At 60.3% G+C, this 57,671-nt stretch carries 52 protein-coding genes and 1 tRNA gene (2 of these 53 running past the window's edge); 38 read left to right on the top strand and 15 right to left on the bottom strand.

From position 1 onward, the window contains the following. From ASC96_RS31425 to ASC96_RS31400, 6 genes are all read right to left on the bottom strand, one after another. A protein-coding gene (locus ASC96_RS31425) for an IS91 family transposase (RefSeq protein ID WP_082512341.1) crosses the window boundary here: on the bottom strand, positions 1 to 835 show its 5' portion. 359 nt of this gene lie to the left of the window's left edge; the window shows 835 of its 1,194 coding nt (coding positions 1-835); its start codon is at positions 833 to 835; its stop codon lies off the left edge, out of view. Between the two features lie 3 nt (positions 836 to 838). Further along, the gene (locus ASC96_RS31420; protein ID WP_060507010.1) at positions 839 to 1,747 is read right to left on the bottom strand and encodes a tyrosine-type recombinase/integrase; all 909 of its coding nucleotides are present in this window, start codon (positions 1,745 to 1,747) and stop codon (positions 839 to 841) included. An 848-nt stretch (positions 1,748 to 2,595) separates the two neighbouring features. After that, positions 2,596 to 2,949 (bottom strand): cyclophilin-like fold protein, encoded by a 354-nt coding sequence (locus ASC96_RS31415; protein ID WP_244482408.1) that lies wholly within the window; start codon positions 2,947 to 2,949, stop codon positions 2,596 to 2,598. Positions 2,950 to 3,070: 121 nt separating this feature from the next. Continuing rightward, positions 3,071 to 4,261 (bottom strand): carboxymuconolactone decarboxylase family protein, encoded by a 1,191-nt coding sequence (locus ASC96_RS31410; protein WP_060507006.1) that lies wholly within the window; start codon positions 4,259 to 4,261, stop codon positions 3,071 to 3,073. Between the two features lie 11 nt (positions 4,262 to 4,272). Further along, positions 4,273 to 5,352, bottom strand: coding sequence for an alpha/beta hydrolase (locus ASC96_RS31405; protein WP_060507004.1), 1,080 nt, complete (start codon positions 5,350 to 5,352; stop codon positions 4,273 to 4,275). A 124-nt stretch (positions 5,353 to 5,476) separates the two neighbouring features. Then, a complete protein-coding gene (locus ASC96_RS31400) occupies positions 5,477 to 6,664 on the bottom strand; it encodes an MFS transporter (RefSeq protein ID WP_060507002.1) in 1,188 nt (395 codons plus the stop codon). Positions 6,665 to 6,790: 126 nt separating this feature from the next. Between ASC96_RS31400 and ASC96_RS31395 the strand changes: the two genes are divergently transcribed. Next, a complete protein-coding gene (locus ASC96_RS31395; protein ID WP_060507001.1) occupies positions 6,791 to 7,690 on the top strand; it encodes a LysR family transcriptional regulator in 900 nt (299 codons plus the stop codon). A gap of 132 nt (positions 7,691 to 7,822) precedes the next feature. Here ASC96_RS31395 and ASC96_RS32365 read toward each other — a convergent pair whose 3' ends face one another. Further along, a complete protein-coding gene (locus ASC96_RS32365) occupies positions 7,823 to 8,659 on the bottom strand; it encodes a toll/interleukin-1 receptor domain-containing protein (RefSeq protein ID WP_244482406.1) in 837 nt (278 codons plus the stop codon). Between the two features lie 389 nt (positions 8,660 to 9,048). On the opposite strand from ASC96_RS32365, the gene ASC96_RS31385 reads away from it, so the two are divergent. Both ASC96_RS31385 and ASC96_RS31380 read left to right on the top strand, forming a co-directional pair. Continuing rightward, positions 9,049 to 9,297, top strand: a complete 249-nt coding sequence (locus ASC96_RS31385; RefSeq protein WP_060507053.1) for a type II toxin-antitoxin system VapB family antitoxin — start codon at positions 9,049 to 9,051, stop codon at positions 9,295 to 9,297. Beyond that, positions 9,294 to 9,683, top strand: a complete 390-nt coding sequence (locus ASC96_RS31380; RefSeq protein WP_060506999.1) for a type II toxin-antitoxin system VapC family toxin — start codon at positions 9,294 to 9,296, stop codon at positions 9,681 to 9,683. Before ASC96_RS31385 ends, ASC96_RS31380 begins: the two co-directional genes overlap by 4 nt. A 559-nt stretch (positions 9,684 to 10,242) precedes the next feature. On the opposite strand, the gene ASC96_RS31375 is transcribed toward ASC96_RS31380, so the two are convergent. The 3 genes from ASC96_RS31375 to ASC96_RS31365 form a co-directional block, all read right to left on the bottom strand. Continuing rightward, positions 10,243 to 10,842 carry a poly-gamma-glutamate hydrolase family protein gene (locus ASC96_RS31375; RefSeq protein WP_244482405.1) on the bottom strand — a complete coding sequence of 200 codons (600 nt, stop codon included), beginning with the start codon at positions 10,840 to 10,842 and terminating at the stop codon, positions 10,243 to 10,245. Between the two features lie 181 nt (positions 10,843 to 11,023). Continuing rightward, positions 11,024 to 13,465, bottom strand: coding sequence for an ATP-dependent helicase (locus ASC96_RS34210; RefSeq protein ID WP_244482404.1), 2,442 nt, complete (start codon positions 13,463 to 13,465; stop codon positions 11,024 to 11,026). A 478-nt stretch (positions 13,466 to 13,943) separates the two neighbouring features. Next, positions 13,944 to 14,017: transfer RNA gene (locus ASC96_RS31365), tRNA-Gln, on the bottom strand. A 265-nt stretch (positions 14,018 to 14,282) separates the two neighbouring features. On the opposite strand from ASC96_RS31365, the gene ASC96_RS31360 reads away from it, so the two are divergent. The 3 genes from ASC96_RS31360 to ASC96_RS31350 are packed head-to-tail and all read left to right on the top strand — an operon-like array spanning position 14,283 to position 17,029. Then, a complete protein-coding gene (locus ASC96_RS31360; RefSeq protein ID WP_060507052.1) occupies positions 14,283 to 15,866 on the top strand; it encodes a Ppx/GppA phosphatase family protein in 1,584 nt (527 codons plus the stop codon). Then, positions 15,863 to 16,642 carry an RlmE family RNA methyltransferase gene (locus ASC96_RS31355; protein WP_060506995.1) on the top strand — a complete coding sequence of 260 codons (780 nt, stop codon included), beginning with the start codon at positions 15,863 to 15,865 and terminating at the stop codon, positions 16,640 to 16,642. Before ASC96_RS31360 ends, ASC96_RS31355 begins: the two co-directional genes overlap by 4 nt. A gap of 3 nt (positions 16,643 to 16,645) precedes the next feature. After that, positions 16,646 to 17,029, top strand: a complete 384-nt coding sequence (locus tag ASC96_RS31350; RefSeq protein WP_060506993.1) for a VOC family protein — start codon at positions 16,646 to 16,648, stop codon at positions 17,027 to 17,029. Positions 17,030 to 17,040: 11 nt separating this feature from the next. Here ASC96_RS31350 and ASC96_RS31345 read toward each other — a convergent pair whose 3' ends face one another. Continuing rightward, positions 17,041 to 18,453, bottom strand: coding sequence for a DHA2 family efflux MFS transporter permease subunit (locus ASC96_RS31345; protein WP_060506991.1), 1,413 nt, complete (start codon positions 18,451 to 18,453; stop codon positions 17,041 to 17,043). A gap of 200 nt (positions 18,454 to 18,653) precedes the next feature. Here ASC96_RS31345 and ASC96_RS31340 point away from each other — a divergent pair, with 200 nt between their 5' ends. Together ASC96_RS31340 and guaB are read left to right on the top strand one after the other, a co-directional pair. Further along, a complete protein-coding gene (locus ASC96_RS31340; protein WP_060506990.1) occupies positions 18,654 to 19,646 on the top strand; it encodes an MBL fold metallo-hydrolase in 993 nt (330 codons plus the stop codon). A 192-nt stretch (positions 19,647 to 19,838) separates the two neighbouring features. Next, entirely contained in the window at positions 19,839 to 21,335 is a 1,497-nt protein-coding gene (guaB, locus tag ASC96_RS31335; RefSeq protein ID WP_060506988.1) for an IMP dehydrogenase, read from the top strand. Positions 21,336 to 21,397: 62 nt separating this feature from the next. On the opposite strand, the gene ASC96_RS31330 is transcribed toward guaB, so the two are convergent. After that, positions 21,398 to 22,660, bottom strand: coding sequence for a low temperature requirement protein A (locus ASC96_RS31330; protein ID WP_060506986.1), 1,263 nt, complete (start codon positions 22,658 to 22,660; stop codon positions 21,398 to 21,400). 154 nt (positions 22,661 to 22,814) lie between these two features. Between ASC96_RS31330 and ASC96_RS31325 the strand changes: the two genes are divergently transcribed. From ASC96_RS31325 to ASC96_RS31305, 5 genes are all read left to right on the top strand, one after another. Then, entirely contained in the window at positions 22,815 to 23,234 is a 420-nt protein-coding gene (locus ASC96_RS31325; protein WP_060506984.1) for an MAPEG family protein, read from the top strand. Between the two features lie 232 nt (positions 23,235 to 23,466). Beyond that, positions 23,467 to 24,594: a patatin-like phospholipase family protein gene (locus ASC96_RS31320; protein ID WP_060506982.1), complete on the top strand. Its 1,128-nt coding sequence runs from the start codon at positions 23,467 to 23,469 to the stop codon at positions 24,592 to 24,594. Beyond that, positions 24,591 to 25,331, top strand: coding sequence for an acetoacetate decarboxylase (locus ASC96_RS31315; RefSeq protein ID WP_060506980.1), 741 nt, complete (start codon positions 24,591 to 24,593; stop codon positions 25,329 to 25,331). The genes ASC96_RS31320 and ASC96_RS31315 overlap by 4 nt, the downstream gene beginning before the upstream one ends. A 12-nt stretch (positions 25,332 to 25,343) precedes the next feature. Continuing rightward, the gene (locus ASC96_RS31310; RefSeq protein ID WP_060506978.1) at positions 25,344 to 26,126 is read left to right on the top strand and encodes a 3-hydroxybutyrate dehydrogenase; all 783 of its coding nucleotides are present in this window, start codon (positions 25,344 to 25,346) and stop codon (positions 26,124 to 26,126) included. A gap of 195 nt (positions 26,127 to 26,321) precedes the next feature. Beyond that, positions 26,322 to 27,197 (top strand): dienelactone hydrolase family protein, encoded by an 876-nt coding sequence (locus tag ASC96_RS31305; protein ID WP_060506976.1) that lies wholly within the window; start codon positions 26,322 to 26,324, stop codon positions 27,195 to 27,197. Positions 27,198 to 27,223: 26 nt separating this feature from the next. Here the strand turns inward: ASC96_RS31305 and ASC96_RS31300 are convergent, their stop codons facing one another. Further along, entirely contained in the window at positions 27,224 to 28,123 is a 900-nt protein-coding gene (locus ASC96_RS31300) for a hydrogen peroxide-inducible genes activator (protein ID WP_060506974.1), read from the bottom strand. Between the two features lie 109 nt (positions 28,124 to 28,232). On the opposite strand from ASC96_RS31300, the gene katG reads away from it, so the two are divergent. Then, positions 28,233 to 30,440 (top strand): catalase/peroxidase HPI, encoded by a 2,208-nt coding sequence (katG, locus tag ASC96_RS31295; protein WP_060507049.1) that lies wholly within the window; start codon positions 28,233 to 28,235, stop codon positions 30,438 to 30,440. 139 nt (positions 30,441 to 30,579) lie between these two features. On the opposite strand, the gene ASC96_RS31290 is transcribed toward katG, so the two are convergent. Beyond that, positions 30,580 to 30,795 carry an STAS domain-containing protein gene (locus ASC96_RS31290; RefSeq protein ID WP_280140026.1) on the bottom strand — a complete coding sequence of 72 codons (216 nt, stop codon included), beginning with the start codon at positions 30,793 to 30,795 and terminating at the stop codon, positions 30,580 to 30,582. Positions 30,796 to 31,050: 255 nt separating this feature from the next. On the opposite strand from ASC96_RS31290, the gene ASC96_RS31285 reads away from it, so the two are divergent. Together ASC96_RS31285 and ASC96_RS31280 are read left to right on the top strand one after the other, a co-directional pair. After that, the gene (locus ASC96_RS31285) at positions 31,051 to 31,410 is read left to right on the top strand and encodes a CidA/LrgA family protein (protein WP_060507048.1); all 360 of its coding nucleotides are present in this window, start codon (positions 31,051 to 31,053) and stop codon (positions 31,408 to 31,410) included. A 4-nt stretch (positions 31,411 to 31,414) separates the two neighbouring features. Further along, entirely contained in the window at positions 31,415 to 32,131 is a 717-nt protein-coding gene (locus ASC96_RS31280) for an LrgB family protein (RefSeq protein WP_060506970.1), read from the top strand. Here the strand turns inward: ASC96_RS31280 and ASC96_RS33135 are convergent. Further along, positions 32,126 to 32,494: a hypothetical protein gene (locus tag ASC96_RS33135; protein ID WP_156397743.1), complete on the bottom strand. Its 369-nt coding sequence runs from the start codon at positions 32,492 to 32,494 to the stop codon at positions 32,126 to 32,128. The two genes, ASC96_RS31280 and ASC96_RS33135, sit on opposite strands and share 6 nt — an antisense overlap. Here ASC96_RS33135 and ASC96_RS31275 point away from each other — a divergent pair. The 22 genes from ASC96_RS31275 to ASC96_RS31170 form a co-directional block, all read left to right on the top strand. After that, positions 32,468 to 33,481: a LacI family DNA-binding transcriptional regulator gene (locus tag ASC96_RS31275; protein WP_060506968.1), complete on the top strand. Its 1,014-nt coding sequence runs from the start codon at positions 32,468 to 32,470 to the stop codon at positions 33,479 to 33,481. The genes ASC96_RS33135 and ASC96_RS31275 overlap by 27 nt on opposite strands. Positions 33,482 to 33,824: 343 nt before the next feature. Continuing rightward, positions 33,825 to 35,327, top strand: a complete 1,503-nt coding sequence (locus tag ASC96_RS31270) for an ABC transporter substrate-binding protein (RefSeq protein ID WP_060506966.1) — start codon at positions 33,825 to 33,827, stop codon at positions 35,325 to 35,327. A gap of 96 nt (positions 35,328 to 35,423) precedes the next feature. Further along, positions 35,424 to 36,377 (top strand): ABC transporter permease, encoded by a 954-nt coding sequence (locus tag ASC96_RS31265; protein WP_060506964.1) that lies wholly within the window; start codon positions 35,424 to 35,426, stop codon positions 36,375 to 36,377. After that, positions 36,374 to 37,237 (top strand): ABC transporter permease, encoded by an 864-nt coding sequence (locus tag ASC96_RS31260; RefSeq protein ID WP_082512339.1) that lies wholly within the window; start codon positions 36,374 to 36,376, stop codon positions 37,235 to 37,237. The genes ASC96_RS31265 and ASC96_RS31260 overlap by 4 nt, the downstream gene beginning before the upstream one ends. Continuing rightward, positions 37,234 to 38,043, top strand: coding sequence for an ABC transporter ATP-binding protein (locus ASC96_RS31255; RefSeq protein WP_060506962.1), 810 nt, complete (start codon positions 37,234 to 37,236; stop codon positions 38,041 to 38,043). The genes ASC96_RS31260 and ASC96_RS31255 overlap by 4 nt, the downstream gene beginning before the upstream one ends. Next, entirely contained in the window at positions 38,040 to 38,792 is a 753-nt protein-coding gene (locus tag ASC96_RS31250; protein ID WP_060506961.1) for an ATP-binding cassette domain-containing protein, read from the top strand. The genes ASC96_RS31255 and ASC96_RS31250 overlap by 4 nt, the downstream gene beginning before the upstream one ends. A gap of 929 nt (positions 38,793 to 39,721) precedes the next feature. Continuing rightward, complete coding sequence (locus tag ASC96_RS31245; RefSeq protein WP_060506959.1) at positions 39,722 to 41,743, top strand: beta-N-acetylhexosaminidase; 2,022 nt, start codon at positions 39,722 to 39,724, stop codon at positions 41,741 to 41,743. 14 nt (positions 41,744 to 41,757) lie between these two features. Further along, positions 41,758 to 42,255 carry a GNAT family N-acetyltransferase gene (locus ASC96_RS31240; RefSeq protein WP_060506957.1) on the top strand — a complete coding sequence of 166 codons (498 nt, stop codon included), beginning with the start codon at positions 41,758 to 41,760 and terminating at the stop codon, positions 42,253 to 42,255. Positions 42,256 to 42,260: 5 nt separating this feature from the next. Beyond that, the gene (locus ASC96_RS31235; protein ID WP_060506955.1) at positions 42,261 to 43,910 is read left to right on the top strand and encodes an ABC transporter substrate-binding protein; all 1,650 of its coding nucleotides are present in this window, start codon (positions 42,261 to 42,263) and stop codon (positions 43,908 to 43,910) included. Positions 43,911 to 43,961: 51 nt separating this feature from the next. Next, positions 43,962 to 44,942: an ABC transporter permease gene (locus tag ASC96_RS31230; RefSeq protein ID WP_060506953.1), complete on the top strand. Its 981-nt coding sequence runs from the start codon at positions 43,962 to 43,964 to the stop codon at positions 44,940 to 44,942. Position 44,943: 1 nt separating this feature from the next. Further along, positions 44,944 to 45,834: an ABC transporter permease gene (locus tag ASC96_RS31225; protein WP_060506951.1), complete on the top strand. Its 891-nt coding sequence runs from the start codon at positions 44,944 to 44,946 to the stop codon at positions 45,832 to 45,834. Next, positions 45,831 to 46,634 (top strand): ABC transporter ATP-binding protein, encoded by an 804-nt coding sequence (locus tag ASC96_RS31220; RefSeq protein WP_060506949.1) that lies wholly within the window; start codon positions 45,831 to 45,833, stop codon positions 46,632 to 46,634. Before ASC96_RS31225 ends, ASC96_RS31220 begins: the two co-directional genes overlap by 4 nt. After that, positions 46,631 to 47,530: an ATP-binding cassette domain-containing protein gene (locus tag ASC96_RS31215; RefSeq protein ID WP_060506947.1), complete on the top strand. Its 900-nt coding sequence runs from the start codon at positions 46,631 to 46,633 to the stop codon at positions 47,528 to 47,530. The genes ASC96_RS31220 and ASC96_RS31215 overlap by 4 nt, the downstream gene beginning before the upstream one ends. A gap of 378 nt (positions 47,531 to 47,908) precedes the next feature. Further along, positions 47,909 to 49,081, top strand: coding sequence for an ABC transporter substrate-binding protein (locus ASC96_RS31210; RefSeq protein ID WP_060506946.1), 1,173 nt, complete (start codon positions 47,909 to 47,911; stop codon positions 49,079 to 49,081). 132 nt (positions 49,082 to 49,213) lie between these two features. Continuing rightward, a complete protein-coding gene (locus ASC96_RS31205; protein WP_060506945.1) occupies positions 49,214 to 50,077 on the top strand; it encodes a branched-chain amino acid ABC transporter permease in 864 nt (287 codons plus the stop codon). A gap of 1 nt (position 50,078) precedes the next feature. Continuing rightward, on the top strand, positions 50,079 to 51,086 hold the full coding sequence (locus ASC96_RS31200) for a branched-chain amino acid ABC transporter permease (protein WP_060506944.1): 1,008 nt from the start codon (positions 50,079 to 50,081) through the stop codon (positions 51,084 to 51,086). Continuing rightward, the gene (locus tag ASC96_RS31195) at positions 51,083 to 51,847 is read left to right on the top strand and encodes an ABC transporter ATP-binding protein (RefSeq protein ID WP_060506943.1); all 765 of its coding nucleotides are present in this window, start codon (positions 51,083 to 51,085) and stop codon (positions 51,845 to 51,847) included. The genes ASC96_RS31200 and ASC96_RS31195 overlap by 4 nt, the downstream gene beginning before the upstream one ends. Further along, entirely contained in the window at positions 51,828 to 52,544 is a 717-nt protein-coding gene (locus ASC96_RS31190) for an ABC transporter ATP-binding protein (RefSeq protein ID WP_060506942.1), read from the top strand. Before ASC96_RS31195 ends, ASC96_RS31190 begins: the two co-directional genes overlap by 20 nt. A 166-nt stretch (positions 52,545 to 52,710) precedes the next feature. Then, complete coding sequence (locus ASC96_RS31185; protein ID WP_060506941.1) at positions 52,711 to 53,103, top strand: hypothetical protein; 393 nt, start codon at positions 52,711 to 52,713, stop codon at positions 53,101 to 53,103. 239 nt (positions 53,104 to 53,342) lie between these two features. Continuing rightward, positions 53,343 to 54,740, top strand: a complete 1,398-nt coding sequence (locus ASC96_RS31180) for an FAD/NAD(P)-binding protein (RefSeq protein WP_060506940.1) — start codon at positions 53,343 to 53,345, stop codon at positions 54,738 to 54,740. Between the two features lie 246 nt (positions 54,741 to 54,986). Then, positions 54,987 to 56,156 carry an FMNH2-dependent alkanesulfonate monooxygenase gene (ssuD, locus tag ASC96_RS31175; protein WP_060506939.1) on the top strand — a complete coding sequence of 390 codons (1,170 nt, stop codon included), beginning with the start codon at positions 54,987 to 54,989 and terminating at the stop codon, positions 56,154 to 56,156. Between the two features lie 177 nt (positions 56,157 to 56,333). Further along, positions 56,334 to 57,671, top strand: partial view of an alpha-2-macroglobulin family protein gene (locus ASC96_RS31170; RefSeq protein ID WP_060506938.1) — the beginning only. It continues 4,116 nt past the right edge of the window; 1,338 of the gene's 5,454 nt are visible here — the first part of the coding sequence; the start codon lies at positions 56,334 to 56,336; its stop codon lies beyond the right edge, outside the window.

Below are 57,671 nucleotides of genomic sequence, written 5' to 3'. Positions count from 1 at the left end.
CGCTGTCCTTGTTGAAGCGGATGAGGCGGCTGTTGGAGATCGCGACCCGATGAGTGTAGCGCGACAGATAGGCAAGCACGGCTTGAGGCCCGGCGAAGGGCGCCTTGGCATAAACCACCCAGCGCTTCCTCCGGACGGGTGCCAGGTGCCGCTGGAATGCACGCCTGTCGATGAAGTGCGCCATCGATCCGAAGAAGGTAAGCCTGCCGGTATCGTGCAGCCCGAGCAACCGAGTGAGGAACAGCCGGCGGAACAGCTTGCCTAGTACCCGTACCGGGAGCAGAAAGGCCGGACGCGACGATACCCATCGGCTTCCGTCTGGCGCGATGCCGCCACCCGGCACGATCATGTGGACATGCGGATGGTGCGTCATCGCCGATCCCCATGTGTGGAGCACGGCGGTGATGCCAATGCGCGCGCCGAGATGCTCTGGATCCGCCGCGATGGTCAGCATCGTTTCCGATGCCGCCTTGAACAGCAGGTCGTAGACTGCCGCTTTGTTCTGGAACGCGATGTCGGCGACCTCGGCGGGCAGCGTGAACACGACGTGGAAGTAGCCGACCGGCAGCAGGTCGGCCTCGCGCTCGGCAAGCCATGTCCGCGCCGCGGCACCCTGACACTTCGGACAGTGCCGGTTGCGGCAGGAGTTATAGGCGATCCGCCACTGGCCGCAGTCCTCGCAAGCCTCGACGTGACCACCGAGGGCTGCGGTGCGACACTGCTCAATTGCCGACATGACCTTGAGTTGAGTGAGGCTCAGGTGTCCTGCATGGTCGGCCCGGTAAGCGGGTCCCGTCGCGCGGAAGATGTCGGCGACCTCGACAGAGGCGCGCACGGCTCAGCCGTCGGGCGATATCTCTGCCGGCTTGAACAGGCCGAGCTTGTCGAGCGGGCTTGTCACCGTTCGCACCGTGCGGGTCGCGACCTTGGTATAGAAAGCGGTGTTGTTCAGCTTGGCGTGCCCGAGCAGGACTTGGATGATCCGGATGTCGGTGCCGTCCTCCAGCAGGTGGGTAGCGAAGCTGTGGCGTAGCGTGTGCGGCCCAACCCGCTTGGCGATGTCGGCGGCCTGGGCCGCCTCAACGACGATGCGATAGAGCTGCCGCGTGCTGATCGGCTTCATGGCGTGCTGTCCGGGGAACAGCCAGCCGTCGCGGTGCATTACGCCCTGCTGCCGCCCGACCCGCCACCACTGGCGCAGCAATAAGAGCAGGTCTTGCGACAGCATGGCGTTGCGATACCGGCCGCCCTTGCCACGCTCGACCCTGAGCAGCATGCGCTCACTGTCAATGTCGGCGACCTTCAGCATCGACACTTCGGCGACGCGAAGACCCGCACCATAGGCGACTGACAAGGCGGCCTGGTGTTTCAGGCAGGTCGTGGCGTTTAGGAGGCGGGCAACCTCGTCGCGGCTGAGCACTACTGGCAGCGTGCGCGGGTGCGCCAGTCGAACGAGCTTGCGCGCCAGATCGGGACGATCAACCGTATGAGTGAAGAAGAAGCGTAGCGCCGACACGATGCTGTTCATGGTCGGCACGGGAACGCCGTCCTTCTGCTGCTCGATCTGGAACCGGCGCAGGTCGTCGGAGGTCGCTGTGCCTGGTGAGCGCCCAAGGAACGTCGCCAGGCGCCCGATATCGCGGAGATAGTTGCGCTGCGTCTCCCGTGAGAAACGCCGCATGTTCATGTCGTCGATCAGCCTCTGGCGCAGCGGGCTGATGGGTGCATCAAGAACTGAATGGGACATCGTCAGGCTCCTGGTTGAAGAAGCCCGTCATGGTCTGCTCACACCGAACGACGCTCAATGCATGCGCGACGACCGGTTGTTGATCTCTACCTCAACCGCGGGCGCCCTCCCGCGCAGCGGGTTCGTTCTGCGGCCCCATTTCGGTCATTGTCAAAGCGGAAAGGTTCGCATCGACATCACGGTCGGCGGCNAGCCATAGCCATTCCGACAGATAGCGATTTGGCTGGTTGAAGAAGCCCGTCATGGTCTGCTCACACCGAACGACGCTCAATGCATGCGCGACGACCGGTTGTTGATCTCTACCTCAACCGCGGGCGCCCTCCCGCGCAGCGGGTTCGTTCCTCGGCCCCGCAGCGGTCATTGCCTGCGGGTCCCCAGCCAATTTTCCTAGCCGCCTTCGAACGCGACGGATTGCCCAAGGAACTGCGGCCGAGATGCCCAACTTATTGAGAAGACGCCACTTTTCCAAAGGGGAGATAGGTCGCCAATTTAGATCGAAAATTGGTCAAAAATGACTTGCCTGGGGACGTTGGATTCTCACATGATTTCAAAGGGTTAGCAGAAAAGCCTTGAAATTCCCTATGTTTTCCCATCGCGAGCGACCGTGGATGCCACCTTTGTGCCCTGGCTTTGGGCATCAGTCAACTAGGCGAGTTTACCGGCAATAATTTCCGCTTCCCGCACCATGCCGCCGTCCGGACAATAGGATTGAGAGCCTCCATGCACTCCCCAATGTCGGTCGGATAGGTTTGCTCGTATATGCCGTGAAAGCAGGACATTTAACGTACTGCCTGAGCTCAAGATCCTAGGCTGAAAATGCGGGAACGGTCGGAGGCTGCATGCGTCAATCAGTCGGCCGTTTCGAGCGTTACGGTGACGGATCCCGGTCGGTCGAAGATCGAAACATCACCCGTCACCTGGCCGAGGACGATGATGCCGGGGGAGGGGACGCGGCCGCTCCGATAGTAGATCACGAAATCACCGGCACTCCACAGGCCGAGCGTGCCGACCGAGAAGTCTCGCTGCCGCGGGAGGTCAGGAAGGGTGGAGGGCAGGTTTCCCGTCTTTTCCTGGCGCATATGGTCGGACATCTCGATCGTCAGTGGCAGCATCTGCGCCAAGGATTTGGCGGCTTCGTTGTCGGCGAGGGTGGCGGTGACTTCGCCCCATTCGGAAGACAATCGGATCGTTTCCTGGGCCATGGCAGGTCCGGTCACTCCTATTGCGAAAAAAGCAGAGGCCAATAGTGTCTTGATCACGTGTTCGTCTCCAGTTCGGTTTGGATCTGTGGGTGGACGTGGACCGCGCCCACCGGTCTCGGTCCTACTCTCCAAGGCCCTTGCCGTAATCCTCGTCGGACACCTTCTCCATCCAGGTAACGGAGCTTCCGTCGAGTGCCTCGGCCACGGCAAAATGGCTCATGGGCTCACTACTTGAGGCGCCATGCCAATGCCGGATCAGCGGCGGGATCCAGACCACGTCTCCTGGACCGACGTGCTGAACTGGCTCCCCTTCCTTCTGGACCCAGCCGCGTCCGCTCACGATGAACAGCGTTTGTCCGAGAGGATGGGTGTGCCAAGCCGTGCGAGCACCGGCCGAGAAGGAAACTGTGGCCCCGCCAACACGGGCAGGAGCTTCAGACTGATAGCGGCCCGAGATCTGGACGCTGCCTGTGAAGTACGCGTCCGGAGCTGACGCAGCATCGGATCCTGCGGGAGTGATCGTGATGTTTGCCTGAGGAGCGCTCACCTGAATTCCTTTCCTTTTTTCAAAAACCTGCTTGAGGATGGGCACGGCAGACATGGCTCTGGGCCAGCCGGCGTAGAATGCGACATGTGTCAGTACTTCCGAAGCTTCTGACGGCGTCAAGCCATTGTCCATCGCGCGGTTGGCATGGAACGGCAATTGCTCCGGCTGACCAACCGCGATCAGGGCGGCCATCGTCACGAGGCTGCGGTCTCGCGCGCCGAGATCCGGTCGCTGCCACAGATCCCCGAACAGCACACGGTTGGTCAGGTCGGCGAGTGCCGACGCTGTCGTCGCAACTGAAGCATCGACCGTCGCCCTTCGAGCGGCCTCGGCTGCGGCTTCCAATTCGACGCGTGTCGCTTCGCTGTTGTTCAAAGGTGCGATCTGGCGCTCGTCGAAGACTTTCTTTGTCTCTGTGACGGCAGAGATTGCGTTCGGCCAGCCCGAGTAGAAAGCGAGATGCGTGATGAGTTCACCGATCTCGCCGGGCTTCACATCATTGTCCAGGGCGCGGCTCACATGCGCAGCTATCTGCGCGGTTTTTCCAGTGGACACGATCGCCGAGAGGGTGACAAGGCTGCGGTCGCGAGGCGCAAGTTCGGTTCGTTCCCACACTTCACCGAACAGGACGTCATCGGTGAAGTGACCAAGCCCGGGTGCGACGGCGTAGACGGCTGGTGGAGCAACCCTTCTGCGCTCCTCCTGCGCTTCCACACCTGTCGCGGCGAGAGCAGAGATGGCGATGCTTGCGGCAATGTTCTTCATGGTCGTTTCTCCTAAACGAGATGCTGTCCGAAGAATTCGGCGATCCGGTCGAACGGGATCTTGTCCATGCGGTCGTAGAGATCGGTGTGGCTTGCGTTCGAGATGATCATCAGTTCCTTCGGCTCCGCTGCTGCTGCAAAGGCCGTTTCGCTGAAGTATCTCGAATGGGCGTTCTCGCCGTGCACGAGCAAAAGCGGGCGTGGGGAGATTTCCGCGATGTAGGTCAGGATCGGCATGTTCATGAACGACAGCGGTGTCGTCTGCGTCCAGGCATTGCCCGAGTTGACGGCGCGCGGGTGGTAGCCGCGGGGCGTCATGTAGTAGTCGTGGTAATCCACGAGAAACTGAGCCTCGCCACCCTTGAGCACATTGTAGGCGGGTTGGTAGGCTGGTGTCTTCTTTTCGGCGTCCGCCCAGCGCTGTAGGCTCATCTGTTCGAGCGCCTGCGTCCGCTGCTCCAGAGTTACGCTGTCGTTGTAGCCCTTCGACATCACGCGGGTCATGTCATACATCGTGGTCGCAACAACAGCCTTGACGCGCTTGTCGACGGCGACGGCATTCAGAGCCATGCCGCCCCAGCCGCAAATGCCGATCACGCCGATCCGTTCGCGGTCGATGAAGGGCTGCAGTCCAAGATAGTCGACTGCGGCACTGAAATCTTCCGTGTTGATATCCGGAGACGCGACATTGCGGGGTTCGCCGCCACTCTCACCTGTGAAGGAAGGGTCAAAGGCCAGTGCCGCAAATCCGCGCTCGGCCATGGTCTGAGCGTACAATCCTGATGATTGCTCCTTCACGGCACCGAAAGGTCCGCCGATGGCAAGAGCTGGCAATGGCTGACTGCCGCGGTTCTTCGGCAAGTAAAGGTCACCGGACAGCGCTATGCCGTAGCGGTTTTTGAACGACACTTTCTGGTGATCGACATTGTCGCTCTTTGGAAACACCTTGTCCCAGGCGGCGGTCTGCGCAAGGGCCTCTGTTGCCGTAGCAACCGGGATCATGCTCATCGCCGCGACGGCGAGGCCCGTTCCCTTCATCAGGCTGCGCCTGCTGGCGTTGATGGTGTTGTCCTGATCGATGTGCTTGTTCATGATAGAGTCCTTTTGAATTTGAGGTTTGGTATCGTGGATGCCGGCCGGGGCCGAAGCCGAAGACTGCGGAGGAGGGGCGCCGGAGAGCGTCCCCGCAAGTTCAATTGGAGATCGACTTGCCCTCTCATGATGCTCTCCTAGCCGCACGCCATGCGGCGAGGGACACCAGGGAAGAACCGCAGAGAAGGGCGGCGCTGAGCGCAAAGGTTGTCTGCCAACCTGCAGCGTCGAAGAGAAGGCCGCCGAGAGAGGCTCCGGTCGTGATGGCGAGTTGGATCACCGCGACCTGAAGACCGCCTCCTGCCTCCGTGTCGTCGGCAAGAACACGGGTGAGCCATGTACCCCAGCCCACTGGCGCTGCGGTGCCAAGAAAGCCCCAGCCGACAAGTGACAGGAAGACGGGGACCTGCATGTCGCCCAGCGCAATCATCGCCAGGGCGAGGCAGGCCATGAGGAACGGGATGGCGATCAGAATGCTGAACAGGCGGTGGTTCAGCAGGCGGCTGACGACCCATGTTCCCGCGGCTCCCGCCAATCCCATCAGGAGAAGGGTGAGAGACAGGGTTTCGATCTGAAGCTGCGTCACCTGCTCCAGGAACGGTCGCAGATAGGTGAAGAGCGCGAACTGACCCATGAACAGCAGCAGGATCGCGGCCATGCCCAATGCCACCGGCGGGCGCTTCAGCAATCGGAAGACGTTCGAGCTTGCGCGATCGCGGCGGGGTGGAAGCGCGGGCAGGCTGATCCACTGCCACACAAGCGCGAGCAGTCCGACAGGGACGACAAGGAAGAAGGCGCCGCGCCATCCGATATAGGCTCCAAGCAGACTGCCCAGGGGGGCGGAAATGGTGGCCGCGATCGCATTGCCGGCATTGAGCAGGGCGAGCGCCTTTGGAATCTGATCGTGGGAGACGAGGCGCATCACGATCGAGGTGGACATCGACCAGAAGCCGCCGATGGAAATCCCGAGCAGTGCACGTCCCAGCATCAGCACGGGATAGGACGGCGCAAACGTGACGACGACCCCCGACAGCATCAGCAATATCGTCAGGGCGAGCACGACCACGCGCCGATCCAGCCGCCGGGTGAGACCCGCGATGAACAGGCTGGTGAACACGGCGAAGATGCCGGAGATCGAGATGGCCTGCCCAGTGTTTCCTTCCGAAACGCCGAGATCGGCGGCGATCGGCGTCAGCAGGCTGACAGGCATGAATTCCGAGGCGATCAGCACGAAAACGCACAGGGTCATGGAGAACACGGCGCCCCAAGCCGAGCGCCTGCTGTGGATGGTCTCGTTGTAGGTCAGCGTCATGGTCCCGATCCCGATGGATATTTCGGTTTTGCGTCTGGGAACAAGGTAGTGCGAACAGACTTTGCGGACTATCCATGCTAATCCACATGGACCTATCGAATTTCGATATGAATGAGGGAGTGCGTGATGCAGCGCGAGGATATGAAGGACCTGCTCTGGTTCCTAGAGGTGGCGAAGGAGAAGAGTTTCACCAAGGCCGCAGCAGCGCTTGGGACGTCGCAACCGACGCTCAGTCACACGATTAGGCAGTTGGAGGCCCGCCTCGGCGTCCGGCTCCTCACACGAACAACACGGAGCGTGGCGACGACGGAAGCAGGAGAGCGCCTGCTCCAGTCCCTCGCACCTCGATTCGAGGAAATCGAAGCCGATCTGGCCGCACTTGTCGCCTTCCGGGAGAAGCCGTCCGGCACCGTTCGTCTGACATTGTCAGACCATGCCCTGCAGACAACGGTATGGCCAAAGCTCGCCCGAGTGTTGGCGGACTACCCCGATATCCGGGTGGAACTCTACAGCGACAACGGCATGCGCAACATCGTCGAAGAGCGTTTCGACGCAGGCGTGCGGCTTGGGGAGAGCGTCGACAAGGACATGATCGCGGTGCGCATCGGGCCGGATTGGCGGCTCCGCGCGGTGGCCTCGCCGGAATACTTCGCCAAACACGGCATCCCGGCCATGCCGCAGGATCTGGTTCGACACGTGTGCATCAACATGCGCCAGGCGACCTGGGGCGGGTTCTACTTGTGGGAGTTCGAGAAGGAGGGGCGAGAGCTGCGGGTCAGGGTCGATGGGCAGCTCAGCTTCAACTCGTCGATTGCCCAGATCGACGCGGCCTTACAAGGGTACGGGATCGCCTATGTGCCGGAGGATCTTGTCGACGAACACCTCTCGGCGGGGAGACTGCAGGCCGTGTTGGACGACTGGAGCCAGCCGTTCACCGGGTACCACCTGTACTATCCAAGCCGACGCCAGATGTCTCCGGCCATGACCGTCATGGTCGACGTGCTGCGGCATCGGAACAAGCTGTGAACAAAGCGTATTGAGCCGGGAGGAGCCTTACGCAGGTCAATCACTTAACCCCACCAGTCTCGCACATCGGTCCGGCGGCACTTGGAGCATCTCGAAGCGATGACCGCAATTCAGACATTGGAACGCTTCACCTCAGCCATATTCGATCCCGGCCTGCTTCGTGAATTCGAGCCAGAGAATATCGGCGACCTGTTTGGCGTCGTGCCGTTTCTTCTCACTGCGCATGAAATCGTTCAGCGAGAGGAACATGTTGTACTCGTCGGCGTCGACTTGGACATGGCCGTTTGACGTGCTGGACTCGCCGTGGGACTGCCATGAGTAATTAATGTCGCCGAAATGGTGACGGCTGCCCTTGCTGTTATGGATCGTGATGTGCGCGTCACGGCCGCCTTTGTAGCCACGGTTGACCACAGTGCAGGTGAACGAGTTGTCACTCATGTTCTCGAAGCGGGCCCGAAGGTCCTCGGCCTGATTCAGTTCCTCGCATGAGGTCTTAAAATAATCCCGGATGACACGAAAAGCCTCGTCTGCAAAATCTCGCCGTTGGATGGAGTCGAACTCTTGCTTGATCTTCAGGCGGCGACCGCCCACTTCCGGTGCGTCCCGTTCGCCAGTGGGACCCGAAGGCATCTTGTGCGTGGATGTCGCCACGGCACGAAGCCCCTGGATGACGTTTAGGTATGCAACATTCTCGTTCGTCCACTCCGGGATCGCCTTTCCGTCCTTCGGCAATGCCATCCGACTCTTTAGTGGTGACGAGAGCCAGTCGCAGGGTTCCACGATCACCGGCACGATGTGGAGGCGGCCCTCGGCTTCAAGTTTTTGCGCCGCCTCGAATTCTTTCTCGTAGCAGTAGTTCGAAGCGAGGTAATCAGGGCTGACCAAGGCGATGAAGACTTGGCTTCCACGCAATGCCGTGAGGACCTCGTTGTCGAGGTTCGACCCAGGTACGATCCGTGGTCGCTCCATGTCTCGAAGATGCCATCCCTGAGCAGTTGGGCCATATGCTTATGAAGTCTTTCCAGATGCTTTGTGTCGGCATGCGAGTATGAAAGGAAAGCGATGACAGCCAACTCAAACCTCGTGGATGTTGTTCGTCTGCGGAGACTGAATATAGGCCTCTAACAGCTCGCCACCAAGTAGCCAGGCGAGAGTTGCGCACCGTAGTTCGCCCCACGCATGCGCCATCGTCCGCGAGAACCGCCGAGCGCCTTCGGATCATCTAATTCAAACGCCATCCGGACACGGGCGAATGAAGGAAGAGGCTGTTTTGGTGCTGCATGTTCACTTGGACACTGTGGCGCGATAGGGTAGAATGTTAGAAAATTGGCTGATTAGGTAGAATGGAGTATCTCCACATGAGCCTGAACGTGAAGGACCCCGAAGCGCATCGCCTCGCTCAGGCCATCGCCCACGCAACCGGGCAGAGTATGAGCCGCGTCGTGACCGACGCTCTGCGTGAGCGATATGCGCAAATTGAAAAACAGAGAGGCAGGGCTCCTGTCGAGGAACTTCTGGCGATCGCTGACAGAGCTGCAGCCCATTTAAAGCGACCTTATGCCGATCACGCCGAGCTCCTCTATGACGAGGACGGTCTGCCGAAATGATTATCGACACATCCGCCATGGTGGCGATCCTTTATGGCGAGCCGGAGGCTGATGCCTTCACGCGACTGATCCACGCTTCCGCAACCAGCCGCATCAGTGTTGCAAGCTATTTAGAACTGTCCATGGTGATCGAAAAACAGCTTGGGCCGGAAGGCATGAGGCAGGCCGATGCCTTCTTTCGCCGTGCAGCGATCGACATCGAGCCTGTGACCGTCGAGCAGGGCCATCTGGCCCGACAGGCATTCCTCGATTTTGGAAAGGGCAGACACAAAGCTGGACTGAATTTCGGGGACTGCTTTGCTTACGCTCTCGCGAAAGATTTCGGCGAACCGTTGTTGTTCAAGGGCAACGACTTCACGGAGACAGACATTCGTTCGGCAGCATGATGCATGAACTGGTATGATGGGCTGGGGCTGACGCGCTGGCTGGTGCTTTGGCCCCGAAGCGTCTCCGCTTTCGGTTCGTTCGAGTCATCGACCACAAGAATTGTCTTGTAGGAGTGGGTCCCCAGCCGTCTTTTTAAAGAGCTCCAGGAATCGCCGGGAATTAGCGGACGTCGCATGATTTTAACGTGAAATCGTGCCAAGCATCTGCAAAGACGTCACTTTTTTTAGTGAGGAATGGCGACGATTAAACGTAGAAAATAGGTCCAAAAATGGCTTGCCTGGGGACCGTGGATTCTCACATCATTTCAATTGCTTAACGGAAAAGCCCTGAAATTCCCTCTGTTTTCCCATCGCGAGCGACCTTGGATGCCACCTTTGTGCCCTGGCTTTGGGCATCAGTCAATATGGCCCGGAAGCGGAAATAATTTCCGCTTCCGGTTGAGGTTTACGTTCCCGCAGTCGCTGCGCGGATGGCCGCTTCGCGCCCTCATAACGGTTGTTCAAACGCTTCAGCTATAAATCTGAAAGCGGCCCTCCGATTGTCAGGCAAACTAAACGCCTAACCGCTTTCGGTGGCTCCCACTCCTACACCGATAGCGTGAGCAAATTTCGAGAGCTTCTCGAAGTCTCCGGCTAGCTGATCTCGCAGCGATCTAGGGATTTCCAACTGTATCCCCGCATGAGTTTTGCCTCGATTGCAAATGTTTTTCGGCGCTGCGCCGGCGAGTGATTCGCCCGGCTGCCTGATAACGGCGGAAAATTCCGCTTTGAGAAGTGCGGCGACGACCTTGTCGCGTCGCTGAAAGTCGAGGCCGCCAACCCAGGTTGTTGCGCCGTCACCTTTGTCTGCCCGACCGTGGATACCGAGGACAGTATCAGCCCCAGACACTATTGCCGCTGCTGAGGGCTCATCGAATTTCTCGGAGGTGATATGCAGCTCGCAATGGTCGCGATGCGGCCTCAGGCCCTCGAAAAGATATAGCGAGAGCTTCTCGCCTGCGATCATCCTCGCAATAATTGATGTATGGGGTTCGATCTCTCCGGCATGAGGGGCGACAACCGCCAGTTTTGACCTGCGCTCCACCGCTATCCGGCGAAAGTCTATTCCTTCTCGTTCATTTTGGCTCAATTGACTAAAGCAATCATACCAATCCTTCAACTGTCTCCCCCTGTGGTTATTTCGCGCCATCAACCGCCATTGCCTGATACTTCACAGTTGTGAAAACGGTTGTTGCTTCATCTAAAGATCGATTGCCTTATCAGCATCGCGGGCACCGTCTCGATTTCAACGGGCCTCGTCACTCGTCTACCCTATCATGATCGCGGCCCAAGGAATGCGGCTACTCGCGCTGGATCCGATCATAAAGTTCCTGAACCCACGGCGAATGATGGTGCTCCTGAAACACGAGGCAGAGCTCCTTCCGAGGTCGAGTAACGCCCACGTAAAACGACCGACGAGCCTCACGCAGCCCCGTATCGCTCCTGAGATCCCGCTTGTTGGGAAAGTCTCCATTGTTGACGCCATACATGATGACACCGTCGAACTCGCGACCCTTCGCGCTGTGCAAGGTGCTCAGCGTCACACGGCCGGCGCTATCAGCACGTCCAGCAAATTGCGCGAGCGGTAGATCGAGACCCTTCGCCGGATCGGTGGCCGAAATCATTTCGGAGCAAATCTCCCACTCCTCTTCCATGTTGCGTGCAAGCGCACGCCACGGAACAATTAGTTCGCGTTCAAACCGCTGCAGCCAGGCGTGGGTTGTCGCCGATGAGAAAGAGCTTTCAAGGAAAAAGATGAGCTGCTTCGACAGCGCGTCCTGCTCGAGCTCACGCGCGTAGCTACCGAAAACAAGAACCGTTGCCTGCGACAGGAGCCGAGAGTAAGGCGGTTCGGCATCCCGCCAGCCGCCAGTCGCCCACTTGGCACAATCTTCGATGAACCTAGCAATCCGGGAGCTTCTTCGTACCAATGCGTTGGTATCGGTCCGGACGAAGGGAATACTTGCCTGTTTTAGGGCAGCGGCGACTTTGTCCCCGAGCCAGGCGGCTCGGTAGAGTACAGCAATCTCACCATGAGGTATCCCCTTCGAGACGAGATGCGGGATTACGCTCGTCGCGATCGTCTCGGCTTGAGTATCGAGTCCCATCGGAGCCGCCCAAAACGTGATTTCACCTTCGGGCGCCCCGGCGACCCCTCGATAGTCTCTCTCCTGGCCGAGCGCACCCAGCGAAGCCTTGATGAGTTTTCCGCCCGATCGGTAGTTGAACCGTAACTTGACAACTTGGACACCCGGTCGCTGCGTCAGGCTTTCGAGGAGCGCCGGGTTAGCGCCGGCGAATGTGTAGATTGATTGATCCGCGTCCCCGACAGCAAAAAGCCGAATACCGCCCCTGGATTTGACCTCGATGAGCCAAGTCCGCCGATCATGCGTTAGCTCGAAGTCGTAGCCCAGGTCGTCGGACCAAGCCTTGCTCTTTTGCAGCGCGCCGAAGCGCGAGACCCACGCCTTGTCGATGTCCTGATTGCGGAAGCGGTCCTTTAGCCAGTGATAGACTACCAGTTCTCCTAAGCGCCCGATCATATCCTTCTTGGCTTGCGGTGTTCGATCCGGCCCGGGCGGCACATCGCGTGGATTAAGGTTACTCGTTGGCTTGTTGGTTCGCTTTTTGAGCAGAGCCAGCTCGGTCGGCGTGGTCAGGCGCGCCGACTTGACTTGCTTGGAAAGCCGAGCGGCGATCTCGGCCGAGATTTCAGTCCAGTCCGCATGTTCGGGATCGACATCGCGGTCGTTTACGCGAACGGAGCGCGCCTTCGCCGCGCGTTCTTCCGCCTCGCGATGGGCTTCTTTCGCAGCAGCGTCGATCGCATCGGCGCCGATGCCGAGCGCGTCACGATCGAGCGTGGGACCCATGCCGTCGGGCCAGAGGCCGAGCTTGACGCACCAGGCAATCAGCACAGCTTCTTCCATGGGCTTGAAATCGACTACGCCGGCCGCGTCGAGCTTGGCGCGAATATGCTGCTCGGCCGCTTTGGCCTCGCGCCAATAGTCGGGGATGCTCGAGGTCGGACCCTTCCACCATGCCCGCACTATGGGCGTCGCCGCAGTGGCGAAGCGGCCGATCGCCGGCAAGTTGGCGGATCGAACATCGGCAAGATCGGGCAGCCCGTGTGGGTTTGCGCCGATCGCAGGCGCCCCTGCGCGTTCCAGCCACCGCGCGACATGCTCCTCCAACATGGCTTCCGGCACGAAATGGTAAAGCGTGAGCCATTTTGGGCCCGCCTTCATCGATCGCAGCCCGTCACGGCGTTGAGCGTAGTCGGGAGCGGGCATGAATGTTTCGAGGGTTGGCGCGGCCGCATTGCGAAGCGCCTCCAAGATGGACGCCTCGTGTTCGACGATGTAGTTCAGGAGCTGTGAGGCGTGGACCGCAGGATAGGTCAGCGGGTCGCTTCCTGTCGCCGCCAGGCTCTCGTTGAAACGCGCAAAATCGAGGTCGAGAAGCTCGCTGAACTGTGCGGCGGATTGAGCTTGCCGGCACGCCTTGAGCAACGCGTCGGCATCGGTCGAAGCGGCGATGATGAGGGGCATCAGCTCCACGAGCAGACGAGCGGGGTCTGCGCCGTGCTCGGCCTCAAGCCGATCGCAGTCGTTCAGAGCTTCCGGTCCGGATCCATAGTGGATGGCGGCGCGGACGCAAGCGCCCTCGAGGCTGAGCTCCGCACGCGTTCCGAACTTGGCAAGAAGTTGGTAGGCCCAGCCCGCCTCGAGATCGAGTTCCATCTCAACGACATCGCCAGCCCGAAGCGCTTCGCAGCGTCGCTGATTTTCTCAAGCCGTTCGAGTTCCTTGTCTCGCTCGTGTTCGCAAAGTTTCTGGAGCTGCTGCTTGGACATCGGTTCCTTCGAATGCGTCTTCAACTCGGCCAGCCGCGTGTTGAGCTTGCGGCCAATGATCTGAGCCTTTTTATGGTCGGAACAATGAAGGCTGAGTGAAAGCCGGCTGCCGGGCTGGCAGTGACTGAAAGCGGCCGGAACCCGGGGGCGCCAGTAGAAGATGTTTCCGCCGCGGATGAGATTCTCGACCTCGTGGCGCACAGCCATGACGAACAGACCCTGTATCGAGCCTGAAGGTTCGCCCGCGCCGAATTCGGCTGGGCATCACCTCTGGGCATCAGTTCTGGGCATCAGGTCGCCAATGATGCCAAAACGATATCCGGCACGACTGGAAAATCAAGGAATAAAGGGCTTTTAGGGAGAATTGGCTGGGGAACCTGGATTCGAACCAGGACTAACGGAGTCAGAGTCCGTGGGTCTACCGTTAACCTATTCCCCAAAACTGCGTGGGCGATGTTTGTGCCCAGCCGGTGAGGCGGGCTTATAAACAAAAGATCGGGGGATGCAATAGATATTGGCAAAAAAATCCGCGGGCTTCGGCAAAAACTGTTGAAGGCGGCCGCGAAGGTGGGTTCTCCGACGGGTATTGCTCGGTGTGCAAAAAGAATTTGGCGATTTGGGAAGGCGCTGGTAAAGTCCATCCAACGAAAATCAAGAGAGCGCCTTGAGCGGCTAACGTTCCGCGCGGCGCAATGGACAGACACGTGAGAGACCCCGACAGCGGCGAACAGCCGTCCGTTTCCGGGGCGTCGGCAGCAGGCCGCAACGATGGGCAGTCAGAGCCCCGTTCCGGCAAAGGTAAGCGCAGGCGGGGAAAACCGTCCCGGGCAGCCTCTGCGAATGCCAGTTCCTCCGTTGGTAACGGAGAAACACGGCGTCCCGAAGTGACAGAAGCGACCGGAGAACCGGTGCGCAAGCGCAAGCGCAGGCGGCGCTCCAAATCCGGTCAGCCGCAAACATCCGTGACAACGGGCGTCAGTGCTGAGGCTGCTGGTGCAAAACCGGCCTCAGGGCCGGGCGCGGACAATTCAGGCCGCAAACGTAGCAAGAAGAGCCGGCAGCGCCGCACTCTGCAGGGACGCCCGTTGGCGGTCAGCGATAAGCCGCGCCAGATCAGCGGCACCACACGGCAACCGGCGCCTCAGCCGGTTGCGTCCGGTGCGCGGACCGAGGAGCGCTTTGGCGCGCCCAGCCATGACCGGCGCAACAATGGCCAGTCCTTTTCCTATGGCTCTGATTCGGGTTCGTCGCTCTATGCGGCGCTCGATCTTGGCACCAACAATTGCCGACTGCTGATTGCACAGCCGACCCGCCCCGGCCAGTTCCGCGTCGTCGATGCCTTTTCGCGCATCGTGCGGCTGGGTGAGGGGTTGGGTTCATCCGGTCGCCTGTCGCAAGATGCGATGGATCGCTCGATCGAGGCTTTGAAAGTCTGTGCTGCCAAGCTGAAGACCCGCGATATCCGCAAGACACGGCTGATCGCCACCGAGGCCGCACGCGCGGCTGAAAACGGCGAGGAGTTTCTTGAGCGCGTTCTGGCTGAGACCGGACTGGAACTGGAGATCATCAACCGCGAGACCGAAGCGCGGCTGGCCGTCTCCGGCTGCTCGTCGCTGGTTGGGCGCGAAACCAAATCGGTGGTTTTATTCGATATCGGCGGTGGTTCCTCGGAAATTGCCGTCATCAAGATCGGCGAGAACCGGTCGAGCCGGCTTGCCAATCATATCACCCACTGGACATCGCTGCCGGTCGGCGTCGTGACGTTGTCGGAGCGGCATGGCGGCCAGGACGTTTCGCCGGCCAGCTTCGAGGCGATGGTGGTCGAGGTGCAGGGCATGCTCTCCAATTTCGATTGCCCGGCTATCCACACGCTGGAAAACCCAGGCGACGAGAATGGCTTCCATCTGATCGGCACCTCCGGCACGGTCACGACGCTGGCCGGAGTGCATCTCGATCTGCCGCGTTATGACCGCCGCAAGGTCGATGGCCTCTGGCTGTCGGACGACGAGGTCTCGGCGATGCAGGCGCGTCTGCTCTCCTGGGATTTTACCGCGCGTGCTGCCAATCCGTGCATCGGACCGGACCGGGCCGATCTGGTTCTGGCCGGATGCGCCATTCTCGAGGCTATTCGCCGCCGCTGGCCTTCGGAGCGCATGCGCGTTGCCGATCGCGGATTGCGCGAAGGCTTGCTCACAGACATGATGGCCGATGACGGTGTTTGGCGGCGCGGACGCGCCCGCCGCCACGCGCGCGGCCCGTATGGTTCCCACGAAGGAAACACGCAATGACAAAACCCCCGATCGGCGGAAACCGCACCGGGCGCAAGCTTGGCCAGAAGGTCAAGAAGGGCAAGCTCAAGGCGTCGTCGCGGCGCTGGATCGAGCGGCATATCAACGACCCCTATGTGCAGCGTGCTCAGCTCGAGGGCTATCGCGCCCGTGCGGCCTTCAAGCTTCTGGAGATCGACGAAAAGCACAAGATTCTCTCCGGTGCCAAGCGCATCATCGATCTGGGGGCGGCGCCCGGTAGCTGGTCGCAGATCGCCGCCAAGGTGACGAATTCGACCGATGCCGAGCCCCGGGTGGTGGCGATCGACTTTCTCGAACTCGATCCGCTGGCCGGTGTGCATATCCTGCAACTGGACTTCCTCGATCCAACGGCGCCGGAAAAACTGATGACGGCACTCGGCGGTACGCCCGACCTGGTGTTGTCCGACATGGCCGCGCCGACGACAGGCCATCGCCAGACCGACCATATCCGCACCATGCATCTTTGCGAGGTCGCCGCCTATTTCGCGATCGACGTGTTGGCTGAGGGCGGGCATTTTCTGGCGAAAACCTTCCAAGGTGGCGCCGAGCGCGAATTGCTGACACTGTTGAAGCAGAATTTCAAGCAGGTCATTCATGTGAAGCCAGCGGCGTCGCGGGCCGAATCGGTGGAAATGTTCCTGCTGGCGAAGGGCTTCAAGGGCCGCAAGCCTGGCGCCCGCTCGCTCTATGACAGCGAAACCGAAATCGATGACCGCGACATGGTTGACGAGCGGGATTCCGTCGAGGCGGATTAAACCGTGCTGCTCTATGTGACCATTGGCAGTAACGATCTTGCCCGGGCGCAGTCGTTTTACGACGCTGCACTTGCGCCGCTGGGTCTCAAGCGCCGCAAGCAGGATGAGATCGAAATCGGTTATGGAGCCGAGGATGACAGCCGTTGCCGCCTCTGGGTGGTGACGCCGCATAATCGCAAGACCGCCACGATCGGCAATGGGTCGATGGTGGCGCTGGAAGCGGAAAGCCGGGCGGCTGTCGATGCCTTCTATCAAGCCGCGCTGGCAAATGGCGGCACCGATGAGGGCGCGCCGGGCTTGCGGCCGTTCCATGCGCATTTCTACGCCGCCTATGTCCGCGACCCTGACGGCAACAAGCTTTCGGCGGTCTGCGAGCGGCCGGAGTAATCGGCCCACTTCTATTTGACGCCAATGGTCTCCGCTTCCGGATCTGCCCGCATCTTATGTCCGGACACGGATGCTCCGGCGGTTTTCGACATGCGGATAAGCGGGATGATCGCTGAAAGAGTGATCGCTGAAATCAGCATGAAAGCCAGCTGGAAATCTCCCAATTCAAGCTTTGATCCCGTCAGTGTCGTCTCGATTTCAAGGATGGCACCGGCAACGGCGACGCCAAGCGCCAGGCTCATCTGCTGCAGCACGGCGGTCATCGAGGTCGCTTTGCTGGCGTGCGAATCCGGAATGTCGGCGAAAGCCAGTGCATTGACGCTGGTGAAGAAGAACGAGCGGGCAAAACCGGCGAGCAGAAGGATGAACATCATCACGGCATAGGGCGTTGCCGGGGTGAACAGGCCGTTGACGAAGGTCAGGATCGCGCCGCTGATACAGGCAAAGATCAGCGTCGTGCGGAAACCAGCGAAGATCAACACGCGCTTGGCAAAGAATTTTGTCGTCAGCGCCCCGACTGCGCCGACAAAGGTGATCATGCCGGATTGAAACGGCGTCAGGCCAAAGCCGACCTGCAGCATCAATGGCATCAGGAAAGGCACGGCGCCGATCGAGATGCGAAACAGCGTGCCACCGATTGCTGCCGCTCTAAACGCACTGTCCTTGAACAGGTTGAGATCGAGCAGCGGCGCCGGGTGGCGGCGTGCGTGCCGGACGTAGAGCACCGCGCAAATACCGCCGATGGCTACGGCGGCAGCGCCGAATTGCGGCGGCAATGCCGGCAGGCTCATGACCGAGAGCCCGAACATTGTGCCGGAGGCGGCAATCGCGCTGAAGAAGAACCCCTTGATATCGATTGGTGGCGGGGCGTCGCTCTTGATCTCCGGCAAATAGATGCCGGACAGAATGTAGCCGAGGATGCCGACCGGAACGTTGATCAGAAAAATCCAGTGCCAGGAGAAATAGGTGGTGATGAAGCCGCCGAGCGGTGGGCCAGCCAGCGGCCCGACAAGGGCTGGGATGGTCAGCAGCGCCATGGCGCCAACCAGTTCGCTGCGCTGCGTCGAGCGGACCAGGACAAGGCGAGCCACCGGCGTCATCATCGCGCCGCCCATGCCCTGCAGAAAACGAGAAACGACGAAGGCGAGCACGCTGTCAGCGATGGCGCAGAGGATGGAACCGCAGATGAAGACCAGAATGGCGGCGCGAAAGATGCGTTTGGCGCCAAAACGGTCGGCCATCCAGCCGCTCAGGGGAATGAAGATCGCCAGCGATACCATGTAGGAGGTCAGCGCCAGCTTGAGGGTGATCGGCCCGACGCCGAGATCATGGGCGATTGCCGGCAGCGATGTGGCAATGACGGTCGAGTCCATCTGCTCCATGAACAGGGCGACGGCGAGGATCATCGGGACGATGCGGTTCATGCGAAATGGCCTTGCGCGACTGCGGAGCGACCGGAACATAGGGCTTTTGGGGCAAAAGTCGTCATGCGGCGCTCACGTTGCGATCACATCCGTGTGAATCCAGCGGCCATCTCCTGTCAAGACGCTAGATGTTGCCTTGCCGGATGAGCGGACCCGCCGTTCAATCCGGATAAGCCCGCCCCCAAAAAATGGAGAACAGCATGACGCCGTCTATTCCCTTGAGCCGCCGTGCCTTATTTGGAGCAACAGCCGTTGGTGCGCTGGCGGCGCCGTTCGTGATGACACGGATGGCTTTTGCGCAGATCGAACCGAAAGCGGACACAATGAAAATACCGGCAGGCAGGACCAGCAGCTTCAAGATCGGCAATTTTGGCGTCACCGTCATCAGCGATGGCATCCGCATCAGCGAAAAGCCGGAAGAAACGTTTGGTACCAACCAGACGCCACAGGCGGTCGGTGACCTGCTCAAGGCAAATTTCCTGCCCACCGACAAATTCGTCAACGGTTTCTCGCCGACGCTGATCGATACCGGCTCCGAGGTGATCCTGTTCGATACCGGCATGGGTGAGGGCGGCCGGGAGGCTGGTGCCGGCCATTTGCTGGAGGGCATTGCCAACGCCGGTTATACGCCGGATCAGGTCAGCATCGTCGTGATCACCCATATGCACGGCGATCATATCGGCGGCCTGATGGAAGGGGGAGCACCGGCGTTCAAGAATGCCCGCTACGTCGCAGGCCAGGTGGAATATGATTTCTGGAAGGATGAGGCCCGCGTTGGAACTCCGGCCGAGGGCGGGCACAAGGGTGTTTTGAAGAATGTCGTGCCGCTGGCCGAAAAAATGACCTTTATCGGTGACGGGGCCGAGGTCGTTCCCGGCATCACCAGCATGGCGGCGTTTGGTCATTCGCCGGGTCACATGATCTTCAAGGTCGAATCGGAGGGCAAGGGGCTTGTGCTGACCGCCGATACCGCCAACCATTTCGTCCTGTCGCTGCAGCGGCCCGATTGGGAAGTGCGGTTCGATATGGACAAGGCCAAGGCCGCCGCCTCGCGCAAGAAGGTTTTCGACATGATCGCTACCGACCGGCTGCCCTTCGTCGGTTACCACATGCCGTTCCCGGCTGCCGGCTTCATCGAGAAGCAGGATCAGGGCTATCGTTTCGTGCCGGAAAGCTATCAATTCGAAATCTGATATCGCATCTGCGAAAAGAATCTTGGCTGGCCCGGCACTCTTGCCGGGCTTTGCACTTTCCAACCCGTCATATCCGTGTTACCAGCCCTCGCCAACTTCCAAGAAACTCTCGCCCGCTTGAGCGCGGCGAGTCTTCGCCGCACTGTTGACCAACTGTGCGGGGAGAACACCTTTTACTGAAGGGATTTGGCCATGGCACGCATCATCGAAACGGCGACCGGTTTGGAGGCTTTGACCTTCGACGACGTTCTTCTGCAACCCGGACATTCCGAAGTCATGCCGGGGCAGACGAATATCGCCACCCGCATCGCCCAGGACATCGACCTCAACCTGCCGATCCTGTCGTCCGCGATGGATACGGTCACCGAGGGCCGCCTGGCCATCGCAATGGCGCAGGCGGGTGGTATCGGCGTCATCCACCGCAACCTCACCCCGATCGAGCAGGCCGAGCAGGTCCGTCAGGTCAAGAAGTTTGAAAGCGGCATGGTCGTCAACCCGGTCACCATCGGCCCGGATGCCACGCTGGCAGATGCCCTGGCGCTGATGAAGATGTACTCGATCTCCGGCATCCCGGTCGTCGAAAACGCAACCGGTAAGGTTCCAGGCCGCCTCGTGGGTATTCTGACAAACCGCGATGTGCGTTTTGCATCCGATCCGGCCCAGAAGATCTATGAACTGATGACCCGCGACAACCTGATCACGGTCACGGAAAATGTCGAGCAGCAGGAAGCAAAGCGTCTCCTCCACGCCCACCGCATCGAAAAGCTGCTGGTCATCGATGGTGACGGCCGTTGTGTCGGTCTTATCACCGTCAAGGATATCGAAAAGTCGCAGCTTCACCCGAACGCATCGAAAGACGCGCAGGGCCGCCTGCGGGCCGCCGCCGCCATCAGCGTTGGCGATGACGGTATCGAACGGGCCGAGCGTTTGATCGATGCCGGCATCGACCTGATCGTCGTCGATACGGCCCACGGCCATTCGCAGCGCGTTCTCGATGCCGTGACCAAGGTCAAGACCATGTCGAACTCGGTTCGCGTCATGGCAGGTAACGTTGCCACGGCTGATGGTACCAAGGCGCTGATTGATGCCGGTGCGGATTCAGTCAAGGTCGGTATCGGCCCGGGTTCGATCTGCACCACCCGTATCGTCGCCGGTGTCGGCGTGCCGCAGCTCGCAGCCATCATGTCGGCGGTCGAGGCCGCCCAGGCTGCCAATATCCCGGTTATCGCTGATGGCGGCATCAAGTTCTCGGGCGATCTCGCCAAGGCGATCGCAGCCGGTGCGTCGGCCTGCATGATCGGCTCGCTGCTGGCCGGTACGGATGAAAGCCCGGGCGAAGTGTTCCTCTACCAGGGCCGTTCGTTCAAGGCCTATCGTGGCATGGGTTCTGTCGGCGCCATGGCGCGCGGCTCGGCTGACCGTTACTTCCAGGCGGAAGTGCGCGACACGCTGAAGCTGGTACCGGAAGGCATCGAAGGCCAGGTTCCGTACAAGGGGCCGGTTTCCGGCGTTCTGCACCAGTTGGCCGGCGGTCTGAAGGCCTCGATGGGCTATGTGGGCGGCAAGACGATCAAGGATTTCCAGGAACGGGCCACGTTCGTGCGGATCTCCGGTGCGGGCCTGCGCGAAAGCCATGCCCATGACGTGACCATAACTCGCGAGAGCCCGAACTATCCGGGCTCGATGTAAGCATCGGCTGCAAACCTGAACCATGAAAAAGCGGCGGAGTTGTCTTCGCCGCTTTTTCTTTGTCAGGCTTCCAACGCACGTTGAAGCGCGGCGTTACCGTAACGATGGCCCTTGATCTCGTATCCGACCACGGGAACGAGCGGCGCGAACACCAGGATGATGAGGCAGGTGGTCATGTTGATGCCCGCGGCCGCACACAGGATGGAAAGCACCACCACTGCGGTCATGCCGATCATCAGCCCGAGATAGAAGGTCTCCATCTTGCGCAGCAGATAAACGTAGTGTGCGAAGACCAGGGTCACATAGGCAAACACCGGCACCGCGACGGTGAGAACGGCGGCAACCTCGCCGATATGTGCTTTGTGCTCGATATAATAGGCGGCCACATGCAGGCCCGCGCCGGTCGCTGCAATGGAGGCGAAGATCAGTATGTGGCCATAGCCCCAAGGGAAAGCGCGGTTGCGGAAGCGATGCAGGATCTGGCCGGACGGCAACAGAAAATACAGCCACCACATGCCGAAGGTCAGTCCGGTCCCGGCAACACAGATGAGGATGGCGTCGAGGCTCCATCCCTGCTCACCGACGATGGCCGAAATCGACGCCACCGTTCCAACGACACCTTCCCCAAGCGTGATAATGGCCAGTAGCCCGTAACGCTCGGCAATATGGTGCGCATGCCAGGGCGTACCGCCGCCGCGGCGTTCAGCGAGAATGGGACCAAGCATTTCGATCAGAGTCAGTGTGACGACGCAGAGAAAGGTCGGCAGCAGCGGCATGTCGATGAGGATCACCGCGATCCAGCCGATCTGGGCAATGGCGATGGCGGTCACATAGGACAGGCAGGCGGAACGCCGGTCCGCCGTTTGCCGCGCCGCGCGCAGCCACTGGAAGATCATCGCCACCCGCATGACGATATAGCCCAGCACCATGACGCCGTTATCGACATGGGCGCCGTTGTCGATGGACTCGAACATTTGCGGCAGGCCGAGCGCCAGGATCAGCACACCGGCCATCTGTACCATCGTCGTCAACCGGTAGATCCAGTCGTCCGTGTCGAAGGCGGAGGCGAACCAGGAGAAATTCACCCAGGCCCAGCAGATGGCGAACATGGCAAAGCCAAAACCCATCAGGCCGGCGGCATAATGGCCTTCCGCCAGCAGATGCGCCAACTGCGATCCGGCAACGCCGAACGCGATGACGAAGGTCAGGTCGAACAGCAGTTCGAGTGGCGTTGCCACCCGGTGGTGTTCATGCGGGTCACGCCCGCGCATCGCAGCGGCATGATGGGTGGGCAGCGGGACGGCGGCGGCATGTGGATCGGACATACGGTTCTTTCTCTCTGAGGCTGCTTCGTTGAACATCGTTCATTGGTAAAACAGCTGTCAAGCATGGAGCGCTGCATGGGCGCGGCGGCGGGCGGTTCTGGATTTTTCGCACGTCCGCTATAGATCAGGGGCAATTCGAATCGACGGAGTGACCATGCCCATCTCGACTGCAATCTTCTGGCCGGTCATTGCGCAGGTCGCCCTCATCCACCTTATCTATTTCCTGATGTTGAAACGCCGCTCCGGTGCCATGCGGGCAGGAACAGCCAAGGCCTCGGATTTCTGGGTTCCTGCCATCGAACCGGAGCCGAGCGCGACGGTGGCGCGCAGCCTGATCAACCAGTTCGAGTTGCCGATGCTGTTCTTTCTGGTCTGCACACTGTTATACGTAACGGCGGGCGTCAATCACGTCGTGGTGGCCGTTGCCTGGCTCTTCGTGCTCAGCCGCTATGCGCATGCCTGGGTGCATGTCACCTCCAACCGGCTGCGGATACGGCAACGCCTGTTCGTCTCTGGCTTTGTTCTCAATTTCAGTCTGTGGTTGCTTTTCGCCATCCATCTGCTCGGGATCTGATGGTTGCCGCTGTCACATTGTCTTGCATTGCGCAGTGCACAAGACCGGACTATCATCCGGTTTCCACGTGCGGGAACAAATGCCGCTCCATATCCAACCTATTGACTTAACTGATTATACGCCGTCAAAATTGCCTTTCCACGTTACCGAAACTTAATCTGTGAATGCGGAACCGGACAACCCTCCAGTTGTTGTCTGTTCGCAGGTGCAGTCGTCCGAAGGAAAGCATTCAGTGAGCATACCCACAGAGAAGACCGTTCTGGTGTTTCAGGGCGGCGGTGCTCTCGGCGCCTATCAGGCCGGCGCCTATGAGGCGCTGCATGAAGCCGGTGCCCGGCCCGATTGGCTGGCCGGCATCTCCATCGGCTCGATCAATTCCGCAATCATCGCAGGCAGTCCCGTTGACCGGCGCGTCGATAATCTGAGGACATTCTGGCACCGGGTTTCGTCGGGATTGCCGGGCCATTTCCTCGGCAATGGCGATGCGATGCGCAAATGGTTCAACGAATCCTCCGCGTTTCTGGGGTCACTCACCGGCGTTCCCGGCTTCTTCACGCCGCGCGCCTTTGCACCGTGGAAAATCCCCGGCGATCCGATGGCGGCCATCAGTCTTTACGACACCGCGCCGCTCGAAGAGACGCTTTCCGGTCTGGTGGATTTCGACCTGATCAATTCCGGCGCGATCCGGCTCAGCCTCGGCGCCGTCGATGTGATGAGCGGCAATTTCAATTACTTTGACAATCACCACTGCGCCTTCTCAGCCAAGCATGTCGCCGCCTCCGGCGCCTTGCCGCCGGGGTTTGCACCGGTCGAGATCGATGGCCGCTTCTATTGGGATGGCGGCATCGTTTCCAACACGCCGCTGCAGCGGGTGCTTTCAGGCCAGGAACTGGAAACCGATCTCTGCATCTTCCAGGTCGATCTATTCAGCGCAAAGGGGCCGCTGCCGCGGGATCTTTTCGATGTCGAAGCGCGTGAAAAGGAAATCCGCTTTTCCAGCCGCACGCGGTTGAACACCGACCAGTTCCGCAAGCTTCAGTCGGTACGCATGGCCGCCAAGCGGTTGATGGAAAAGCTGCCACCGGAATTGAAGGATGATCCTGATGCAAGGCTCCTTGAAAAGATCGGCAACGATTGCGCCGTCACCATGGTGCACCTGATCTACCGGCATGCGGCCTATGAAACCGGTTCCAAGGATTATGAGTTTTCGCGCCTCTCGGTGGAAGAGCACTGGAAGGCAGGACATGACGATGTGATCGAGACGCTCAATCATCCCGATTGGCTGAACCGCACGCGTCCGACCAACGGAATCCGGGTTTTCGATCTTGCCGAGCAACGCCTGCGTGGGAAAAAGCCATGAAAATCGAAGATGTCGTTCGCAATGCCTTTGCCATGCCGCTGACGAGCCCGTCCTATCCGCCGGGGCCGTACCGGTTCGTCAACCGCGAATACATGATCATCACCTATCGCACTGACCCCGAAGCCTTGCGCCGGGTGGTGCCAGAGCCGCTGCAATTCGATGAGCCGCTGGTGAAATACGAGTTCATCCGCATGCCGGATTCCACCGGCTTTGGCGATTATACCGAGTCCGGCCAGGTCATTCCGGTGACCTATCAGGGCGTTCACGGCGGTTATGTGCACTCGATGTATCTGAACGATGACGCGCCGATTGCCGGCGGCCGCGAGATCTGGGGCTTTCCAAAGAAGCTGGCCGAACCGTCGCTGACCCCGGTCAAGGATGCGCTGGTCGGTACGCTCGACTATGGCGGCCAGCGGGTGGCAACCGCGACGATGGGCTTCAAGCACCGCACGCTCGACACGGCGAAAATCCTCGAAAGCCTGAAACAGCCGAATTTCATGCTGAAGATCATTCCGCACGTGGACTGCACGCCGCGCATCTGCGAGCTGGTCCGCTATTATCTCGAAGACCTGACGGTGAAAGGTGCCTGGGAAGGGCCGGGGGCTCTGGCGCTGTTTCCGCATGCGCTGGCGCCGGTTGCCGACCTGCCGGTGCTGGAGGTCAAATCCGCCGTCCATATTCTCTCCGACCTGACGCTGGGCCTCGGCGAAGTGGTCCATGATTATCTTGCAAAATAGGGAGTTAAAACCATGAAACTCAAGGACAAGGTCTGCATCGTCACCGGCTCCGCCAGCGGTATCGGTCTGGCGATCGCCAAAAAGTATGTTTCGGAAGGCGCCAAGGTCGTCATCGCCGACCTGAAGCTCGAAGCGGCGGAAGCAACGGCCAAGGACCTGACGGCGGTGGGACCGGGCGAGGCCATGGGCCTTGCCATGGACGTTACCAGCGAAGACGCTGTCAACTCGGGCGTTGCTGTGGTCGTTGCCAAATGGGGCAGGGTCGATGTGCTCGTCTCCAATGCGGGCATCCAGATCGTCAACAAGATCGAGGATTACGCTTTCTCCGACTGGAAGAAGATGCTCGCCATCCATCTCGATGGCGCGTTTCTGACGACGAAGGCCTGTGTGCCGCATATGAAGGCACAAAAGGGCGGGGCGATCATCTATATGGGCTCGGTGCACTCGCATGAGGCCTCGCCGCTGAAATCGGCCTATGTCACGGCCAAGCACGGACTGTTGGGCCTCGCCCGCGTGGTTGCCAGGGAAGGCGGCCCGGACGGCGTTCGCGCCAACGTCATCTGCCCCGGTTTCGTTCGCACGCCGCTGGTCGACAAGCAAATTCCGGAACAGGCCAAGGAACTTGGTATTTCCGAGGATGAAGTAATCAAGAAGGTCATGCTCGGCGGCACGGTGGACGCCCAGTTCACCACTGTCGAGGATGTTGCCGAGGTGGCGCTGCTGTTTGCCGGTTTCGAGACCAATGCGCTCACCGGCCAGTCACTCGTCGTCAGCCACGGCTGGTACATGCAATAAGCAAAACCGATCCGGCCGTGCTTTCATGGCCGGATCACTTTTGCGTCAAGTCAACGGTGTTGCCGTTGTCTAATGCCGCCACTGCCGCAATTCTATGATCCTGACCGGTGATGCTCTTGCTGCCTCTACCGGGTACCATTCACAGCGCGCCTGGATGTCCTTTGGACCGAACGGCGCCGGTTTCAGGAGGAACGCATGGAAAAGCCGCAGATCACCCAGGCGATGATCAACGCCTATGACGAGTACACCCATCTGAGCCTGGACCGGCGCGCGTTCATGCGCACCTTGACGGCGCTAAGCGGATCGGCCGCGGCCGCCGCCGCTATCGCGCCGCTGCTGGCGGCCAACAGCGCGCAGGCGGAAATCATTCCCGAGGACGATGCGCGCGTGAAAACCGAGGATGTTACCTATTCCGGCGCCGGTGGTGATATGAAGGGCTATCTGGTGCGCCCGGCCGATGCGGCCGGAAAGCTGCCCGCCGTCATCGTTATCCATGAAAACCGCGGCCTCAATCCGCATATCAAGGATGTCGCCCGCCGTATGGCGCTGGAAGGTTTTGTGGCGCTTGCCCCGGATTTCCTGTCGCCCGCAGGCGGCACCCCGGCTGATGAGGACAAGGCCCGCGAAATGATCGGGGCGCTGGATGGCAAGCAGACGGTCGATAATGCGGTTGCAACCGTCACCTATCTGGAAGGCAACGACCTCACCACCGGCAAGGCCGGGGCGATCGGCTTCTGCTGGGGTGGCGGCATGGTCAACAAGCTGGCCGTCGCGTCGCCCGATCTCAAGGCCGGTGTCGCCTATTATGGCGCCCAGCCGCCAGCCGAAGACGTGCCGAAGATCAAGGCTGCGCTGCTGCTGCAATATGCCGGTCTGGACGACCGTATCAACGCCGGTATCGATGCCTATAAGAAGGCGCTGACCGACAATGGCAAGGATTTCACCATCCAGATCTACGAGGGCGTCAACCACGCCTTCAACAACGATACATCGGCTGCGCGCTACGACAAGAAAGCCGCCGATCTGGCCTGGAGCCGGACGGTGGAATTCTTGAAGGCCAAGGTGGTTTGAGGAATGTTTTGAGGCTGGGGTAGAACCTACCCCAGCAACGCCTTGCCAGCTTCCGTGACGAGGGCGGCCAGCGCCTGCTGATCGCTGTCGCGGCCACTGCGGTTGCGCCAGATGAGGCCGATCTGGCGCGACGGTTGCGGTTCGGCGAAGGGGACGATCCGCATGCGGTTGCGGGTTCGCTCGTCCTTGACAGCGATTTCGGGGATCAGCGTGATCCCCATGCCGTGGCTCACCATTTGCAGCAGCGTGGCCATCGAGGTAGCGCCATAATTCGCAACGCTGCGGCCCGCGGTCGAACCACAGACGGCAAGCGCCTGGTCGCGCAGGCAATGACCCTCTTCCAGAAGCAGCAGCCGGTCCATATCGACTTGGGCCTCCGAAATCGGTGAGACCAGCACGGTGCTTTCGTCATCGGCGCTGGCGATCAGGAAGCGGTCTTCGAACAAGGGACAGGATTGCAGGCTGTCCTCGCCATGCGGCAGCGCGACGATGGCGCAATCAAGTTTACCGTGCTTGACGTCGTCAACGCACCCGGTCGTTAACAGTTCGCGCAGTTCCACATCCAGTTTCGGGTAGCGCTGCCGCAGCATGGGAATGAGTTTGGGGACCAGATACGGCGCAACGGTTGGGATGATGCCGAGCCGCAAGCGGCCTTCCAGCACGCCCGTTGACTGCCGGGCGCGGTCATGCAGGGCGTCGACAGACAGGAGAATGGCCCGGATATCCGGAAGCAAAGCTTCGCCCTGCCGGGTCAAAAGCGCGCCGCTGCGGTTGCGCTCGATCAGTTTGACCTCGAGATGATTTTCCATCTCCATGATCTGTGCCGATAACGCCGGCTGGCTGACATTGACCATTTCAGCCGCCCGGCCAAAGTGCCGCGTGGTCGCCAGAGCATCGAAATAGCGCATTTGCCGGATCGTAATCATGATAGGTTTATCCTATCGATAATTCCATTAAATACAATTGGAAATTATGAATCGTATGGGGGATGTTGCGGCGGAACTAACGAAATTGCATTTGAAACAGGAGGCAGAAATGGACGCCAAAGTCGAGAAAACGGGCAAGTGTCCGGTCATGCACGGGTCGCTCACCAGCAACTCGGGCGAAGGGACTTCGAACCGTGAATGGTGGCCGAACCAGCTTAACCTCAAGATTCTTCACCAGAATTCCGCACTCTCCGATCCGATGGGCGTGGGCTTTGATTATGCCGAAGCCTTCAAGACGCTCGATCTTGCGGCGGTGAAGCAGGACATCTTTGCCCTGATGACGGATTCCAAGGATTGGTGGCCGGCCGACTTCGGTCATTATGGCCCGTTCTTCATCCGCATGGCCTGGCATAGCGCCGGCACTTACCGCACCGGCGATGGCCGTGGCGGTGCATCCTCGGGCACCCAGCGTTTTGCGCCGCTCAACAGCTGGCCGGATAACGTCAATCTCGACAAGGCCCGCCGCCTTCTCTGGCCGATCAAGCAGAAGTATGGCAATGCGCTCTCCTGGGCCGACCTTCTGGTCCTCGCCGGCAACTGCGCGCTCGAATCCATGGGCTTCAAGACCTTCGGCTTCGCCGGTGGCCGCGCCGATGTCTGGGAGCCGGAAGAAGACATCTACTGGGGTGCGGAACGCACCTGGCTCGACGACAAGCGCTATAGCGGCGACCGCGATCTGGAAAACCCGCTCGCAGCCGTGCAGATGGGGCTGATCTACGTCAACCCGGAAGGCCCGAACGGCAATCCGGACCCGCTGGCGTCCGCCCGCGACATCCGCGAAACGTTTGCCCGCATGGCCATGAATGATGAGGAAACCGTCGCCTTGATCGCCGGTGGCCACACCTTCGGCAAGACCCATGGTGCCGGTGATGCCGCCCATGTCGGTCCCGAGCCTGAAGGTGCCGATATCGAGCAGCAAGGTCTCGGCTGGGCCAGCAGCTACGGCAGCGGCAAGGGTGGCGACACGATCTCCAGCGGCCTCGAAGTCACCTGGACCTCGACGCCGACGCGCTGGAGCAACAACTTCTTCTGGAACCTGTTCGGCTATGAATGGGAACTGACGAAGAGCCCGGCCGGCGCCCATCAGTGGACGCCGAAGCATGGCATGGGCGCCAATTCGGTTCCGGATGCCCATGACCCATCGAAGCGCCATGCCCCGGCCATGCTGACCAGCGACATCGCGCTGCGCACCGATCCGGCCTACGAGAAGATCTCGCGCCGTTTCTACGAGAACCCGGAGCAGTTTGCCGATGCCTTTGCCCGCGCCTGGTTCAAGTTGACCCACCGCGACATGGGACCGAAAGCTCGCTATCTCGGCCCGGAAGTGCCAAGCGAAGACCTGATCTGGCAGGACCCGATCCCGGCTGCCGGTCATCCGCTGGTCGATGCGGCCGATATTGCCGGCCTCAAGGAAAAGATTCTGGCGTCCGGCCTGTCGGTGTCGCAGCTGGTTTCGACCGCCTGGGCCTCAGCCTCGACCTTCCGTGGTTCCGACAAGCGCGGTGGTGCCAATGGCGCCCGTATCCGTCTCGCACCACAGAAGGATTGGGAAGCCAACCAGCCTGAGCAGTTGGCAACGGTGCTTGCTACGCTCGAAGGCGTCCAGCGGGCCTTCAACGATGCCCATCAAGGCGGCAAGCAGGTGTCGCTTGCCGATCTAATCGTGCTCGGCGGGGCCGCAGCCGTTGAAAAGGCGGCAAAGAGTGCCGGTCAGGATGTTTCGGTTGCCTTCGTGCCCGGCCGCACCGATGCAACGCAGGAACAGACCGATATCGAATCCTTCTCGGTGCTTGAGCCGGTTTCGGATGGTTTCCGCAACTATCAGAAGGCCAGCTTCACTGTATCTGCCGAAGAACTCCTGATCGACAGGGCACAGCTCCTGACCCTGACGGCTCCGGAAATGACGGTGCTGGTCGGCGGCCTTCGGGCACTGAACGCCAACCACGGCCAGTCCCAGAATGGCGTCTTTACCACGCGCCCTGAAACCTTGACCAACGACTTCTTCGTCAACCTGCTCGACATGGGTACGGTCTGGAAGGCGGCAACGCCGGAGAAGGAGGTCTTTGAGGGGCGCGACCGGGCAACCGGTGAGGTGAAATGGACTGCCACCCGCTCCGATCTGGTCTTCGGCTCGAACTCGCAGCTGCGTGCATTGGCCGAAGTCTATGGTCAGAACGATGCACAGGGCAAGTTCGTCCGTGACTTCGTTGCTGCCTGGAACAAGGTGATGAATGCAGACCGGTTCGACCTGGTCTGATCCCGTTCATTGATACCGGTTGCTACTGTGTGAGCAGCCGGTTTCATCATGATCTACAAGGCCGGGCTCTCAAGAGGAGGCCCGGTTTTGCTGTCATGGTATCCCAACATCGTTCGTGCGATGCGTTCACCAGTGCAGTTTACGGAAGGTCTTCGTTCAGACTGGCCTCGGCTTCTTCGATGGTATCCACGATGACGAAAAGTGCCGTGAAGCCACTGATGTCGAACACTTCCTGAACGGTGGGTTGCAGGCCCGCGAGTACACGCTTCTTTTTGACGGCGCGGCTCGTCTTGGCGGTTTTGAGCATGACGAGCAATCCCGCCGAACTGACATAGTCGAGACGGGCCATGTCTATGACGAGGAAACCCTAGGGTATCGCGACGCGGCCTGCGCGTCGGCCGGATCTGAAAACGCCGTATTGCATCCGGGTATGCCAACTGGCCGTAGAGTGGTCCGAGGCAGATGGAGAAAGGTGCAGCTCGGGGCCAGCGCGCGCCAACCCGCGCATGGCGGGGAGTATGGTCTCACCGGGATACACAAGCGCGGTAGACTGCAGCGCCAGTCATCCCTTACCGTCAGTCCGTCAAACGCGGCTCGAACGGAATTTCGGATGATCAAGGGAATTGCACTTTTATTGTTGTTTCAGTTGTTGGGGGAAAGCCTCGTCTTCACCTCCGGGATTCCTCTCCCCGGCCCAGTCGTGGGCTTGGTCTTTCTCTTTGTCGCGATGCAGCTCTGCAAGGCGTTTGGGCTTTCCCTCTTTGCGGAAACCGAAGCGGCCGCCGACGGCTTCCTGGCCAATCTTGGCCTGTTGTTCGTGCCCGCCGGGGTTGGAATCATTGCCCTTTCGGGTGAGTTGCAGAGCCAGGCGAGCGCCATACTTTTGGTGCTCGTGGCTTCCGCGGTCCTTACGCTCGCCATAACGGTATGGACATTCATCATTGTTCGGCGACTTGTTGGAGGGAAATAGCCCCATGAAGCATCCGATGGAACTGTGGGTTTATCTTTCAACCTCCCCGCTTCTTTGGCTGACCCTGACCTTGCTTGTGTGGATCGTTGCGACCACCATCTCGGTTCGCCTGAAACGCCATCCGCTGGCCAATCCCGTTCTGATCTCCATCGTGCTGCTTGCATGCACGCTGTGGATGTTCAATGTGCCGTACGAGAGGTTTTTCGCTGGAGCGCAATTTATTCATTTCCTGCTCGGGCCTGCCACGGTGGCGATTGCCATACCCTTGTTCCGGCAATGGCAGAAGGTGAGGCAGGCACTTGTTCCGATGGGTGCAGCACTCGTCGTCGGCTCGTTTTCTGCGGTCCTATCGATCATCGTGATGGGGAAATGGGCAGGTCTTTCACAAGACGTGCTCATATCGTTCCTGCCGAAATCGGCTACTGCCGGCGTGGCCATGTCAATATCGGCGTCATTGGGTGGGAACCCTTCGCTGACGGCAGTTTTGGTGATCCTGACAGGCATCGTCGGTGCAGTTGTGGTCACGCCCTTCATGAATGCGATGCGGATCAAGGATTATGAAGCCCGCGGTTTCGCCGTCGGGCTGACCTCTCACGGAATCGGAACGGCCCGCGCCTTCGACGTTGATGAAACTGCGGGGCTTTTTGCCGGGATGGCGATGGCTTTGAACGCCATCGCGACCTCGGTGGTCGTGCCGCTTCTTGCCAGGCTGATGCTATGAAACACGGCCGCGCCGGATGTTGTTTCCGGCGCGCGCTGCAGACAGCCTCAACCGAGGCTCAAACCGCCATTTCCCGCCGTTTTTCGCCGCTGACGATGGCAAGATCAAGGACCTTTTGAAGGCCGCTGCATGGCGGAAATCGGGGTCTCCGGAAATCCCCGACGCAACGGCATCCGCAAACCGCTGGTAGTCGGTTGGCACCACGCCGGCAGCGACATCTTTCCAGATACCCTTGTCGACATCTGCCTGATCGACTCTCAGATGGATTGCTGGATGTGGGGTAGCAAGATATAGCTGATACGAGCATTCCAAACCGGAAGACTGCCGTCGAATCCCATGAAACTCAAAGACTTTGCCAAGCATCTTGATCTGTCTCCAACCACGGTAAGCCGGGCCTTGAGCGGCTATCCGGAGGTTCGCGAAAGTACCCGCAAGCGTGTTGCCGATGAGGCGTTGCGTCTGGGCTACCGCCCCAATATCAATGCAGTGCGGCTTGTGACCGGCCGGGTCGGCGCCATCGGCATCCTGATGGGGCGAGGCCGCGAAGTTCATTTCGCCGAATTCCTCAGCGGCATGGGTGAACGCCTTGGTGGTGAGGACATCGACATTGTCGTCACTCCGATTGCCGAGCATGATGCGAGAGAGGAGATCCAACTCTACAGCCGGTTGGTGGAGAGCCGGCGCGTCGATGCCATCATCGTCAATGGCCCGCGGCCCGATGACGAGCGCATCAGTCTGCTCCATCGGCTGGGCATGCCCTTTCTCGTGCACGGGCGGTCGGAAACGGCTGTTCCCTATGCCTGGCTCGATATCGACAATGAAGGGGCAATCAAGCGTGCCACCAGTCATCTGCTCGATCTGGGACATAGGCGTATCGCCATGATCAACGGCCGTCCCGGAGTGACTTTCTCCGTGCACCGTGACAAGGGCTATCGCGACGCTTTGGTGGAGCGGGGCCTGCCGTTTGACCCGAAACTGGTTGCGCACGGTAATTTTACCGACGAGGTCGGCTTCCGGTTCGCGCGATCCTTTCTCGAGCAATCGCCACGCCCGACAGCGTTTGTTGCCGGTTCTATGATGACGGCGCTCGGGGTTTATCGTGCGGCACGTTCCCTTGATCTTGTTGTCGGCAAGGATATTTCGGTCATCGCCCATGACGATGTCTTCCCTTACCTAAATGCCGACAACATGGCCCCATCGCTCTCGACGACGCGGTCGTCGATGCGTGCTGCTGGCACGCGCTCGGCGGAACTGGTGCTACAACTCCTCTCCGGCAAGCCGCCGGCGGAGATCCACGAGTTATGGCCAGTCGAGCTTATTCTTCGTGAATCCACAGGCCTGGCCCCATAGTCTTTCCTGAATGTGGGCCGGTCGTCGCGTTTTCCATTTCTGCAGCGGACATGCGCATGGCCACTGGCCTGCACCATTGCGGTCTCTTGTGGCGGCCTCATCGTGGCCGGTGGTAGCCAGGCATGCCAGATCACGCCGGTGCCTCGCAGGGCGTTCGCAGGAAGCCGCACGAAACTCGCTGCCTTGTGCTCGCGAAAAACAATCCGTGGATTTGATGTTCGTTAAAACACAATTCCCTTTAATTTCCGCAAATTAGAGCAGATGTGAATATCTTGCGTGTGTGCGGTTCGATACAATTACCGCCAGGGCGCCGTAAAAGGGCGTCGCGAAACAGGAGAATAGAATGAGCGCTTCCACAACCCGCAACTCCGGACTGGCCGCGGGACTTGCCGTTGCTCTTGCAATGAGCGTCTTCGGCCCGGCGCTTGCCGCGGAGAGCGATCCGGACGCCACGATCAACATCGGTTCGCTTTATGAGCCGCAAAATCTCGACAATACCGCTGGCGCCGGTCAGGGCATCAACGAAGCCTTCAACGGCAATGTTTATGAAGCGTTGTTCCGGCTCACGGATGCGGGCACGGTCGAGCCGTCGCTTGCCAAGGATACAAAGGTGAGCGAAGACGGCCTCACCTATACGTTCACGCTGCAGCCCGACGTGACCTTTCATTCCGGTGCGCCGCTTACGTCAAAGGATGTGAAGTTCTCCATCGAGCGCGTCACCTCCGAAACTTCCAAAAGCTCGCGCAAGAACAGCCTGAAGACCATCGCAAGCGTCGAGACGCCGGACGATGCCACCGTTGTGGTGAAACTGGCGGCGCGCTCGGTCTCGCTGCCTTACAATCTGAGCTATGTCTGGATCGCCAACGACGAGGCCAAGGACTTTCAATCGAAGGAAGATGGCACCGGCCCCTACGCACTGCAGGAGTGGCGGCGCGGCTCGTCGCTCGCCATCGCCCGTTTCGACAAATACTGGGGTGAAAAGCCGAAGAATGCCGAGGTGGTTTTTCAATATTTCACCGAAGCGACAGCTCTCAACAACGCGCTGCTGACCGGCTCCGTCGATATCATCACCTCCGTGCAGAGCCCGGATTCGCTTGCCCAGTTCAAGGATAATCCGGAGTTTTCGGTCAGCGAGGGCAAGTCCACGACGAAGCTTCTGCTCGCCTATAACGACCGCGTTGCGCCCTTCGACAATGTGAAAGTTCGCAAGGCTCTCGCCCGCGCCGTTGACGATGGGAAGCTCTTGAAGGCCGTCTGGGGCGATTACGGCACGCTGATCGGTTCCTTCGTGCCACCGACGGATGCCTGGTATGCCGATCTGACCAAGGTCGATGCCTATGATCCGGAAAGCGCCAAGGCTCTGCTCAAGGAAGCCGGCTATCCCGATGGCTTCACCTTCACCATCGATACGCCGAACTACGATCCGCATCCGATTGCAGCACAGTTTATCCAGAGCGAGCTGGCCAAGGTCGGCGTCAAGGTCGAGATCAACGTCATTACTGCCAACGAATGGTACACAAAGGTCTACAAGGCGCATGACTTCCAGGCGACCCTGCAGGAGCATGTCAACCATCGCGATATCGTCTTCTATGGCAACCCGGATTTCTACTGGGGTTACAACAACCCGAAGGTTGCCGACCTGATCAAGCAGGCGGAATCAAGCGGAACGGAAGAGGGGCAGACTGAGAAGTTGAAGGAAGCCAACACGATCATCGCGGAGGATGCAGCCAGCAACTGGTTCTACCTCTATCCGCAAATCGTCGTGTCCAGGGCCTCGGTCAGCGGCTATCCATTGAACGGTCTCAACTCGCAGTTCTTCGCCTACGGCATCACCAAGGCCGAGTAACAACTGCCACGCCGGATACTCGACACAAGGCGCCGCCCGGCATATGAATGCGCGGGCGGCGTCCGCGCATGAGAGGTCAAGACCATACTTTCCTACATACTTCGCCGCTCCGCCATCCTGGTGCTGTCGGTCATCATTGCCGCCGTCATTCTGTTCGTGCTGCTGCGCCTCTTGCCGGGCGACCCCGCAAATGCGCTGGTCTCCGTTGGCGCCGATGCGGCGCAGATCGAGGCCGCCCGCAAACAGGTGGGTTCCGACTTGCCGCTCTACGAACAATTTCTACGTTTTGCCGGCAGTCTGGCCCGCTTCGACCTCGGCAACTCCTTCGTCAGCGGTGCGCCGGTACTCGATGAAATCGGCAAGCGCCTCATCGTGACCGTACCGTTGACCCTGATGGCCTTTGCCGTTTCCATCGCCATCGCTGTTCCTCTTGGCATCCTCTCTGTCGTGCGCCAGAATCGGTGGTACGGCGCGTTGATCTCGGTCGTTTCGCAGCTTGGAATTGCCGTGCCTGTGTTCTGGATCGGCATTCTTCTGGTCACGGTGTTTGCGGTCAATCTGCGGCTTTTTCCCTCCGGAGGCTTTCCCTCGCGCGGCTGGCAGGCGCCCGGCGCCGCCGTTCAGGCCTTGGTGCTGCCGGTTGTGACCATCGCCATCGTCATGTCGGCGTCTTTGATCCGGTATGTGCGATCGGCAACCCAGGATGTTCTGGGCAGCGACTACTTGCGCACCGCGAGGGCGCTGGGCGCGACCTTCTCCGAGGCGCTGATCCGCCACGGCATCCGCAACGGCGCCGTTCCGGTCATTTCCTTGCTTGGTATCGAGCTGGCATCCACCCTGCTTGGCGCTGTGGTGGTGGAACGGGTATTTGCCCTGCCGGGCCTTGGTTCCATGCTGCTGCTCGGCATCGAACAGCGGGACTATCCGAATGTGCAGGGCGTGCTGTTCGTTTCGACATTGCTGGTGCTGCTGGTCGGCTTTGCAGCCGACCTTATCCAGCGTTTGATCGATCCACGTCTGCGTACCCAAGTTGTAGGAGGTGGGGCATGAGCGTGCCGGAACCTCTGATTGCGACTGAAAGCGTGCCGCAAAAATCGGCCGTTCCCTGGCCGCTTGCCATCGGCGGACTTCTCGTTGGTCTGCATGTCGTGATCGCGCTCCTCTCGCTCGTTTGGACGCCTTACGGCGTGGCCGACATGGTCGGCGGCCGGCTGGAAGGTCCTTCGTTCGCGCACTGGGCAGGCACAGATCGGCTCGGCCGCGATCTTATGACCCAGATCATGGTCGGCTCACGCATCGCGCTCGTCGTCGGCTGCGGGGCGGTTGCGCTCGGCGCCTTTATCGGTGTGACGGCCGGGGTACTCTCGGCCTTTGCCACGCGCACGCTGGATGATGTGCTGGCCGCAGCCCTGGATATCCTCATCGCTTTCCCGACGCTGCTGCTCGCCATGCTGATCGTTGCCTCCGGCGACGGGGCAAGCCTGTGGACGGCGATCCTCGCCATCGGCATCGCCGGTTCGGCCATCGTGGCGCGGTTGTCGCGCATTCTTGCAAAGCGCATCCTCGCAATGGATTACATCACGGCGGCGCGCATTTCCGGTACGTCGTGGCCGGGTATCGTGCGTATCCATGTCCTGCCGAACATCTGGCCGACGCTCGTTGTCAATTTCGCGCTGCAGTTCGGATTGGCCATCATTGCCGAGGCATCGCTGTCCTATCTGGGGCTCGGTGCGCCGCCGCCGAACGCCTCCTGGGGCCGGCTGCTGCAGGAGGCGCAGGCATCCGTTTATACCGCCCCCTTCGGCGCCATCGCCCCCGGCCTTGCGCTGGTCTCACTGGTCATTGGTCTCAATCTCTTTGCCGACGGCCTGCGTGAGGTTGCGGATCCGACCCGAAGGAGAAGCCGGTGAACGCCTTACTGTCAGTCGAAAATCTGGAGATTCGTACGCCTGGACGGACGCTTGTTTCCGGCATTTCCTTTTCGATCGCCGCTGGCGAGCGGGTCGGGCTCATCGGTGAATCCGGGTCAGGCAAATCGTTGACGGCGCTGGCCATGCTGGGCCTCCTGCCGGAGCCGATGCGAGTTGCCGGCTCAATTCTGCTGGACGGTCATCAGGTGATCGGTACACGCGATCGCGATCTCGTGCCATTGCGTGGAACGGGCGTCGCCGTCGTGTTTCAGGAGCCTATGACCGCGCTCAATCCGCTGATGCGGATCGGTCACCAAGTTGGGGAAGTGGTGCGCCGCCGGGCCATGCGCGACGGAATCGCTTGCGGCAGGGAAGAGGTATCGCGGCGAGTACTGGGACTTTTGGAACGCGTTGCGCTTCCGGAGGCGGATCGTATTGCCCGCGCCTTCCCGCACGAGATTTCTGGCGGCCAGCGTCAGCGTGCGGCCATCGCCATGGCACTCGCCTGCCGGCCGAAGCTGCTGATTGCCGACGAACCCACCACCGCGCTTGATGTCACCACACAGATGGAAATTCTGAAACTGCTGGAAGGCTTAGTTCAGGACGAGGCGATGGGGCTGCTTTTCATCAGCCACGATCTGCCAGTTGTGGCGAACATCGCCACCCGCGCGCTGGTGATGCGCGGCGGCAGGCTGATCGAGGAAGGGCCGGTCGCGACACTCTTCAACCGGCCGGCACATCCCTATACCGAAAGTCTGGTCGCCGCCGCTCGTGCGTTCGATGCGGCGCTGGAGATGACGCAATGACCCTTCTCGATCTTACTGGCGTTTCCTTCGCCTATGGCGGCGGCAAGACTGTTTTGCAGGGCATAGACCTGTCCATCCGTGCAGGAAACAATCTCGGCGTTGTCGGCGAATCCGGTTCCGGCAAGACGACACTTCTGAAGCTGCTGCTTGGGCTGGAGCGTGCCTCCGCCGGCACGGTATCCTTTCGCGGCCAAAGCCTCGACACCGACAACCGCAGCTTCATGCGCGGTTTTCGCCGTAGCGTACAGGCCGTTTTCCAGGATCCATATTCATCACTAGACCCGCGCCAGCGGGTCTTCGACATCATAGCGGAGCCATTGCGCTCGCTGAAAATCGAAACCGACATTACCAATGCTGTGACTGAGGCCTTGCGGGATGTTGATCTGCCAGCAGATGCGGCCGGACGCTATCCGCATGAATTTTCCGGCGGCCAGCGCCAGCGTATCGCAATCGCGCGCGCAATCGTCGCCAAGCCTGACCTCATTATCGCCGACGAGGTGGTCAGCGCTCTCGATCTGTCTACCCGCACCCGAATCATCGACCTCATGCGCACTCTCTCGTGCCGGATGACTTTTATCGTCGTCTCGCATGATATTGCCCTGGTGGCGCTGCTTTGCGAGCAATTGGTGGTGCTGGAAAAGGGCCTGATTGTCGAAAAGGGCGCCACGCGCGACCTGCTTGCCCGTCCCGCGCATCCTTATACGCAAAAGCTGCTTGCGAGCATGCCGAGAATGCCGGTGCCTGGCTGATAGGCCGGCACCGGCCGGCCCTGGCCTGAGGTCTGAAGCTGGCTTTGAGGAAAAGCGCATCATCCTTCTTACCACTCTATTGCCCCGCCCGGTTTGTCGGGCCTCTACACGGTGTTGAGGATCACTATCCTGAATGACGCCGCGCGTGCCGGATGGCGCCAAATTCACGCCTCGCGTTGTCGATGTTGAGGCCGCCATGGCCAATAGAGCGAGACGCTAGCCCGGAACCGTGAAATTCTCGGCCTCTTTCTACGGGGCTATTTTCATGGGGCGTCAGGCCTGCTTCAGGCTTGTCACAGCTCTTGTCAGTACCTGCGTCTTCAAGGCGATTGATATTCAAGCAGGATTCACAACGGGCAGGACTTCTCCGGTTGATAACCTTGTAATTTCGGCATGAAAATTTCGCGCGGAAAACGCCAATTAGAGAAAATTCATTTCATATTAAAGTGCTAATGGAGAAAATTATATTGACTGCGAAGGAATTCTACGCATCATTTGGAAAATAAATTACGCCGCTCGGCGATGACATATAACGGGAACATACGGGTTCAGAGCATGAGGGAATACGGTTCAGCAGGGCGCGCGCCGCGACAGGCGCTAGCACGCCTCGGCTGGACGGTGTGTGCTTGGGCCCTTTTCGGAGCAGACTGACATGCCCATTCTTTTAGCCCAACTTGCCTCCAGGGCAGGTATCTCATCGTGCGCCGCCGTCGAGATCGGGGCTGTTTGGCGTTGAAATCGCTCATCCCCCTCCAAGCGGGATTCCAGTCGGTCTCCCCAGCGATCACGCATGCCGCCTTGCCGAATTTCTCCCTGGCTAAGGCGGGCAGGGGGCCGTCCAAACGCGGCCCCCTGTACCTGCGGGGCGCCGGCCTGCTCGCACCGAAGCCAGCCTGCGTGACCTGTTTGACGATCAAAGGAAAGACCTGATGACTGTGCCTTCCGAGCCCAACCTCTCCCTGCTTTTCGAAACGTTCTGGACGCCGGCTGCCGGCGAAGAGGCGCCGCTCTATACGGTGCGGCTGACCAATCTCGGCGCGACGCCGTTGGCAGATTTCGTGCTCTGCTTCAGCGGCCCGGGCCGATTGCAGGCGACGGCGGCAATTCAGAATGGGCGGCTGGTGCGGCGCTTTTCCAACCACAGCACGATAGCACCGCCGGACGGCTTCGTGCTATTGCCTGGCGCAACCTGGGAGGCGAGCAGCCGCCAGCTCTCCTATCCATTGCGCCACTGGAGCGACGGCGCGCACAATGCCTATGTGGTCACCGCCGAAGGAACGATCCTGCCGGCGCGTGTGCTGCCAACCATCTCCACGACCGTGGACAATGCACCGCGCCGTGGCACTGCCCGCGCGCCAGTCCCGTTCAATCCGCCAGAGCCGCTGTCCATCCTTCCCTGGCCGAAGGATGTCCGGGGTATCGCAGGTGGACAGGTGCCGCACGGGCTTGCCCTTGGCACTGGATCTGCAGCAGCGGTTGAGGCGGCCGACGCCTTCGCGGACATCACGGCGCGGCTTTTTCCCGGCGAAGGGTTGGTACGGGACGCGCATCAGGGCGGTTTGACAGTGCGTTTTGCCGAACGGGCAGGTGAAGCGGAGGCCTATCGCCTCGACTTTGCAGCCGATGGTGTGCGGGTCACTGCCGCCACGTCTGCGGGCTTCCTCTATGGCCTCATCACCCTCGGTCAAATTCTTCGCGGCGCGCGGCGCCAGCCGGCGACCTTCCTCTTCCCCGTGGCGGGCGCGATCGAGGATGCTCCGCGCATGGACTTTCGCGGCTGCCATCTCGACGTGGCGCGGCAGTTTTATGCGGGCGCGGAGGTCAAGCAGTTCCTTGCGGTGCTCGCCTGGAACAAGCTCAACCGCTTCCACTGGCACCTCACCGACGACGAGGCTTGGCGCATCGAGATCGCTGCCTATCCGCACCTGACGGAGAAGGCCGCCTGGCGTGGGCATGGCCTGTCTGTGCCGCCGCTCTTCGGGTCCGGGCCTTTCGCCACTGGCGGCTACTACACGCAGGCCGAAGTGCGCGAGATCGTGGCGCTTGCCGGCCGCTATGCCATTGCAGTCATCCCGGAAATCGATGTTCCCGGCCACAGCTTTGCTCTGCTGCAGGCACTGCCTGAACTGCGTGACCCCGATGAGACCGGCGAATATGCCTCCGTGCAGGGCATGCCGAACAATTGCCTCAACCCCGCCCAGCCGAAGGCGATCGCCTTCATGGAGACGGTGATGCGGGAACTCGCCGGGCTCTTTCCCGCCGGCATCCTGCATGTCGGCGCCGATGAAGTGCCTCTCGGGGCCTGGTCCGGTTCGCCGATGGCGCTCGCCATGCTCGCCAGCCTTTCCGGCGAAGACGCGGCCAGGAGCCACGCGCGGCAAAACAATATGGAGACCAACCAGGACGGCGCGGACGATATTGAGAACGCGCCGACTGCCGTGCTGCAAGCCGCCTTCCTGCGGCAGGTGCATGAAAGCGTGCGTTCGCTCGGCTGCGTGACCGGCGGCTGGCAGGAGGCGGCGCATGGCGACGTGCTCGACAAGGGATCGTCCTACCTGATCGGCTGGCGTGACGTGCCGGTGAGCGCCCGTCTTGCTGAGGCGGGCTATGACATGGTCGTATCTCCGGGGCAGGCTTATTACCTCGACATGGCCCAATCCGCCGACTGGAACGAGCCCGGCGCCGGATGGGCAGGCTCCCCGTCTGCGCGCGACACCTACGATTTCGATCCGGTCCAGGGTTGGACAGTGGAGCAGCTCACGCATTTCAAGGGCATTCAAGCCTGTATCTGGAATGAATCCATGGCCGATCGCGGCGTCTTCGACCGCCTCGTCTTCCCGCGCCTCTCGGCCATAGCGGAGACCGCCTGGACGCCGTGGGCACAGAAGGACTGGGACCGTTTCATCGTCAATGCGGCGCTGATGCCCAACCTCTATGGCCACTGGGTCTGACGGAGAGCGAAGCGATGCCCGATCTTCTTGTCAACCTCCATTCCCAAAAGTTCAAGGCGCTTGCCGGGTTGCCACCAGTCGCGGGCGTCGCGATCCGCGCGGCGCTGGCGCCGGAAATGGCGCTCGTCGTCGATTGGGTACGCGAGAACTTTTCCGACAACTGGGCAAGCGAGGTGACTGTCGCCTTTTCGCGTCGGCCGGCCGCGTGTCTCATTGCGGTGTCGGAAGGACAACTCATCGGCTTTGCCTGCCATGACATTGTGGCGCGTGGCTTTTTCGGCCCAACGGGCGTGCATCCGGATGCACGCGGCAGGGGTGTCGGCGTGGCTCTGCTGGCCGCCGCGTTATCGGCGCTGAAGGCGAATGGTTATGCCTATGCGGTGATCGGCGATGCCGGGCCGGTGGATTTTTATGCACGTACGGTCGGTGCAACACCGATCCCTGCGGAGGACAAGGGTGTCTACGAAGGCATGTTGCGCCGACCGAAATCTGACAGAACGAGAGAGGAGTGAGTGAAATGAAATTCCATACCCTGACGGCCGTTGCGGCCCTCATGCTCGGTGCGGCGCCTGCCGCCGCCGAAACCGTCCTGACCGTGAATATCGAGCCCGCGACGACATGGGTGCGCAACTTCAACCCCTTCAACCAGACGTCGGCGCGCCAGAGCACGCTCGACTTCATTTATGAGCCGCTGGTCGTCTTCAACCAATTCGACAGCAACAAGCCGGTCTTCCGTCTTGCCGAGACTTTCAAGCTCGCCGACGACCTGAAGAATATCGAATTCAAGCTGCGCGCCAACCTGAAATGGTCGGATGGCCAGCCGTTGACCGCCGAGGACGTGAAGTTCAGCTTTGACCTCGTCAAAAAATTCCCCGCGCTCGATTTCGTCAGCATCTGGACGCAGATCGATGGTGTCGAAGTCGTCGATCCGCAAACCGTGCGCTTCACCATGAAGCAGCCGACGTCGATTGCCGCCGAGACGCTGGTGCAGATCCCGATCGTGCCTGCGCACGCCTGGAAGGATATTGCCGATCCCGTCACCTTCTCGAACGAGACGCCGGTCGGCAGCGGCCCGATGACGGAGATTGCCCGCTTCACCGGCCAGACCTATGACCAATGCCGCAACCCGAACTATTGGGACGCAGCGACCCTCAAGGTCGGTTGCATGCGCTTTCCGCAGCTGGCCGACAACAACCAGATCCTGACTGCGACGGTGGATGGCACGCTCGACTGGGGCGTCTCCTTCATTCCTGACATTGAGAAAGTCTATATCGCCAAGAACCCGGAGCACTTTCACTACTGGTATTCGCCGAGCAGCATGGTGGCGTTCGTCTTCAACCAGGAGAGTGCCAATGCCGACAACCGCAAGGCCTTTTCCGATCTGAAATTCCGCCAGGCGGTTTCCATGGCGCTGGATCGGCAGGGCATGGTCGATATCGCCGGCTATGGCTATCCGACGCTGAATCAGGATCCGGGACTGATGGGCGAGCTTTACAAGGCCTGGGCCGATCCGGCGGTGACGGCCGAGTTTGGCAAGTTCGCGACCTATGACGAGGCGGCGGCCACGGCCCTGCTTGACGAAGCGGGTTACGTCGACAAGGACGGCGATGGCATGCGCGACAATCCCGATGGCACCAAGATCGCCTTTTCGGTTATCGTGCCCTCGAGCTGGACCGACTGGATCGACACAGTCAACATTGCCATCGACAACATGAAGGCGGTCGGCATCGACGCAAAGATCGAGACGCCGGAAGAGGCGGTCTGGAGCCAGAACCTGATTTCCGGAAAGTTTGATGCTGCCATCAACAGCCTTCCGGCCTCCGCCTCACCCTACTATGCTTACAAGCGCGCCTTCACCGAGGCCGACAAAGGCAAGACGCGCTTCACCTCGCAGCGTTGGTTCAATGCGGATGTTGAAAAGCTGATCGGTGAGTTCACCCATACGGCCGATGCCGGAAAGCAGAAGGAAATCATGAATTCGGCGCAGCGCATCGTTGCGGAGAACCTGCCGCTGATGCCGGTATTCAACAATCCGAACTGGTACCAGTACAACACCGCCCGGTTCACAGGCTGGTCGACGAAGGAAAATCCTTTCGCCAACCCGTCGATCACCAAGAATAACCGTGCGCGTCTGCTGAACCTTCTGGCTCTTCAGCCGGTCCAGTGATCCGTTTATAGAGGAGGCGGGGACCGTAACAGGCCCCGCCAGTTCCAAACAATGCCCTTTCTGCTCCGCCGCATCCTGTTCTATCTGGCTGCCTTCGTTGCTGCGGCAACGATCAATTTCTTCCTTCCCCGCCTGATGCCCGGCGATCCGGTGGCGCTGATGTTTTCCTCGGCTGCCTCGGAATTGCCGCCGGAAAGCCTGGAAGCCCTGAAGCTTACGTTCGGTTTCGTCGATGGGCCGCTCTGGAAGCAGTACCTCACCTATCTTTCATCCATTTTCACGGGCGACCTCGGCGTCTCGGTGAAATATTTCCCGCTGCCGGTAACGGATCTGCTCGGGCGGGCGCTGCTGTGGACTGTCGGCCTGGTCGGCACGGCGACGCTTGTCAGTTTCGTGCTCGGCAGCTTCCTCGGCATGGTGGCGGCCTGGCGCCGCGGCAGCCGTCTCGACGTGGTGCTCTCGGTTTCGGCGATTTTTGCCACGTCCATTCCAGCGGTCGTCACGTCGCTCGTCGCGCTGTTCGTCTTCGGCTTCACGCTCGGATGGTTCCCCACCGGTTATGCGCATGACCCGGCGCTCGACCCGTCCTTCAGCTTCGCCTTCCTCGCCAGCGTTGCCCACCACGCCATCCTGCCGCTCATCACGCTCTGCTTCGTTTTGACCGGTGGTTTCACCGTGACCATGCGCAACAACATGATCAATCTGCTTGGGCAGGATTATGTGGTGATGGCCCGCGCCAAGGGGCTTTCCGACCGGCGCGTCATGGTTTGGTATGCGGCACGCAACGCGCTGCTGCCGACGGTCTCGAGCCTAGCCATTGCGCTTGGCACCGTGCTCGGCGGCTCGCTGGTGACGGAGGTGGTGTTCAACTATCCCGGCCTCGGCAACACGCTCTACCAGGCGATCCTTGCCCGCGACTATCCGGTCATCCAAGGCCAGCTCCTCGTCATGACCGCCGCCATGCTGGTCTCCAATTTCATCGTCGATGTCAGCTATGTGCTGCTTGACCCGCGTCTAAAGGGGAGTGGCTGAGATGGGCCAGCTCTGGATCGGCCTTCGCCGCAATCGCAAGGCATTTATCGGCCTTGCCATCGTGCTCTTCATCGTGCTGGTCGCGCTCGCCGCGCCGCTCTTGACAGAGTACAATCCGGCCGCCCGCACGGGCCGCCCGCACCAGCCACCCTCGGCCGAGCACATTCTCGGCACGACGCGCCTCGGGCAGGACGTCTGGGCGCGTCTGATCTACGGCGCGCAGACCTCGCTTGCCGTGGGCTTTGCCGCAGGGCTTCTCATCACGGTTGTCGGTACGACACTCGGCATCGTCGCTGGCTATCGCGGCGGCAAGACGGACGAGGTGATCAGCTTCTTCACCAACATGGTGCTGGTCGTGCCGAACCTGCCATTGCTGCTCGTCATCGCCTCCTTCGTCGGACAGGCGGGGCCGATGGTCATCGCGCTCATCCTCGGTCTGACCTCCTGGGCCTGGGGAGCGCGTGTCACGCGGGCCGAAACGCTCTCCGTCAAGCAGCGCGATTTTGTGAAAGCCGCCGAGATGATGGGCGAGCCGCAATGGCGCATCATGGCGTTCGAAATCCTTCCGAATGTCTTTTCCATCGTCGGCATCAATTTCATCGGCAGCGTCATCTTCGCGGTCATCACTGAGGCAACGCTGGAATTCCTCGGGCTCGGTGATCCCAACGTGATCTCCTGGGGCACCATGCTCTACAACGCCCAGAAGGCCTCGGCGCTATCGGTCGACGCCTGGTGGGATATCCTCGCGCCATGCCTGGCGCTGGCGCTGCTCGGCATCGGCCTATCACTTCTCAACTTCGCGGTGGACGAGATCGCCAATCCGCGGCTGCGCACCGGCGGGCGTCTCGCCCGCTGGACAAGCCTCGTCAAATCCGGGGAAGGACGCCTGTGAGTGATACTCTGCTTTCCGTCAGCAATCTGACGATCGACTATATTGGCGCAGAGACGGATTTCCGCGCGGTGGACGATGTCTCGTTCGACGTCGCGCCGGGCGAGGTTTTCGGGCTCGCGGGCGAATCGGGCTGCGGCAAGAGCACGATCGCCTTTGCCGTCAGCCGGCTGCATGCCCCACCGGCACTGATCCGCAAGGGCAGCCAGATCCGCCTTGCTGGCCGCGACGTGCTCGGCCTTAACCGCAAGGACCTTGCCGATTTCCGCTGGCGGGAGGTGGCGATGGTGTTCCAGAGCGCCATGAACTCACTGAACCCGGTGCTGCGGATTGAAGAGCAGTTCTATGACGTGCTGCGCACCCATACGGGCTGTACGCGCAACGCGGCGCGCGACCGCACCGCCGAGATGCTGAAGCTTGTCGACATCAAGCCGGAGCGCATGCGCGACTATCCGCACCAGTTCTCTGGCGGCATGCGCCAGCGCATTGTCATTGCCATCTGCCTGGCGCTTGATCCGAAGCTCGTCGTCATGGACGAGCCGACGACAGCGCTTGACGTCGTCGTGCAGCGCGAGATCCTTCAGCGCATCGACGAACTGCGCCGCCAGCGCGGTTTCTCGGTTCTCTTCATCACCCACGACCTTGGCCTGATGGTGCAGTTCTGTGATCGCATCGGTGTGATGTTGTCGGGCAAGATGGTGGAGCAAGGCCCATCGGAAGCGATCTTCCGTGCGCCGCAACACGATTATACGAAGAGGCTCTGGGCCTCGTTCCCCTCACTCAAGGGAGGTGTGCTCGGATGAACGCCCCGCTTCTGCGCTTTGACAATGTCAGCAAGATCTTCGGCAGTCCGGCAGGCGGGGTGCACGCCGCGCGCGCCGTCAATTTCTCGCTCCATAGCGGGCGAGCGCTTGCCCTGGTCGGCGAGTCGGGCAGCGGCAAGACGACATGCGCCCGCATGGCCATGCTCGAATACCTTCCGTCGGGCGGCCAAGTCCTGTTCAAGGGAGAGCCCACAACAGCGCGGCGTGGCCGCGACCTTGCCGCCTATCGGCAGGCGGTGCAGATGATCTTCCAGGATCCCTTCGCCTCGCTCAATCCCGCACACACCATCGCCTATCACCTGAAGCGTACCCTGCGCCTGCATCGCCCGGATATCTGCTCGGCGGATCTGGATGCGGCTGTCGAAGAGCAGCTCGCGGGCGTCAAGCTCGACCCGGCGCTTGTCGCGCCGAAATATCCGCACGAGCTTTCCGGCGGCCAGCGCCAGCGCGTCAATATCGCCCGTGCGCTTTCGGCCCGGCCACAGATTCTCGTCGCCGACGAGCCGACCTCGATGCTGGACGTATCGGTGCGCCTGGGCGTCTTGAACCTGCTGAACGAGATGAAGACGAAGCGCAATCTCGGCCTGCTCTACATCACCCACGACATCGCCACCGCCCGCTACGTGGCAGAAGACATCGCGGTCATGTATAGCGGCCAGATTGTCGAATGGGGCGCTTGCAGCGCGGTGATCGACAATCCGCAGCATCCCTATACGAAGCTCCTGCTTTCGGCCGTGCCCGACCCCGAGCGCCGCTTCTCCGACGCCGCCTCGCGGATCGATCCAAGCGCGGTGGACGCCGTTCGCCGCATGGCGGCAAAGGAACAGAGCACAATCGTCAAGGCGGGCGAAAACCACTTCTCGCTTGCGATCTAACCCAGCGCGCCGGCGCTTAGCAGCGCCCTGATCAGAAATCCGCAGTGCTATCATGCACGCCGAATCGAGACCTTTTGGGTCTCTTCCGTTCGGCGTGCTCCCCTTTTTTCGCAGGGGGTAAAAGAAAAAACTCTGCCAATCTGCCCTTTCAGTCTTAAATTCGGTGATCGGCAGATTTAACAGTGCTCCTCGAGCGAGATGTCGAGAAACGCGGCTAAAAGTCCCAAACCGTCTCGATCCATAATCATATGCATATGAAATCCCGTTTGATATTTCATTTTACATTACCATTTGGCATGACAAACTGAGACCAGCTGTTGTGTCAGTCATCATGTGCCGGTTCTTTGGGAGCATGCCGGTCATTCAGGGAGGAGAGTTATGAAACGGGCCATCATCGCCGCGTTCGCGGCCATCATCATGGGCAGCGGTGCCTATGCCGACACGATCAAGATCGGCGTTGTCGGCCCCTTCTCCGGGCCATTTGCGTTACAGGGCAAGAACTTTAAAGCCGGCATCGACGCCTATATGGCGATGAACGGGACAACGATCGGCGACGACACAATCGAGATCATCTACCGCGACCTCCCGGCAGCCGACCCTGCGCAATCCAAGGCGCTGGCGCAGGAACTGGTGGTCAAGGAAAAGGTGCAATATCTCGCAGGCTTCTACTTCACGCCGGATGCCATGGCCGTCACGCCGATCCTCAAGCAGGCAAACGTGCCACTGGTCGTCATGAATGCTGCGACGTCGGCAATCGTCACCAAAAGCCCGCTGGTCGTGCGCACCTCCTTCACCACCTGGCAGACTTCCACGCCGATCGCCAAGGTCGCGCATGACGCAGGCGTTGCCAAGGTTATCTCCATCGTCAGCGACTATGGCCCGGGCATTGACGCCGAAAACGCATTCAAAGCCGGCTTCGAGAAAGAGGGCGGGGCTGTCATCGAGGCGATCCGCATGCCGCTGTCCACCAATGACTTCAGCCCGATCATGCAACGCATCAAGGATTCCGGGGCACAGGGCGTTTTCGCCTTCCTGCCGTCTGGCCCAACGACGCTTGGCTTCGTCAAGGCCTACAATGAAAACGGTCTCAAGGCTGCGGGCATCAAGTTTTTCGCGCCCGGCGACTTGACGCAGGAATCCGACCTGCCGGCTCTTGGTGATGCCGCCCTCGGTATCCAGACCACGTTCCACTATGCGGTTTCCCACGATTCTCCGGAAAACAAGGCCTTTGTCGAAGCGGCTTCCAAGGCAATCGGCAATCCGGCCGAGCTTTCGTTCCCCTCGGTTGGTGCCTTCGACGGCATGAACGTCATCTACAAGATGATCGAAGCGACCGGCGGCGAGCAGGATGCGCAAAAAGCGGTCGATGCGGTCAAGGGCCTCTCCTGGGTCAGCCCGCGCGGCCCGGTTTCAATTGATCCGGAATCGCGCCACATCACGCAAAACATCTATCTGCGCGAAGTCACGAAGGCAGATGACGGTACCTATTATAACAAGGAAATCCAGACGTTCGAAAAGCAGGGCGATCCCGGGCTTGCGGCCATCAAGTAGACCGCTAAAGCACATCGTATCGGTGCGTAACGAGGCAGATCGCACCGCCTGTACCTTGCACCATTTTCTTGCGATAGCGGGGGAAGGGAGGATATTCCCATCTCCCGCAGACAACCGGATGGACATCGCGCGATGCAGACAGTCTTCAGCATAGCCATCGACGCATTTGCCTATGGCATGGTGCTCTTCGTCATTTCGATCGGCCTTTCCGTCACCATGGGCCTGATGCGTGTCGTCAATCTGGCCCATGGCGCCTTTGCCATGATCGGCGGTTACATCGCCTCCTATGCGGCACAGAATCTCGGCCTGGGTTATGCGGTGGCCGTTCTCCTTGCCGTTGTCGGCACGGTGATCATAGCCATTCCGATCGAACGGCTGCTCTACCGGCGAATTTACGGCGCACCGGAGTTGACGCAGGTCTTGATGACCATCGGCATCACTTTCTGCATCATCGGCATTGCCAATTATGTCTTTGGCCCGACGCTGAAGACGATACCATTACCTCCGGAGTTGCAAGGTTCCGCTGACCTCGGTTTCCGCTCGATCGCTGTGCACCGCCTGTTTGCTATCGTCTGTGGTCTGGTTGTCGCGGGCGGCCTTTGGTATGCCATCGAAAAAACGGCGTTCGGCGTCAAACTGCGCGCCTCCGTCGATAATGCCTCCATGGCCGCTGCCCTCGGCGTGCGCACGGAAATCATCTATGCGGTGAGTTTTGCTGTTGCGGTGGGTCTTGCCGCCTTCGGCGGCGTACTGGGTGCAGAGCTTCTACCCGTCGAGCCCTATTATGCGCTGCGTTACATGGTGACCTTCCTGGTCGTCGTTTCCGTCGGCGGCGCCGGCTCCATTCCCGGCGCGCTTCTCGCCTGTCTCCTGCTGGGCGGCATCGATACGACCGGCCGCTACCTCATGCCGGAATTTGGCGAATTCTTCTTCTACCTCTCGGTCATCGCCATCATCTGTGTTTTCCCGCGTGGCCTTGCCGGGCGGGCACGCTAGGATGACGCTCATTATGAACACTGAAACGGTCGTAACAAAGTCCCGGCACAACCGTACTATCGGCCGCGACCTGATCGGCATCGGCGCCATCACTGCTGTCGCTGTGCTTGGCTACCTGCTGTTTCCGGACAATCTCGCGCTCCTGACCCGGATCATCGCCATTGCGCTGCTGGTGCTGTCGCTCGATCTCGTCACCGGCTATTGCGGCGTGGCGACCCTTGGTCATGCCGCCCTGTTCGGCTCCGGCGCCTATGCCGCAGGCATTGCGGCAGCGCATTACGGTATCACCAGCCCCATGCTGATGATGCTTGCCGGTATTCTTGGTGGAGCGATTGCTGGCATTATCTGTGGCGTGATCATCCTGCGGGCACATGGATTGCCGCAACTCGTCCTGTCTATTTCGCTGATCTATCTGTTCCACGAATTCGCCAATAAGGCATCATCATGGACGGGCGGTAGCGATGGCTTGTCTGGAATTTCACCCGACCCGCTGTTTGGCGTCTACGAGTTCGACCTCTGGGGTCAGACGGCTTATATCTTCGGTGTCGCTCTGCTGCTCGTTGTCTTCATCCTGCTGCGCTTTCTCGTCCGCTCACCATTCGGGATGCTTTGCCGGGGCATCAAGGAAGATCCTTTGCGCATCATGGCCATGGGCGCCTCGCCGAAGATCGCACTGATCAAGATGTACATCATTTCCGGTGCGGTCGCGGGCGTTGGCGGTGCGTTGAATGCGATCTCGACGCAGGTCGTCGGTCTCGACAGCCTCTCCTTTACGCAATCGGCCGAAGCGCTGGTCATGCTGGTTCTGGGTGGCACCGGCTCACTGTTCGGTGCGCTGATGGGCACGGTCGTCTTCATGCTGTTCGAGGATTATGTCTCTGCCGCCAATCCTTTTCATTGGCTGACCATGGTGGGTGTTCTGCTGATCGCCGTCGTCCTGTTTGCGCCGAAAGGCCTTTACGGCACGGCCGCCGGTTTCATCGCCCGCCGTATGGACAAACGCTCGTGAGCGCGATTTTTGACGTTCTCAATCTGAAAAAGGCCTTCAGCGGCCTGGCCGTCACCAATGACGTTTCCCTGTCGATGGCGCCGGGAGACCGGGTGGCGTTGATCGGCCCGAACGGCGCGGGAAAGACCACCTTCGTCAATCTCGTCACCGGAAATCTGCGGCCGGATTCAGGCGAAGTTCGGCTCAACGGCGAAACCGTCACGAAAATCGATGCAATCGGCCGCGTCAGGCGCGGGTTGGTCCGCTCGTTTCAGGTAACGCGGCTGTTTCAGGAGATGACGCCCGCCGAACATGTTGCGCTCGCCATCCTGCAGCGGGACGGTCGCGCCGGAAAGATGTTCGGCAATTTTCTGTCAATGCCCGACGTCATGGACGAGGCGGGCATCCTCCTCTCCAAGCTCGGCCTGGCTGACCTGATGCACCGCAAGGTGAGCGAGATCGCCTATGGGCAGCAGCGCCTGCTCGAAATCGCCGTGGCGCTGGCCCTCAAGCCGAAAGTGCTGCTGCTCGACGAACCGGCCGCAGGGGTACCGCAGTGCGATACGGGGCGGATCGAGCAGGCCCTTGCCGACCTGCCGGCCGATCTTGCCGTGCTGATGATCGAGCATGACATGGAACTGGTTTTTCGCTTCGCCAAGCGGGTCATCGTGCTGGCCGCCGGCACCATCATCTTCGACGGCTCGCCTGCCGACGTCACCAAGGATGCCGCCGTGCGTGAAGCCTATCTCGGGAGCTACGCCAATGCCAGCCACGCCGCTTGAGGTCGAAAACCTGTCGGCCGGCTATGGCCCGACACGGGTTCTGGAAAACGTCTCCTTCTCGGTTCCCGCCGGACAGCGTCTCGCCGTGCTCGGGCGCAACGGCATGGGCAAGACGACGCTGCTTGCCACGCTGGCCGGGCAGACGAAACGCTATGACGGACGCATCTGCATCGGCGCAACCGACGTCACCGGCATTTCCAGTGCGCTGCGCGCCCGCACCGGACTAGGCTACGTCCCGCAGACACGCTGCATCTTTCCGACGCTGACCGTCGAGGAAAACCTGTTCGTCGGCCTCAAGGACCGGCCGAAAAGCGATCTTCAGGACGCCTACGCGATGTTCCCCCGGCTTTTTGAGCGCAAGGGCAATCTCGGGTCCCAACTTTCCGGCGGTGAGCAGCAAATGCTATCGACGGCCCGGACCATTCTCGGCCGTCCTTCGGTGCTGCTGCTCGATGAGCCGCTGGAGGGGCTGGCGCCAGTCATCTGCGAGGAGCTGATGAAGGCGTTTTCCGAGCTTGCGAGTACCGGTAACATGACCATCATTCTCGTCGAGCAGCGCATCCAGAGCGCCCTTGATTTCGCCGACCAGGTGATCGTGCTTGAACGGGGCAGGGTGGCGTGGAACGGCACGCCGCAGGCGCTGGCTGCCGATCATGACGCGGTAGACCGGCTGCTGGGTGTCGGCGGTCTGCACTGACAAAAAACAGGGAGCTTCATAGTTGTATCAGGCGCATGGAGGACCTCCAGACATCTCCTGCAAATTTATTTTGAACCGGAGGGAACAATCCGTTTTCTCGCGCATTTGTGCGTCAGGTCGATTTCTGTCGGCACCAACCACCGTTCACAACGATGAGGATGTGCAGATGAACAACCTTTTACCCGAACTGCATGAGGGTCACGCCCCGATCACGCTGCATCTGCTGTTTCGCGATGCACTGGAAGCCTATGACGACTGGGCAGAAGGGGCGGACGTTCCGGTGGTTTACCATCTTGGCATGCCAGTGCCGATCGGGTCGGTATTCGATCATATGCGTGGTTGTACCGACATCCTGCCCAATAACATGGTCAGCGCCATTACCGAAAGGCTGACCAAGCCTTGGAGCAGCAATAGCCCGCTGGACGAAATGACGTTTTCGACCGCTGCCCGGGTCATGTGCGTGATGGTGCGCAAGAGGGAGTTGCAGCGCAACGGCAGCGATATCGGCGCCTTCATCCGCCGTTTTGAGAAGCTGCGTTCCGGCCGTTCCGATCCATGACGCTTTTGCGTTGTGAGGCTGCTTCTGGCTCCGCCGGAAGCAGCGCGTTTCAAGCATATGCCGGTTAAGTAACGGAAACGTATCGCGTTTTAACAGGTTGTGAAAACGGCTTGATAGGACGGGTTCTCCGTGTTTAAAATGACAAATTACATAGAGTATGCCGCATATTGATGAACTGGCGTTTGAGTAGGGGTGCCGAGGTTCAACCATCCAGCCGCATGATGCGGGGAGGAAATGATATGACGGTTCACGGTCTTTCGTCGCCCTTCAGTTCGCTGAGCGATCAGCCTTTGCAGATAGCCATCGTCGGGCGCGGCTTTTCCGGTCTGATGATGGCCATCGCCCTGTTGAAGACGGTCAAGCAGCCATTCCGGTTGCGCATGTTCGACCCCCGCCCGATCGTCAGCGGCGGCCAGGCGCTGGCCACGGCGCGTTCCACCGAAATTTTGAACAGCCGCGCTCGCGACCTCTCGGTTTCGACCGGCGAACCCAAAGATTTTACCCGCTGGCTGCAGGCAAACGCCCCGTTTCGTGAAGCCGTGACAGCGGCAATCCCCGGATTTGGTCAGATTTTCGTGCCGAAGGCCACTTTCAGCGACTACGTCTATCAGCGGTTTTCCGAAGCGCTGGCTCAGCGTACGGACGTGACCGTGCAAATGTCCAACGACGGCATCGCCCATATCCGCCGTAACGACGACGGCATGTTCACGCTCAGCCTCGCCGACGGCGGAGACGCAGTCTACGGCACGGTTGTGCTGGCGACCGGCTACGGTTTGAAGCCGCCGCTGGAAACGACTGAACAGGATATGGACTCGCTTCTGCTTGAACGTCCTGACACACGCCGGCATGTCGTCGTTATGGGCAATGGCCTGCGCGCCGTCGATCAGGTTCTGCAATTACGCGACGGCGGTTTCACCGGTCATATCACCATCCTGTCACGCCGTGGTTTCCTGCCACAACCGCACACCCGCATGCCGGCTGACGCGGTTTTCCCGACACAGCCCATGCCGTCACAGCTGCGCAATATCGTTCGTTTCGTCCGTGATGCCTGCGCTGAAGCCGAAGAAAACGGCTGGAGCTGGCAGGCTGCGATGAACGGCCTGCGCAAACGCGCCCGCACCCTTTGGGCATCGCTCCCGCCCAGCGAAAAACGCCAGTTTAACCGGCATCTGCGCGCCATCTACGACAGCCACCGTAACCGGCTTCCGGCCGATGTGCATGCCAGACTGGAACGCGAATTTGCCAGCGGCCTCACCGAATTGAAGCGCGGAACCACGCTCAAGCGTACAGCAGATGGTCTTATCGTCCGGTGGGCGGGCCAGTCGGCGGAAAGCCATTTCGCCGCCGATGAAGTGATCGACTGCCGCTGCCTGTCGCCGGACCTCAAAGATCCTGTCGTAGCCGACCTCCTCGAGGCTGGCCTTGCCGCGACGGACGAGCTCGACCTCGGTCTCGCCGTCAATCCGGCCGGGGAGCTGTTGACGCCGAAGGGCCGGCCAGCCGGGCTTTTCGCCGTTGGTCCGCTTGGTCTCGGTTCACTTCCGGATATCGATCTGGTTCCAGAGATTGTCACCCAGACCTATGCCGCAGCAACGCTGATCGGCGCGCGGTCGCTGCCGCAGTTGCAGGCAAGCTGATAGGCCTCAGCCAACGGCTCTATCACCCCGCCGAATTGCCTTGATGGGCCGCAGCTGCGCTTCATCCTTTTTCCCAGACCTGAGCTGCAAGCAGTCCTTTCACGGGGCGTAACGCCTCAAAAAGGTGGCAAACGCGAACGGATTTTCCATACACGATAAAATTTATAGATATTATAATTTTGCGGTCGGCGCCGTTCCCGGAAAAACTAGGAAGACCCATTCTGCAGACGCTGGAGACAATCGCACATGAGCCCCGTTCCGGAAAAGATCGACGTTCTCTGGTTTCTGCCGACCCACGGTGATAGCCGTTATCTCGGCACGTCCATCGGCGGCCGCAATGTTGATCTCAACTATCTGAAGCAGGTGGCGCAGGCGGCCGACACGCTCGGCTATTTCGGCGTGCTGATCCCGACCGGCCGCAGTTGCGAGGACAGCTGGATCGTTGCTTCGGCATTGGCGCCGCTGACGGAGAAGCTGCGCTATCTCGTCGCCGTGCGCCCAGGCCTGCTCAGCCCGACGCTGGCAGCGCGCATGACCGCGACGCTTGACCGGATCTCGAATGGCAGACTTTTGATCAACGTCGTCACCGGCGGTGACCCGATCGAGAACAAGGGCGACGGCATCCACTACTCGCATGAGGAACGCTACGAGGTCACCGAAGAGTTCATCAACATCTACAAGGCGGTTCTGCGCGGTGAAGACGTCACCGCCAAGACCAAGCATTTCGACATCGAGGATGCCAAACTTCTATTCAAGCCGGTTCAGGAGCCGCATCCGCCGCTCTATTTTGGCGGCTCGTCCGGGGTCGGCCAACAGGTTGCGGCCCGCACGATCGACAAATATCTGACCTGGGGCGAGCCACCCGAGGATGTCGAGAAGAAGGTGGCGGAAGTGCGGGCGCTCGCCGCGGCAGAGGGCAGGGAGGTCACCTTCGGTATTCGCCTTCATGTCATCGTCCGCGAAACCGCCAAGGAGGCCTGGACCGCGGCCGACGAGCTGATCAAATATGTCGATGACAACACGATCGCCGCAGCCCAGAAGGTTTTCGAGAGGATGGATTCCGTCGGCCAGAGCCGGATGAGCAAGCTGCATGGCGGCCGCAAGGACAAGCTGGAAATTGCCCCGAACCTGTGGGCCGGTGTCGGCCTCGTGCGCGGCGGCGCCGGAACTGCGCTGGTCGGCGATCCCGATCAGGTCAAGGCGCGGATCGATGAGTACCGCCAGATCGGCATCGATACCTTTATTTTCTCCGGCTATCCGCATCTGGAAGAGGCCTACAGGTTCGGCGAACTCGTATTGCCGAACCTGCCGCTCAACCACCCGGTCAAGACCCACAAGGCAAGCGCCAATACCGGTCCCTTCGGTGAGACAATCGCCGGCGACCACCGTCCGCCGCTCAAGGTGTCGCAGTCCTGATAAGATATAGTCAGGATTGGCGTTTTTATTCGTGACACCGCGATTAAATGGTAACGTTCAACCGTTAACCAGGGCAGTGGCTACGGAACAGCCGCTGTCCGTGTCCGGTTGACAAGCTCAAGGCGAGCCTAAAGAGTAAACCGGTCAAAACGGCAGCGTTGGGGAGGACTTTTGTCTATGCGCGCGTTTATCCGGTTTTCAGCGATTGCTCTCAGCGTTCTTGCGTTTTCACCCCTGGTTCAGGCGGCGGAAACGGGCAGGCATATCGTCACCACGCAGGACGGCGATTATTTCGGCTTCGACCTGCGCACGGAACAGAACGTCTCGCTTGCCGATTGCGAGAAAGTCTGCGTCGCAGACTCGTCCTGCCGCGCCTTCACCTATAATCCCAAGGTGAAATGGTGCTTTCTCAAATCCGACTATAACACGCTGAACACGTTTACCGGTGCCGTCGCCGGCAAGGTCGTCGATGCCGCTGCCGCCGAACCGGATATCGGCGCGCCGCCCGCCCTGCCATTCGTCACGGAACAACTTCTGACTGACGCCCGCGCCACCAAGGAAAATCTCTCGGTGCTGGCGGACCAGGATGCCCTCGGTCTGAATGGCCGCAAGGCTGAAGCTTATCGCGAACTGACGGCCGGCAATGTCGGTCCGGCGCTGAAGGCTTTTCAGGGCGCGCTATCCATTACGCCGGATGATGGCGCGCTGTGGATCGAAGCTGCGCGGGCGGCAAACCGCGTTTACGGCAATTCCGATTTCGCCACGCAGGCATCGCTTGCGGCTCTTAACGCCTATCAACTGTCGCGCACAACGCAGACGCGGGCGGAGGCCTTGGCCGTTCTGGCAACGGCTTTGAAAAACGTCGAGAATTTCCGGGCCGCACTCAGCGCCTACAAGGCGAGCCTCGAACTGGTCGAAGCCAAATCCGTTCGCGCCGATTATACCGACCTACGCACCCGCCAGGGGTTCCGCGTTACCGAACATACGATCGACTCCGACAGCGCGACACCGCGCGCCTGCGTCCAGTTTTCCGAACCGCTGGTCAAGGCCGGTGTCGATTACACGCCATTCGTTCTTCTGGATGGCGCGACCCCCAAGGCTGTCGAAGCCAAGGGCAGCGAAATCTGCGTCGAAGGCCTTACCCACGGGCAGAGATACAAGGTGGCCTTGCGCTCCGGCCTGCCGTCATCCGTCGATGAGCCACTGGAAGCCAATGTCAATCTCGACGTCTATATTCCCGACCGTGCAGCGATGGTGCGCTTTACCGGCGACAGTTTCGTGCTGCCCGGAACAGCCCGCCGCGGCATTCCGATCGTTTCGGTCAACACTGCCAGCGCCAATCTGAAGCTTTACCGCGTCGGTGACCGCAACATCGCCTCGTTGCTGACCGCCTCGCAGTTTCTCACCCAGCTCGACGGCTACAGCGCCCAGCGGATCCAGGATGAAAACGGCGAAATGGTTTGGCAGGGATCGATCGATATTGCGACCGACCTGAACAAGGAAGTCGTTACCAGC

The sequence above is a fragment of the Rhizobium sp. Root1204 genome, from assembly GCF_001424965.1.
Lineage (GTDB): Bacteria > Pseudomonadota > Alphaproteobacteria > Rhizobiales > Rhizobiaceae > Pararhizobium.
Note: the sequence above shows the minus strand (reverse complement) of the source record. Positions and strands in the feature narration are given on the sequence as shown.

Coding starts and splice junctions, on each gene's coding strand:
- ASC96_RS31260 (WP_082512339.1), top strand. CDS start 36,374: ATGAGCGTGCCGGAACCTCTGATTGCGACTGAAAGCGTGCCGCAAAAA.
- ASC96_RS31275 (WP_060506968.1), top strand. CDS start 32,468: ATGAAACTCAAAGACTTTGCCAAGCATCTTGATCTGTCTCCAACCACG.
- ASC96_RS31355 (WP_060506995.1), top strand. CDS start 15,863: ATGACAAAACCCCCGATCGGCGGAAACCGCACCGGGCGCAAGCTTGGC.
- ASC96_RS32365 (WP_244482406.1), bottom strand. CDS start 8,659: ATGGAGCGACCACGGATCGTACCTGGGTCGAACCTCGACAACGAGGTC.
- ASC96_RS31280 (WP_060506970.1), top strand. CDS start 31,415: ATGAAGCATCCGATGGAACTGTGGGTTTATCTTTCAACCTCCCCGCTT.
- ASC96_RS31210 (WP_060506946.1), top strand. CDS start 47,909: ATGAAACGGGCCATCATCGCCGCGTTCGCGGCCATCATCATGGGCAGC.
- ASC96_RS31250 (WP_060506961.1), top strand. CDS start 38,040: ATGACCCTTCTCGATCTTACTGGCGTTTCCTTCGCCTATGGCGGCGGC.
- ASC96_RS31225 (WP_060506951.1), top strand. CDS start 44,944: ATGGGCCAGCTCTGGATCGGCCTTCGCCGCAATCGCAAGGCATTTATC.
- ASC96_RS31305 (WP_060506976.1), top strand. CDS start 26,322: ATGGAAAAGCCGCAGATCACCCAGGCGATGATCAACGCCTATGACGAG.
- ASC96_RS31190 (WP_060506942.1), top strand. CDS start 51,828: ATGCCAGCCACGCCGCTTGAGGTCGAAAACCTGTCGGCCGGCTATGGC.
- ASC96_RS31315 (WP_060506980.1), top strand. CDS start 24,591: ATGAAAATCGAAGATGTCGTTCGCAATGCCTTTGCCATGCCGCTGACG.
- ASC96_RS31205 (WP_060506945.1), top strand. CDS start 49,214: ATGCAGACAGTCTTCAGCATAGCCATCGACGCATTTGCCTATGGCATG.
- ASC96_RS31330 (WP_060506986.1), bottom strand. CDS start 22,660: ATGTCCGATCCACATGCCGCCGCCGTCCCGCTGCCCACCCATCATGCC.
- ASC96_RS31180 (WP_060506940.1), top strand. CDS start 53,343: ATGACGGTTCACGGTCTTTCGTCGCCCTTCAGTTCGCTGAGCGATCAG.
- ASC96_RS31400 (WP_060507002.1), bottom strand. CDS start 6,664: ATGACGCTGACCTACAACGAGACCATCCACAGCAGGCGCTCGGCTTGG.
- katG (WP_060507049.1), top strand. CDS start 28,233: ATGGACGCCAAAGTCGAGAAAACGGGCAAGTGTCCGGTCATGCACGGG.
- ASC96_RS31415 (WP_244482408.1), bottom strand. CDS start 2,949: ATGGCCCAGGAAACGATCCGATTGTCTTCCGAATGGGGCGAAGTCACC.
- guaB (WP_060506988.1), top strand. CDS start 19,839: ATGGCACGCATCATCGAAACGGCGACCGGTTTGGAGGCTTTGACCTTC.
- ASC96_RS31345 (WP_060506991.1), bottom strand. CDS start 18,453: ATGAACCGCATCGTCCCGATGATCCTCGCCGTCGCCCTGTTCATGGAG.
- ASC96_RS31385 (WP_060507053.1), top strand. CDS start 9,049: ATGAGCCTGAACGTGAAGGACCCCGAAGCGCATCGCCTCGCTCAGGCC.
- ASC96_RS31270 (WP_060506966.1), top strand. CDS start 33,825: ATGAGCGCTTCCACAACCCGCAACTCCGGACTGGCCGCGGGACTTGCC.
- ASC96_RS31395 (WP_060507001.1), top strand. CDS start 6,791: ATGCAGCGCGAGGATATGAAGGACCTGCTCTGGTTCCTAGAGGTGGCG.
- ASC96_RS31240 (WP_060506957.1), top strand. CDS start 41,758: ATGCCCGATCTTCTTGTCAACCTCCATTCCCAAAAGTTCAAGGCGCTT.
- ASC96_RS31405 (WP_060507004.1), bottom strand. CDS start 5,352: ATGAACAAGCACATCGATCAGGACAACACCATCAACGCCAGCAGGCGC.
- ASC96_RS31185 (WP_060506941.1), top strand. CDS start 52,711: ATGAACAACCTTTTACCCGAACTGCATGAGGGTCACGCCCCGATCACG.
- ASC96_RS31380 (WP_060506999.1), top strand. CDS start 9,294: ATGATTATCGACACATCCGCCATGGTGGCGATCCTTTATGGCGAGCCG.
- ASC96_RS34210 (WP_244482404.1), bottom strand. CDS start 13,465: ATGGAACTCGATCTCGAGGCGGGCTGGGCCTACCAACTTCTTGCCAAG.
- ssuD (WP_060506939.1), top strand. CDS start 54,987: ATGAGCCCCGTTCCGGAAAAGATCGACGTTCTCTGGTTTCTGCCGACC.
- ASC96_RS31410 (WP_060507006.1), bottom strand. CDS start 4,261: ATGAAGAACATTGCCGCAAGCATCGCCATCTCTGCTCTCGCCGCGACA.
- ASC96_RS31420 (WP_060507010.1), bottom strand. CDS start 1,747: ATGTCCCATTCAGTTCTTGATGCACCCATCAGCCCGCTGCGCCAGAGG.
- ASC96_RS31310 (WP_060506978.1), top strand. CDS start 25,344: ATGAAACTCAAGGACAAGGTCTGCATCGTCACCGGCTCCGCCAGCGGT.
- ASC96_RS31235 (WP_060506955.1), top strand. CDS start 42,261: ATGAAATTCCATACCCTGACGGCCGTTGCGGCCCTCATGCTCGGTGCG.
- ASC96_RS31215 (WP_060506947.1), top strand. CDS start 46,631: ATGAACGCCCCGCTTCTGCGCTTTGACAATGTCAGCAAGATCTTCGGC.
- ASC96_RS31285 (WP_060507048.1), top strand. CDS start 31,051: ATGATCAAGGGAATTGCACTTTTATTGTTGTTTCAGTTGTTGGGGGAA.
- ASC96_RS31200 (WP_060506944.1), top strand. CDS start 50,079: ATGACGCTCATTATGAACACTGAAACGGTCGTAACAAAGTCCCGGCAC.
- ASC96_RS31230 (WP_060506953.1), top strand. CDS start 43,962: ATGCCCTTTCTGCTCCGCCGCATCCTGTTCTATCTGGCTGCCTTCGTT.
- ASC96_RS31340 (WP_060506990.1), top strand. CDS start 18,654: ATGACGCCGTCTATTCCCTTGAGCCGCCGTGCCTTATTTGGAGCAACA.
- ASC96_RS31245 (WP_060506959.1), top strand. CDS start 39,722: ATGACTGTGCCTTCCGAGCCCAACCTCTCCCTGCTTTTCGAAACGTTC.
- ASC96_RS31325 (WP_060506984.1), top strand. CDS start 22,815: ATGCCCATCTCGACTGCAATCTTCTGGCCGGTCATTGCGCAGGTCGCC.
- ASC96_RS31300 (WP_060506974.1), bottom strand. CDS start 28,123: ATGATTACGATCCGGCAAATGCGCTATTTCGATGCTCTGGCGACCACG.
- ASC96_RS33135 (WP_156397743.1), bottom strand. CDS start 32,494: ATGCTTGGCAAAGTCTTTGAGTTTCATGGGATTCGACGGCAGTCTTCC.